Origin of the sequence: Aromatoleum toluolicum (assembly GCF_012911005.2) — a bacterium.
GTDB lineage: Bacteria > Pseudomonadota > Gammaproteobacteria > Burkholderiales > Rhodocyclaceae > Aromatoleum > Aromatoleum toluolicum.
Genome location: NZ_WTVS01000038.1, coordinates 1 through 55542, shown reverse-complemented (window position 1 = coordinate 55542; position 55542 = coordinate 1). Strand labels below are relative to the sequence as shown.

Below are 55542 nucleotides of genomic sequence, written 5' to 3'. Positions count from 1 at the left end.
GGGCAGCCCCACCCACCCGCGCGGCAACACCGCCCAAGACTGCGAGGAAGGCGAGCGAGGTCCCCGAAACCCACGGGATCAGCGCCTGCGCCGGCGCCACGGCCGCTACCGCGAGTGGCAGCGCCGCACCGACCGCGAAGCTCGCGGCCGACGACAGCGCGGCCTGGACCGGGCGGGCGCTCAGTTCTGCGGAGATGCCGAGTTCGTCGCGCGCATGGGCACCGAGGGCGTCGTGCGCCATCAGCTGCTCGGCGACCTGTTGCGCAAGACCCGGCTCGACCCCCCGGCCGACATAGATCGCCGCCAGTTCGCGGTGTTCTGCGACCGGGTGCATCTCGAGTTCGGCGCGCTCGCGCGACAGGTCGGCTTGTTCGGTGTCGGCCTGCGACTGGACGGAGACATATTCCCCCGCGGCCATCGACATCGCGCCGGCCACCAGCCCGGCAACGCCGGCAACCAGGGCTTCCCCCTGCGCCGCACCGGCAGCCGCGACGCCGAGCACGAGACTGGCGGTCGAAACAATGCCGTCGTTGGCGCCGAGTACGGCAGCACGCATCCAGCCGATTCGGTCGGTGCGGTGGCGTTCGGCGTGACGTCGGGCAACCTTCACGTTGGGCACTCCATGTGGGTCAATCCGGAGGACACGATCGCCGCACCGGCACCATCACCTCCGGCGCAAATCCTCGAGCCGGGTTCGCCACGACGGATCACGCTCTTGCAGCGCCTTTTCGGCCATTTTTTCGGCGGTGATATCACTCACCACCATGCGGCACTCACGACCGGTTTCGTCCGCCACGGCCTCGATCCTGACGATCGCTTCGGGACGCTGGCTGCTGGCCATGAGGACGACCTCGCATTTCTTCTTGCATTTTGCGTCAAGTACCTCGTCGAAGAAGCACTTGAATGCCGGCAGGCATTCCGGCTTGATGAACGCCGCAAAACGATGCCGTCCATGTTCCGAACGCTTGATACCGAGCAGGATGGCACCGGCGAGATTCACATCGAGAATGACCCCGAGTGCATCGAGCGTAACGTAGCCGACCGGTGCAAAGTCATAGATATCGGCATACTGCCGTCGCAGCGAATCCGCTTCGTCGTACGCGTCGCGAAGTTCCTCGTTGTGCAGTTCCAGTTCGATCTGATGCACCTGCAGTTCGTGCAGCAAGCGCTCGGTATCCCAGGGCGTGGTCGGCATGCTCGGTTGAGCTATCCTCAATCGGGCCTCGGCGCGCTTGCGGAGGGTTGCCGGATTCGGCCGCGCGCGATATTTGGTCAAGGTGACCGGCACCAAGTTGAACAGACGGTCGTATTCCGCCTTGACCACGGCGTAGCATTCGCACGCCCGCGCTTCCAGGCCTTCACGATCGGTCAGCTTGATATGTCCGCGGTGGTAATGGATCAGTCCGGCCGCCTGCAGCTTTCCGGCGGCCTCGGTAACGGCTTCGCGGCGCACCCCGAGCATGCGGGCAATCAGTTCCTGGGTCACATCGAGCTGATTGCCCGGCAGCAGGTCAAAACTGAGGAGCAGCCAGCGACACAGCCGTTGGTCCACCGCGTGGTGCCGATTGCAGACGACGCTCTGCGCCATCTGCGTCATCAGCGCCTGGGCGTAAGAGAGCGACAGACGCTGCAGGCTGCCGCCCTGGTCGAGCTCCCAGCGCATCACTTCCGCCCGCAGACGGTAGGCACTGCCACCGTTCTGAACCGTCACCGTGTGCATCGTGGATTCGCCACCCAGCACCAGCGGAATGCCGACCAGGCCATCATTGCCGGTCATCGCCAGTTCGGTCGATGAGCCATCCCGGGTCGAAAAGGTCATCGAGACGATGCACGTCGTCGGGAAATAGACGAACGCCAGGTAGTCACCCGACTCGTAGAGCACCTCACCAGGCGCAAAAGTGACGAGATCCAGGTCGTCCACCAGCCGGGCGTACTCCTTCACCGGCAAGGCCGCCAGAACGCGATTCTGCCTCGGATTGTGCATCACCGAATGCGGCATTGCGCCTTCCTCATCCCGTCAGCCCGCGATTCACTGGCGGCGACACCCGCGTTCGCGAACCGAGCCGCACGAGGATATGGACGATGTGGTGCGCGGACAGGCGCACGGCTATAGCGAGCCGCGTCCGCTGATCACTCTGAGCAACACAACCACGATCGCGATCACCAGCAGGACGTGGATGAAACCGCCCAAGGTGGTCGAGGTGACCAGGCCGAGCAACCACAGGACCAGCAATACGACTGCAATGGTATAGAGCATGGAATCCTCCTCGCTTGTCAGGCCGGATCCACGCCATCGCGCGCAATCCGGGACCGCGCCGGCGGCTCGCGCCCCCCAAGGATCGCGGAAGCGCCGCCCGCCATGCGTCTACCAATATTCGATTTGATCGGGGGCGTCTGTCTGGCAGCGCACACAAGGGTCCCTGACATCCACGCGGTGGACCAAGACCGGCGTAACACGACCGACATAGGAGGAGTATGCGCTCGCCCCGTCGGGGAGGCGTTGCTGCGTTTCGGGCCCGCCGGGATGTGAGGCAAACACCTCCTAAAGAGCCCCCAAGAAACAGGCCCTTCAAAGATTCGGCGAACGCTCCGTCGAAAATCCTGAACCGCATTCCGGGTCGGACGACCAACGGCGGCGCGTTCGTCATTTTTTCAGCGTCTCCCTGACCGTGTTCTCCCCGAGTGGCTAACCTACAGTGGGATTACAGCGGTCCACCACGCGCACCACCACTCGAGAATGCGAAGATTCGTGGTCAGTCTCGTCGCGGGTTGGGTTGCCACTCGTTGGGAGCAGCACATGAACTCGTTCAACGAGCGAACCGCGGTACGGATTGCGGTCGTCAGCGCGCTGCTCGCCGCGCTGGCCAGTCCTGTCGCGTGGTTCGTCACGTATAAACGTGCCGAGGATGGAACGGTTTGGCTTGCAATCGACGAGTCACGCCGTCTTCTGCATCATTTCGGCGCCATTGACCTCACCGGCCTGGATGCAGGGGACAACGCCCGCAAGGCGGCGGATGTCCTTGCAGGGGGACTCTTCGACATTGCTGAAATCTACGATCAGGACGGACTCAAGCTCGCCCACGCAATGACCGAAGAGGGCAATGCGGTTGAGGAACAGCTACCCTCGCACGCACGTCCCGCTTACCGTGCCGGCTTTCACGAGAGCTTCAGACTTGAAGACAAACGTTGGGCGTTGCGGGTTTTTGTGCCACTGCGAGGGGCTGCCGACGCGGATCGGATCACTGGATACTTCGAAGGTGTCCGCGTCGTCCCCCCGTGGCAGCGCGAGCAGCTGCGTGCGGACGCGCTCAGCGCCGCCCTGATGGTGGGGTTCGCGTCGCTGCTGTGCGGCAGCGCAATCTATCCCGTTGTCGTACTGCTGTCCGCCGACAATGAGCGCAAGGCCCGCGAAATCCTCGATTCGCACCTCTCGATGATGGAAGCGCTCGGGCGTGCGGTCGCGATGCGGGATTCCGACACCGGGGCCCACAATTTTCGGGTTGCCTGGATTGCTGCGCGCATCGGCGAACGCCTCGACCTGGCCGGCAGGGCGATGCAGTCCCTGATCGTCGGCAGTTTTCTGCACGACGTCGGCAAGATCAGCATTCCCGATGCGATTCTGCTCAAACCGGGCAAGCTCGACGCCGAAGAGAACAAGATCATGCACACGCACGTGGCGCATGGCGAGGAGATTGTTTCCGGCATCGGATGGCTGGAGGACGCGCATGCGATTGTCGCGGCCCATCATGAAAAGTGGGACGGCTCGGGTTACCCGCGCAAACTGTCGGGTGACGAAATCCCGCTTTCCGCCCGCATATTCTCCGTGGCGGACGTCTTCGATGCGCTCAGCTCGAAACGCCCCTACAAAGAGCCGATGAGCTTCGAGGCAACGATGTCGATCCTCGAGGCCGACACCGGAAGCCATTTCGACCCGCACGTGATGACTGCCTTCCGCCCCATCGCGCGCGAGGTGTTCAACTGCCTTGGCCGCTGTAACGAGGAGGATGTCCGGCGACTGCTGGAAGAGCGGGTTCGCTTCCATTTCGGCGTTTAATGCCTGAGGCGACTAGAACCAAGCGCCCTCCGGAACTGCGACTGCGTTCTTTCGATTGGCAATCTTGTCCCGCGCTCAGGGTCCGCACGGCGCTCAGCGTCAGGCCGGCGACGGCAAGCAATTTCAGCTCGCGCACCGTTCAGAATCGATTCACATCTGCGTGCGCACAATGTGTTCCATGCGATCTCGGCAGGCAAGGAAGCAATCATGACTTGGCCTGACGCTTGCCTTGGACGCTCCCATCGCTGGACATCCCCCACCCGCCGGAGAACGCGCATGATTCCCGCACTGACTGCAGTGATCGCCATTGTTGCCGGCACCTGGGGCTGGGGCCTTGTCATGAACGGTGCGGGTCCGGGATCACTGCCGTGGGTTGTCTACGACCAGGGGCTCTACCTGAGCGGCCTGCTCGCGATCGCATTGATGTCGCTCGCGATGGTGATGGCGGCGCGACCGCTCTGGGCCGAGCGCGTACTGGGGGGCATGGACCGCACTTACCAACTGCACAAATGGGCGGGCATTCTGGCCGCCGGATTCGCAGCATCGCATTGGCTGCTCGAGATGGCCGATGACGTGATCGAGACACTGTACGGTGAAGCTGGCCGCGCGGGTGACGAGGACGTCTCGGGCGTGCTGGGTACGCTCCGGGATGCCGGGGAGGAACTCGGCGAGTTCGCGATCTACCTCGTCCTCGCGATGATCGTCCTGGCGCTGTGGAAGCGCTTTCCTTACAAATTCTGGCGCCACATTCACCGCGCGATGCCGGTCCTGTACCTGATGCTCGCCTTTCATGCCGCCGTGCTGGCGCCGACGACTTACTGGAGCGAGCCGACCGGGTTGCTGCTTGCAATGGCGTTGTCCGCCGGCACGCTCGCCGCCGTCTGGTCCCTGACAGGACGCATCGGCCGCGGCCGGCAGGCCCGGGGTACCGTGACCGCAGTGGCCTCACCGGCGGCGAACGTGACCGAAGTGGTTTGTCGCCTCGACGGGAACTGGCGCGGACACCAGGCGGGGCAGTTCGCATTCGTGACCTTCAATCGGCTGGAGGGCGCGCATCCCTTCACGATTGCCAGCGCGGACCAGGGCGACCGCAGCGTGGGGTTCCAGATCAAGGCGCTCGGCGACTACACCCGTGAGCTCTCGCGCCGCATCACCGTGGGCCAACCCGTCACCGTCGAAGGCCCGTATGGACGCTTCGAACTGGCGCGTCAGGACCGCAAGGCGAGGCAAATCTGGGTCGCCGGCGGAATCGGCATCACGCCCTTCCTCGCCTGGCTCGACGCGCTTCGGGGAAATCCCTCCGCAGCGCCGGTTGCCGACCTGCACTACTGCACCCGCGCCGGCGCGGACGACCCGTTCGTGGGCCGACTGGAAACGCTATGCCGAGACCTCCCGTCTGTCACGCTGCATGTTCATGACACCGCTCGAGACGGCGCCCTCAGCGCCGAAAGGCTGGCGAGCTTGCATGACCGCAGTCAGCGGGTGGAAGTGTGGTTCTGCGGCCCGCGTGCCTTTGCGGAGCAGCTGCGAAGCGGATTCGCGCGAGCCTGGCTCGGCCGCTTCCGCTTCCATCAGGAAGCCTTCGACATGCGGTGACGGATGCGAGAAGCGCTCGCCGACAGCGGGCTGCTTCGCGCCTTGATCCGGGCAAGGTGATGCTGCCGACGCCCGGATTCACCCGCGGCGAGCCGCCTCGATCGCAGCGATATCGATCTTTGTCATCCCCATCATCGCCTCGAACGCCCGCTTGGCCGCCGCCCGGTCAGGATCGGTGATCGCGTCCATCAGCGCGCGGGGGGTGATCTGCCAGGACAGCCCCCACTTGTCCCTGCACCAGCCGCAGGCGCTTTCCTCGCCGCCGTTTCCGACGATCGCGTTCCACAGACGGTCGGTTTCGGCCTGGTCATCGGTCGCGACCTGGAACGAGAAAGCCTCATTGTGTTTGAACTCCGGGCCTCCGTTCAGCCCGAGACAAGGGATCCCCATCACTGTGAACTCGACCGTCAAGACATCGCCCTGCTTGCCCGCCGGATAGTCGCCGGGAGCGCGATGGACAGCGCCCACCGCGCTGTCCGGGAAGGTCTCAGCGTAGAACTTCGCTGCGTCCAGCGCGGTGCCGTCGTACCACAGGCAAATCGTGTTCTTGCTGGCCATCTTCGCTCTCCTGTTGGGCCTGATAGGTGCACAGACACCGCGCAGGCGACAGGTTCCGCCGCAGCCTAGAAAGCTGCTGGCGAACGACTGCGGTGACTATCTGCCTGGATAATCACGACGTTCATTCGTCCACCTCAGCATCAAGCGAAGGCAGTCGTGGGGAGGGCACAGCAGTTCGAGCAAGGCACTTGTGCATCTTGCCGACGACCCGAAGCGAGATGTCACTGCGCGGATATACGCGACAGGCCAGCACACGCCCCTGCGCCTGATCCACAACGCTCACGTGCTGCCTGCTCATCACCCGTGCCTCGAATTCGCCCGCGGTCACTTCGATCTTGCATACCCCGCAGCCGCCGCCGCAGCAACCGGCGGGGATGCCGCGCCGGCCCAGGCGCACCATCCCCGACAGCAACGATTCCTCGTCGGCGCAGTCGTAGCGCTCGCCGGTGTCCTCGATCGTGACGGCGAACTTCATCGCCCGCGCTCAGGCCGCTGCACCCTGCAGCAGACCGCGTGCCTTCGCCATCGTCATCGCGGTGTCCTGGATCATGTCTTCCTGGCCGCCGATCATCTTCTGGCGGCCCAGTTCGACCAGGATGTCGCGCGCCGGCACGCCGAAGCGCTCGGCCGCCCGCTTCGAATGCAGCAGGAAGGTCGAATACACGCCCGCGTAGCCCAGGGTCAGCGATTCGCGGTCGACACGGACGATGTGGTCCATCATCGGCACGATGACGTCCTCGGCGACATCCATCAGCTTGAAGAGATCGACGCCGGTGACGATGCCCATGCGCTCGCACACCGCCGCGAAGACTTCGAGCGGCGTGTTGCCGGCGCCCGCCCCCAGACCCGCGACGGAGCCGTCGATGCGGCTCGCGCCCGCTTCGATCGCGGCAATCGAGTTGGCGATGCCCATGCCGAGGTTGTGATGGCCGTGGAAGCCGATTTCCGTTTCGGGCTTCAGCACCTCGCGCAGCGCGCCGACGCGCGCCTTCACGTCATCGGGCAGCATGTAGCCGGCCGAGTCGGTGACGTAGATGGTCTGCGCACCGTAGGACTCCATCAGCTTGCCCTGCTGGGCGATGCCGGCGGCGTCGTTGAGGTGCGACATCATCAGGAAGCCGGTCGTGTCCATGCCGAGCTTGCGTGCATAGGCGATATGCTGCGGCGACGTGTCGGCTTCGGTGCAGTGGGTCGCGACATGCACGCTGCGGGCACCGGCGTCATACGCCGACTGCAGTTCCTTCATCGTGCCGAGGCCCGGAATCAGCAGTACCGACACCTTGGCCTGCTTCATCTTCGACGCGACGGCGGAAATGTATTCCTCGTTCGGTGCCATCGCGAAGCCGTGCTGCAGCGAGTTGCCGCCGAGGCCCGCGCCGTGCGTGACCTGCACGTAGGGGATGCCGGCGTCGTCGAGGGCGGTGGCGACCTTCACCATCTGCTCGACGCTGATCTGCTCGCGCTTGGCGTGCATGCCGTCGCGCAGGCACATGTCGTGCAGGACGACCTTGCGCCCCTTGAGGCTGCTGGAAGTATTCGACTGGCTCATCACACGGTCTCCACGGCTTTCAACTGGATCTTTCCGGCGAGGATTTCCTCGGCGAACATCTCGGCGGTGCGCGTCGCGGCCGCGGTCATGATGTCGAGGTTGCCGGCATACTTGGGCAGGTAGTCGCCGAGACCGGCGACTTCGAGGAAGACGGACACCTTGTTGCCGTCGAAGATCGGGCCATTGACGAGCTTGTAGCCCGGCACGTACTTCTGCACTTCGCCGATCATCTGCAGGATCGACTCGGTGATGCGCGCGTGATCCGGCTCGTCGTCGGTCAGGCAGTAGATCGTGTTGCGCATGATCATCGACGGCTCGGCCGGGTTGATGATCGCGAGAGCCTTGCCACGGCGCGCGCCGCCCACGACCGTGATCGCGTTCGACGTCGTATAGGTGAACTCGTCGAGGTTCGCCCGCGTGCCGGGCCCGACCGACTTCGACGCGAGGCTCGCGACGATCTCGGCGTACTCGACGCTCTGGATGCGCGACACGGCGTGCACGACGGGGATCGTGGCCTGGCCGGCGCACGAGATCATGTTCACGTTCATTTCGAGCTTGTCGGCGTGCTGGCGCAGGTTCACCGGTGGCACGCACAGCGGGCCGATTGCGGCCGGCGTCAGGTCGATCATCATCACGCCCAGCTCGTTGAGCTTGCGGCTGTTCTCCGCATGGACGTAGGCGCTGGTCGCGTCGAAAGCGATCTGGATGTCGTCATCCAGCACGTGCGGCAGCAGGCCGTCGACACCTTCCGCGGTGGTCTTCAGGCCCATCTCGCGTGCGCGCGCCAAGCCTTCGGACGACGGGTCGATGCCGACCATCCACACCGGCTCCAGCACCGGGCTGCGCTTGATCTTGTAGATCAGGTCGGTGCCGATGTTGCCGGACCCGATCAAGGCGCACTTGATCTTCTTCATTGGGCTTGCTCCTGCAGTGCGGCGACGCGTTGCCGTTCGGCACGCTCCGCCAAAGTTTCGCCGGCAACGAAGAACTCTTCGTTGGCGTGTTCGGTAATCAGGATGCGCACGGCTTCGGACTTGACGCCGAGCGCGTGGATGACGGCTTCGGTCACGGCGGAAGCGACCTTGCGCTTCTGCTCGGCCGTCCGCCCCTCCGAAAGGTGCATTTCGATGATTGGCATGGGTCTCTCTGTCTTTATTGGGATTGGGAGTGTTCAGACGAAGCGCATCGACACGCTGCCGAGTTCCTGGAAGCGCGCGACGACGCTGTCGCCCGGCTTCACGGGTATCGCCTCGGTGATACCGCCGCTCATGACGAAGCTGCCCGCGGGCAGGTGTTCGCCCATGTCGGCGAGGATGTTCACCAGCATCGCGATCGCCTCCGCCGGGTGACCCAGCACGGCCGCCGAGGCGCCCATCGCGACCGTCTCGCCGTTCTTTTCCATCACGACGCCGAGCGTGCGCAGGTCCAGTTCCTCGAAGTAACGCGCACGGCCACCGCCGACGAAGCGTGCCGACGAGCCGTTGTCGGCGATCACGCTGGCGAGGTCGAACTTGAAACCCGAAAAGCGCGAATCGATGATCTCGACGGCCGGCAGCACGTAGTCGGTCGCGTCGAGCACGTCCTCGCGGGTGCAGCCCGGACCGTGCAGGTCCTTCTTCATCACGAACGCGACCTCGCACTCGACGCGCGGATGCACGAGATCGGCGGTGGAGATCGCGGAGTTCTCGGGCCGCGCCATGCGGTCGGTGAGGAAGCCGATCGACGGCACGTTCACGCCCATCTGCTGCATCTTGGCCTTGGACGTGAGGCCCGCCTTCCAGCCGACCAGCCGGTGGCCCGCCGCGAGGTAGCGCCGGCGCAGTTCGCTCTGCACCGCATAGCCGTCGGCGATCGTCATGGCCGGATATTCGTCGGTCAGCTTGGGGATCGCGTAGGCACGCGTCTGGGCGCCTTCGACGCGCTCGCTCAGGCGCACGATGTCCTCGCGCGACAGCGTCAATTCATTGCTTTGGCTCATACCGCGCTCCTTCCGGAAAATTTCACCCGGCAGCTGCCGAGGCCGCCGACCGTGCAGACGAGTTCGTCACCATCGACGACCGGCACGAGGGCCGACTGCGAGCCGGAGAGGATCACTTCGCCGGCCTTGAAGGGAATGCCGAGTTCGCCGAGCGTATTGGCGAGCCACGCGACGGCATTCGCGGGCGAGCCCTGCACCGCCGCGCCGACGCCAGTCGAATGCACTTCGCCGTTCTTCTCCAGCACCATGCCGGCGAGCGTGATATCGAGTTTCCTCGGGTCGCCCTTGGTTTTGCCGAGCACATACACGCCGCACGAAGCGTTGTCGGCGACGGTGTCCTGGATGCGGATCTTCCAGTCGTTGATGCGCGAATCGACGATCTCGAAGCACGGCACGACGTAGTCGGTCGCGCGGATCACGTCCATCGCGGTCACGCCCGGCCCCTTCAGGTCGTGCTTGAGCACGAACGCCAGTTCCGCCTCGGCCTTCGGCTGGATCAGCGAGCCGAGGTCGATGACGTCGCCTTCCTGGTACACCATGCCGGACGTGAGCTGGCCGAAGTCCGGCTGGAACACGCCGAGGAAATCCTGCACCGGCTTGCTCGTGACGCCGATCTTCTTGCCGACGATCCTCTCGCCCGCCTGCACGCGGCGCTCGATGAAGCGCAGCTGGATGCGGTACGCGTCGTCGAGGGTGATGTCCGGTTCGCGCTCGAGCAGCGGCGGCACCGTCTTGCGGGCGACGAAGCACTCGTAGAGTTCGTCGCCGTACTGCCTGATCTTTTCTTCGTTCATGACGTCCTCAGAGCTTCACGCAGATGTTTCGCGTTTCCGTATAGAACTCGAGCGAATGCACGCCGCCCTCGCGGCCGATGCCCGATTGCTTGGAACCACCGAATGCGGTGCGCAGGTCGCGCAGGAACCAGCTGTTGATCCAGGTGATGCCGACCTCGACCCGGGCGGCAACGCGGTGCGCGCGGGCGAGGTTGGTCGTCCAGATCGTCGTCGACAGGCCGTAGTCGGTGTCGTTGGCCAGCGCGACGACTTCGTTCTCGCTGTCGAACGGGCGAATGTGACAGCACGGTCCGAAGATTTCCTCGCGCACGACCGACGCGGTCTCCGGCAGGCCGGTCCAGATCGTCGGCTCCACCCATGCGCCTTCGGCGAGTGCGCCGGGCATCTGCGGCACGCCGCCACCGGTCACGACCGTGGCGCCCTCCTCGACCGCCTTGCGGTAGTAGGAGAGAACCTTCTGGCGGTGCTCCTGGCTGATCAGCGGACCGTAGTTGGCGTCGTGGTCGTCCGGGCGGCCGAACTTCACGCCCTCGGCCTTCTCCTTCAGCGCCTGCACGAAGCGCTCGAAGATCGGGCGCTCCACATACACGCGCTCGGTGCCAAGGCACACCTGGCCCGAGTTCAGGAACGCGGAGCGGAAGATGCCTTCGACCGCGGCGTCGAAATCGGCGTCCGCGAACACGATGCCGGCGTTCTTGCCGCCGAGCTCGAAGGACACATCGCGCATCCCCTCCGACGCCGCCTTCATGATCGCCGTGCCGGTGCGGGTTTCGCCGGTGAAGGTGATCGCATCGACGCCCGGATGACGGGTCAGGAACTCGCCCGCCGAATCCGGCCCGAAGCCATTCACGACGTTATAGACGCCCTTCGGCACGCCGACGGCGTTCATCACTTCGCCCAGCAAGGTGGCGGTATTCGGCGCTTCCTCCGACGGCTTCACGATGACGGTGTTGCCGCAGGCGAGCGCCGGTCCGACCTTCCACGTCATCAGCAGGAAGGGTGCGTTCCACGGGCAGACGACCCCGATGACGCCCTTCGGCACGCGGATGCCGTAGTTCAGCGCGCCGCGGCCATCCGGCGTCGCCATCTGGAAGGATTCGGTCGGGACGTTCTTGACGACATCGGCGAACACCTTGAAATTCGCCGCCCCGCGCGGGATGAAAACGTTCGTCATGACATGGCGCGGCTGCCCGGTGTCGGCCATCTCGGCCTCGACGAAGTCCTCGAAGCGGCGCGTGATCTCGTTCGCGACGCCGTACAGCAGCTCGACGCGCTGGTCCGTGGTCAGGCCGCCCCACTCGCCGTGCAGTGCGCTGCGCGCGGCCTTCACGGCGGCATCGATTTCGGCCTGGCCGGCCTCGGCGATCGACGCGATCACCCGGTTGTCGAGCGGCGAACGCTTGTCGAAGCGCTTGCCGCTCGCAGCGGCCACGAACTCGCCGCCGATGAAATTCTGAATCTGACGCATGGTCACCCTCACTCGTTTGTAGCTGTTATTTCGCCCGCATCGTGTGCGACTTGCCGGGCATGGAAACCAGTCTAGGAACGGCCAGATATACCGTCCAATACTTTTAGTTTCGATTCCCGATACTCGCTAGGTATCGACTTTCGCGGTCGATCGCCGTCCACAGCGTCCTGATTCCCGGCACAACGCAGCCCCCGGCGGGCGGTACTCCGTGCCGACGCCTCCGCCACGCGTTGAAGGAGGCGCGGAGTACCGCCCGACGGGGGCGGCTCACTAGCACGGCTTTTTCAAATCCCTATCAGATCGCCTTGAACAGCGGGCTGCGGACTTGCTGCGCATCAGCCGCGGAGATGAACTTCTCGGTATAGATATCGCGCTCGAACAGCCGCCCCTGCATCAGCGTCGTGATGCACGCATCGATCATCAGCGGCGGCCCGCACAGGTAGGCCTTGTGACCGCGAAAGTCGTTGTCGAAGTGGTTCTTCGCCGCCTCGTGCACGAAGCCGCGGAAGCCCTGCCAGTCCGAGCCTTCGGGTTCGTGCGACAGCGCCGGCACGTAGCGGAAGTTCGGATGTCGTTCGGCCAGCGCGAGGAACTCGTCGTGGTAATACAACTCCTCGCGCGTTCTCTGCCCATAGACCAGCGTGATCGGCAGCTCGAAACCCTCCGCCAGCAGATCGAGGATCATCGACCGCGGGCTCGACAACCCCGACCCGCCCGCCATGAAGACCACCGGCACCTGCGCCGACTTCTTCACGAAGAAGCGGCCATAGGGGCCCGCGATCTTCGCGCGGTCGCCCACGCGCAGCGTCTCGTGCACGTAGCGCGTGCCCTGCCCGCCCGGCACGATGCGGATGTTGAGCTCGATCTCGCCCGCGTCGGACGGCGCACTCGCGACCGAGAACGCCCGGCTGCCGATGCCGTCCGGCAGTTGCAGATTGATGTACTGCCCGGCCTGGAAGCGCATGCCTTCCGGATCATCGAGCTTGATCCACACGCCCTTGATCGTCGGCGTCAGCGTTTCGATGCGGCTCACGGTGCCGGCGAAATCGCGCACCGGCAGGTTCTCGGCGTCCGGGTCTTCCTCGATCTCGGCTTCGATCACGAGGTCGCTCTGCGCCGTCGCGCAGCACGCCAGCGTCTTCTGCTCGTCGCGCTCGAAGTCCATCAGCGCGAAGCTCGAGGCCTCGCCGTGCTCGATCTCGCCATCGACGACCTGCACCTTGCAGGTCGCGCACAGGCCGTGACAGCACGCATGCGGCAGATAGATGCCCGCGCGCAGCGCCGCGTCGAGAATCGTCTGCCCTTCCTCGATCTCGATCGTCTGGCCGAGCGGTTCGATCGTCAACTCATAGCTCATGGCAAACCCCTCAGGCAGCCGCCGACAGCGAAGCAAGGCCGGGCGTGCGCATGCGGAGCTGGTCCTTGTGGCCGATGCCGTTGTCCGCGAGGCTGCGCTCGAAGTCCGGCGTCCAGGGCTGGTTCGACTTCAGCCACTCCACCTTGGTCCAGTCGATCGCGGCGGCGTCCGGGTCCGGCTGCACGAGCGCGCTGAGCGGCCCTTCGACGAGTTCGCGGAAGGTCGTCTGCGGCGGCAGGCACAGCAGGAACGGCGCTGCGAACAGCAGGTGATGGTCCCAGCTCACATATACGAGCTGCTTGCCGTTGAAGTTCTCGACGCGGTCGCGCGGCACGCCGACGTATTCCTTGATTGCTGCTACGGTCATGATTTGTCTCCTCCGGGTCGGTTTCAGGTGTTCGAGGTCGCCATCCCGCGCCACTGGTCGAAGTTGCGCTGGTCGCGGGAACCCGAGTAGTCGCCGTTGTCCTCGCCGTCGCGCAGGCCCACCCAGTTCATCCAGGCGCCGATGTCGCCGTTGAGCTCCTGGAACAGCGACGGCATCGGCAGCCACGCTTGCACGTACTTCTCGGGCTCGTTGTCGAAGATGTGCTGGCAGCCGTCGGAGCAGAAGTGGTACTTCTCGCCCTTGTATTCGGTCTCGCGATGGCAGGACATCGTCGCGTCGTCCGGCTCGGTGAACACCACTGGCAACTGGCAGGTCTGGCACAGCTTCGCCAGGCCGAAGTTCTTGAACGGCGTGCCGGCGACGGCGAGCTTGCGGATGTGATCCCAGCGCGGGCGGTAGTACTTGTCGAAGGTCGTCGGGTACTTCGCCGACAGCCAGTCCATGTCCTCGTCGGACGGAATCCACGAGTGGAAGGACGTGCCGAAGCTCCATTGGTACAGGCCCAGCATGAACTGGTGCGACATGTGGTCGATGGCCTTCTCGGCGTCATCCCAGCCCTTGGGCGGGCGGACGCCGTAACGCGCCAGATCCTTGAACAGCGCGCCGCCGTTCTCGACGCCGTAGATCTCCCACGCCTCGCGCCACGACATCACGCGCTTGGGCAGCATGTAATCCATCATGGTCGAGACGAGGCCGAGCACACGGAAGCCGCGCCAGAACCACTTATCGAGCCAGCCCTGCACGATCGGCAGGTTGTCCGGGTCCTGCTCGAGCATGAACTTGATGCACTCGAGGCCGAGCGTCATGTGGCGCGCCTCGTCCGACTGCGCCGAGAAGCCGAAGGTCACCGTCGCCATGTCGCCGTTGTAGGCCGCACCCGACATGAAGGGCACGAACAGCAGGTTGGTCAGCACATACTCGAACGAGAAGCCGATCGCGATCATGAATTCGAACGGGCCGGCCGACATCGCGTCGTCGAAGAACGAGCGCGCCACTGACGTGTACCAGATGCGGTCGCGCGCATCGGCGAAGGCGTGGAAGCCGTCGTAGTACTTGTTGTAGTTCGACAGCGCGTGGATCTGCGTCTGCGCGTGGCGGATCTCGTCGATCGCCTGCATCTGGCAGGCCACCTGCGTGCCGACGCCGGGGAACTCGCGGCCGACGCGGGCGAACCCCTTGTGCGCGGCATATTCGCCCGGGCTGATCGCCTGCAGGAAGATCTTCAGCGCCGACAGGTAGCGCGCATCGGTGATGTTGAGGTGGCCGTTGTTCTGCGCATGCGCGTCGATGATCGCGTAGAACTTGCGCTCCTTCTCGGCCTGGTACTTCCAGTACGAATCCATCGTCAGACGGAACGGGTCTTCCCACTTGTCCCAGTCATGCACCTTGATCCCCTCGTAATTCACGTAGGGGAACACCTCGTCCTTGGCGCGGTAGGTCGGCTCCCAGCCGAGATCGCGCGTCATCAGCCGGTACTTCTCCTTCAGGCCGAGCTTCTTCTTCGCAACTTTCATATCCATGTCGGTCTCCTCAATTTACCCAAACTCGTGGCCCGATTACTCGGCCCAGCTCAGCGTGAGCGAGTCGTCGTCTTCGGTGACGTTGCCGCCGAGCGTGATCAGGTTGATGTGCAGTTCCTGGAGGTCGAACTCGCGGCCGATCTGCTCCTCGATCGTTTCCTTGCGGATCACCAGCCGGTTCGGCGCGTCGATCTTCACCATCGCAGGCTGGCGATTGACGACCGCCAGCGGGTTGTCGATTTCGATCGCCTCGATGATCGGGCGGGTTTCTTCGTTGGCCTGCAGGGCAATGAATACGGTGGACATGCGGGGCCTCTCAGAGCGTGATGCCGGTTTTCTGGATGCGCGCGCGGAAGTCCGCGAGCTGCTCGCCGACAGCGTCGTCGGCCTGCGCGCCGAGCGCGATTTCCACCACCGGCAGCAGCGCCGACGCGGCACGGGTGCTCCACGCGCGGATCCAGTCCTGCAGCACCGCGCGGTTGTTGTCGGATTCGGCCGCAGCGACCTTCAGCACGGCATCGACCCACTTCTTCGTCTCGTCGAACCAGTCGGTCATGAACTGCGTGAGCATCGCGACGGCCGAGCCGCCCTGCGCCGAGAGGGTGTCATCGACGATGCGGGCGTACACCAGCGGGTACAGCAGGCCGTCGAGCGCGACGTTCTGCGCGACGAAGGCTTCGAACGGGTCGCGCAGCACCAGCGTGTCCTCGACGTAGCGGCGCAGCGGCTGCCACGCGGAGTCTTCCAGCCATGCGGCCTTGCCCTCGTCCAGCGCTTCGGTGTCGCCGAGCAGCAGCCCTAGGCGCGACAGGTATTGCGCGATGCCGAGGTTGTCCATCGCGTGGTACATGCACGGCTGCGTGAAGATGGTGCTGTAGCCGTAGCCGCAGATCAGCGTGTTGTTCTGGTTCGCGCCCCAGGCGGCGTGACGCAGCGGCACCAGCAGCTTCAGCGCCGTCTCGCGCACCGCCGGCGGCAGCATGTCGGCGAGTCCGCGCGATTCGACGAAGGCGAAGTTGGATTCGGTCGCGTCCTGCTGGCGGGCGCGCGCCAGCGTGTAGGTGCTGTAGTAGAACTGGCGCGGATCCTTCAGCGCGTACCAGTCCTGCATCACGATCTTCGTGATCTTCGCGTCGTAGAGCTCCTGGTCGGGGTCCCAGGTCGGCTTGTAGTGCAGGTTCTCGGCGGCCTGGATGTCGTAGCCGCCTTCCTGGTAGCGCGACGCCGGCTTGTCGCCGAAGCGGCGGGCCAGGTGGTCGAAAGTCTGGCGCAGCGGCTGGATGCTCACTGTGCGGAGGTCGATCTGCATGTTTGTCTCCTGAAGCGCGCTCCACGGCGGGAGCGCGGTTGTCCGTTTATCTGAAGCGGGTGCGGGTTGCGTCGGCGAGCCGCCAGTCCCAGTCGCTCGGCTCTTTCGAGTCGTCGGACGAGGCGTCCGTCGAGTCGGCTTCGGTCACCGGGGGAAGGATCTCGACCGCGTTGTGCTCGCAGAACTCGGCGAAGGCGTCGCGGGGCAGGATCATTTCCACCGCCAGCTCGGGCTCGCCGACCGCGAAATCGAATTCGACGAAACCGTTGGACCGTGCTCCGGTAACGCGCACGAAGCGGCGCGTGGTATCGAAGCCGGCGGGAGCCCTAAGGTCGCTCATCGCTCGCACTCCGCTCAGGTCACGACGGTGAGGAAGGTTTCGTGGAGCTTGCGCTGCGGGTAGTCGAGACCCTGGCCGAAGTTGTCGAAGGTCCAGGTCAGCGGCTCGGTGTTGTCCGGATAGGGCTGGTAGCCGCCCATGAAGGTCTCGAAGCGGTTGCCGGACGGATCCCACGCGTAGATCGTGCAGCCGCGCGTTACACCGTGGCGGGTCGGACCGATGTCCACCGCCACCTTGTTCATCGACATGATGTCGCCCGCGCGCAGCACCTGCTCCCACGTCTCCATCAGGAACGAGCAGTGGTGCAGCTTGCCCTTCTCCGGGTACTCGGCGAAGGCGATGTCATGCACCTTGTGCGAGCACGACAGCCAGATCGCCGCGTTGTTTTCGCCGTCCGGCGTGAGCACGCGCTCGACGAGGTAGAAGCCCAGCACCTCGGTGAAGATCTTCTGCACCTCGGCCACGTTCGGGCCGTACAGCAGCGCATGGTCGAGGCGGACCGGGCCGATGCCATGCTCGCGCTCGCGCCCCCACGGCGCCGGATTGACGACGCCCAGCCCGTTGCCCACGGCGGTCTTTTCCGCGTACAGCTCCATCAGGTGACCCGACGGCAGCTCGAAGCGCACGCGCTCGCCCGTCGCCAGCATCTCGCCCGCGGGGATGCGCTCGGTCTTCAGGCCGTAGGCCTGCAGGTCGGCGTCGAGCTTCTCCAGCGTGGCCTTGTCGAGCACCTTGAAGGCGAAGAAGTCGAGGCCGGCACTGTCGGCCTCGCGGATCACGTAGCTGCTGTGATCGCGCTCGTCCCAGCATTTGAAATACACGCGGCCCTGCGCGTCACGGCCGGTCTCGACCAGACCGAGCACGTCGCGGTAGAAACGTACGCTCTCTTCCAGATTCAGCACCCGAACCTGCGCGTGACCGGGGCGAAGTACGCCTGTCATTGCCATGTCTCTTGTCTCCTTTATTCGTAGGACTTTGACTCGCCTGCCCGAGCGTCTCGGGGTCGTTTTCACGCCGCTGGACGGGGGCTGACGTTTTCGTCACTCGGGGCGATCAATCAAACTCGCTTATGCCGCCCTCAGGCCTACTAATGCACCCGCCGTGCCATGCGCCGTAAGTGGTTGTTTTTGTGGCGTTGGGTAAATTTGCGCACCCATTGGGTGAACTTCCCCACTGACACTTTTGTCCATCGACGGGTTTCGCCTTACAAAAGCGTCACGGTGCGGTGCACAAGTCTTCCTGGACGAACTGGATGCCCTTGCATGCCCGCGCGACGTGGCCTATACGTAACTCTTGCACTACCCGCCTGCTCCGGCCCATCGCAAGGCTCTCCGACCCACAACGCGGCGCGCACGCCCGACAAGGACCCATGGATAAACTCAAGCTTACTTACTTCGATTTTTCCGGCGGACGGGGGGAGCCCGCGCGGCTGGCCCTGCACATCGGCGGAATTCCGTTCGAGGACAATCGTTTTGCGCCAGGCGATTTTCCAGAGGTTCGCAAGACCACACCGCTGAACCAGGTGCCGACTCTTCACATCAACGACGTGCAGGTCACCCAGAGCGACGCGATTACGCGCTATGCGGGCAAGCTCGCCGGGCTTTACCCCGAAGACGACCTGCAGGCGCTGTTCTGCGACGAAGTGATGGGCGCGCTGGAAGACATCAACACAAAACTCGGGACAACGTTCGGAATGACCGGGGATGTGCTGAAGAATGCCCGCGAGGCCCTGGCAGCGGAAACGTTGCCACGCTATTTGCGATGGCTGCAGAACCAGCTCGAAAGTCACGGTGGCGAGTTTTTTGCGGACCATCGCCTGACCGTGGCCGACCTCAAGGCCTTCATCGTCCTGCGCTGGCTAGGCTCCGGCAAGCTGGACCACATTCCAGCCGACCTGATCGAGACCGTAACGCCAAAGCTAGCGGCCTTCGTCGACCGGATCGCCGGGATTCCTGCCATTGCGCACTACTACGAGGCGCACGGCTCGAAGTGATCAATCTCGCTGCTGATGCCGGCATCGGCAGCGGGCCGTGAGAACTCGATAGCCGGGCGCCGGCCTGGTGCGCCCGCGCGTCGCGCGGGGTGTTCCGATCGGAATGCGCCCGGTGGCGGCCTGATCGTCTCCGTCGCTTAATCGGCCATGGCCGACCTTGGCCCCCTAGCGAGACTCGGGCGGCAATCCGACGGTCACCTGCCGTGCAGCCGGAAAACGCGCTGAGCGACTGCTTCACGCGCGCCGCTTTTATTGATTGGTGCCACGTGGCTTTGACACCTGCATTAGTGCGCCTTCTGACCCGATATCCGGGCTAGCGCGGCGGGTTGCAGCGCTTACCTTCATACTCGAAGCGGTGAAGGGTATACACCTTCCCGTTCCAGCGCTCGACCGGAAAACAGAAGCCGGGGCCGCCCACGGAAATGTCCGGCCAGCCGTTTGCGCCGCGGGAAGATAAGAACTGCGGGATTCCGCTGTTCCTCGACATCACCCTCCAGGAGCCATTCGCCTGCTTGCTCAGCAACTGATAGCCCATTTCGGCCGCGCCGTAGCAGAAGCTGCCGCCCTCCGTCACGACGACTTCCGGAAGGCCATCGCCGTTGAGGTCGCGCACGGTCTCGATGGTGGCTCCGGTCCCGTTCGGGTCGTCCGCGCACACCACCCATTTGCCCTTGCGCTGCACGGCTTTCGCCGTCTTGAACACGGCCATCTTTTCGGCTTCGCTCAGACTCGTACCGTCCGGGGCGGCCGCGAGCGAACCACCGGTCACCAGACCGACCGCGCCGCCGAGCGCCGCCAACGCCATTGCCTTCGCTTTCGTCATTGCAAGTTCCTTCTTCCCCTGCGGCCCCATGGTTCAACATAGGTGACCGTTGCGGGCATTCAAGTTCCGCTGACGGGCCTGACGGCATCGCGACATGCGCGGACTCGACAATGGCGGTCGGCGCCGCCGCCAGTCTTCCATAGCTGCCCTCAGCGTCGTCTGGGCGACCCGACGGGCCGGTTACGGCGACGGAAGCTGAACTCGTGCTCGCGGCCAGGAGCTGACGCTGGCCGTTACATTTCCCTTGAATGCTTCCGGCCATTGACTATGTTGGATCAATGAGGCGAGGCTCCGATCTGCCAACAGTTGCCAAACTCTAAGTGAAGAGCCTGGTAGGGTGGGCGTGTTCTCATGCCCGCTGCATTGGAAGGTTCCCTGGTCATTTGGGCCTCTCCTGTGGGCGCGGGCGGTTGAATCGCTCTCTGGGAAAAAAGGAGGTGGACTCATGAAACCCATCATTCTGGTTGGGATCCTCGGTGCATTCATAAGCGTGTTCGGAACGACTGCGGAGGCAAGCGAAGCCAGAGCAAGACTTCTCGACACCGCTGGCCAGCGAGTGGGAACCGTCTGGCTCCAAGAAGACGATGGCATTGTAGGGGTACGAGTCAAGGTTAACGACCTCCCGCCCGGCTTTCATGGATTTCACGTGCATGAGACGGGCACCTGCACTCCGCCCTCCTTCACTTCAGCGGGTTTTCACTTCCAGCCGGGCGAGACGGGCGGGGGCGGCACCCCTCATCCGTCCGAAGCAGGCGACATGCCTGTTCTGTTAGTGACCGCCGATGGTACTGGGGAGGCGAGGTTTCGGACCGACCGCTTCTCAGTCGCCGATCTCTTCGATGGTGATGGCAGTGCAATCATCGTCCATGCGGCCCCGGATAACTATGCCAATATTCCGGCCAGGTATGCTCCGACTCCCGATGCGACCACGTTGAATACCGGAGACGCTGGAGGCAGGATTGCCTGCGGGGTCGTTGAACTCGACGACTAATTGTTGTTCCCCTCGAGGCGGGAAGCTGGAGGCTTCTAGCCGAGTGCCGAGTGTGGGCTGCAGCTTTTGCGCAATTGTGACATCTGCTTAGTGTCGGGGGCTGCCGATCGTGGTCGCCGGCAAGCAAGCACTCGGGCGAACGGCAGCTTGACGGGGGTGGCGACAGGCAGAGTCCGGCCACAACCGGTCTGTGGCTAATTCTCGCAAACTGCCGCTCGAGCGGCTGCTCCACACCGGAACCTGACTCATGGACGTCGGAAGCAGTCTGACCTGAATTTCATGACATAATGATATATCGTCCTGCTCTGACGACGACGGACGGAAGTTTTTTTGAACATTAGTTCATTACGAAGCAAAGCCGAATTTTATAAAATCAATTAAATTCAGAATGAAGTACACTCCTAGAAAGTGGAGGTTTCTCCGCGCATTGGCACTGACCGGCCACCCAAGAATAAGGGCGCGCACGGCATGGCTATTCATCGTTCCGCAATTTGCTTTCTATCTCTATTTATTAGGGCCGGTTTTCGTCTACTACACCCGAGGCGTGCCCCCTGAAGAATCCTTGGAGGTCATCACCGGAACGTGGCGCATAGCAGGCAAGTTAAGCGCCGGACGAAATAGGCTTTATCCACCACGCTACGTTATTGACACGGAGACAGGGTCTCGCGACATTCATTGTGGCTTCTGGACTCAAAAGAGCTTTTGCGGACAATTCTTCCTGCCTCGTCTTGCTACCGGCGACAAGGTGTGGGTCCGCTTTGATCCCTATTTCGGAATTCTAGCGTATGGCTACTTAGCCCCCCCGTTTCCGAACGCGAAGGGCTTGGCGTATAGAGACGGGGTCACCCTCTACGCGCAAGCCAAGCATACAATTCATTTTAACATGAATGCTCACATTCTATTTCCGCTAGTGCTGGCGATCTACGTAACTATCGTGGCGCTTTGTTGGCGGGCTTTGGGCCAGGATTTGCGGCCAACGCCTTGGTCGGTTGAATAGAATAGATTGAGCGGTGCCGCTCGCGCATCGACAACTCTCTACCCGATAGCGGCCTTCAACTCGTTGAGGGATCGAGCGACTGCAGTGGGTCGGGTCCGGCTGTAGCCAGGCGGACAAAGCGGTCGTCGGGGCCAACCTCCAGTCCTACAGTTTCACTGATACGTTGCAGTCATTGGCGACGAGGCGCCCCAACCGGTCAGGCCGATCTCCTGCCGTGACCACCCATGCAAGTGCCCTCCGTTCTGCTATGCAAATGAAGGTCTCACGCAATGCGATCTGGAGTCTCTGATGGACTGTCCTGCAGCAGAAGCCTCCTCCACTGCCAACTGTCGTTTCGCGTCCTACAAGCTCACTCCGCGGGGGTTGTCGTTACCGGAGCCGGCGGAGCGACCTCGACCCCTACGACAGTCACGGTGATCTTCGCCGCGGCAAGAGGTCCATACGACATATGAGCACCATCGGCAAATTGCGCGGTGATGGCATGACGACCGAATGGGAGGTCCACCATCGCTTCCGTTTGGCCCATACCCCAGTGGATGAAATGAGGCGTGGCGCCGGCAGGATCAAACGCGATCGGATCGCCTTCGGGAATTGGCCCTGCGCCGACGATCAGATGGTGGTGACCGCTTGAGCTGTCACCCCCCTGGCCGGCTGGGCGCACAGTGTAGCCGCTGACCCCAAGCTTGACCTTGAACGGGGTGTAGACGGTTGCCCCATCGGCAGGCTCGATAAACCGGACGCGACTCGCCTGAGTGATCGTTGCGTCGGATGACCCCAGAAGCCAGCAGCCTTGAAGCGGTGCGGCAAGCGCGATCAGGGCGCTGCGGCGCAAGATGGACCGGACATCCATACGTCACCTCCATGCGAGTCACAACGACCACTTGGTCGCGTTCGATTCACTTGGGAAATAGTGGGAGCCTGCCGGCCGAAGCAGACGAGCTTCCAGCTGCGGCAGTTCTCGCAATTCCTGCCGTTCTGGCGGAAGTAGCCAGTCACGCGAGCGGCGGCGCTTCCCCTGGCTTCTCAGCCAGCTTGGGAAGCAGGCCGATCTGCTGATAGAGGGACAAGAAGTCGTAGCAGTTCCAGCCTTCCTGGATCTGGCCATTCTCGATTCTCGCGATCGAAACGCCATAGATCTCGATCGGCGCTTTGGACGGGGCCACTCCGAGGCCTCCGCCGGTGTGTGTCGCCGTGACGGCGCAGTGGCAGGCCACCATGTCGCCATCGCAGATCGTGCGCAGGATACGGATCCTGATGTCGGGGAAGGCCGTGCGGAAGGCCCGGAAGAAGGTCTTGAATCCTTCGGGACCGCTGACCGGCTTGTCGTCGGCAGCACCTAGCCCGTGGACCGTCGCGGTCGGTGACATCAGCCGGTCGATCACGCTCTCGTCGCCCTTGTTCCACACCTGCTCGAACCACAACTTGACCAGCTCTCGGTTGGCATTGCTCATTTCGCCGCCCCTCTTGTCGATGAGGTCGAAGACAACTGCCGCTCCGCGCAGAAGCGAAGCCTTTCCACCGTTCTAGTATCGTCGGCGGCTGCAGGCAATGCCCACGATCCCTATCCCAACGAGCCAGCCACTTTTCCCTTCGCCGCCCTTCAGCCACGCGCCCCCGATCCGGGCAGCCTAGCCGCGCTCCACTTCCACCCGCGGCGCCCGAAAGCCTTCAACAAATTCCTCGATCTGCTCGGCTGCGATGGGCTTGCTGAACAAATACCCTTGAATCCTCTGGCACCCGATGCTCCCCAGAAAGTTGAGCTGAGCCTCCGTCTCTACCCCTTCGGCCACCACCTGCAGGCCGAGCTTTCGCGCCAGCAGCATCGTCATTTCACAGATCGCGGAGTCGTTCTCGTCTGTCTCGAGATCCCTCACGAATGAGCGATCGATCTTGATGATGTCGATGGGAAAGAGCTTCAGATAGGCGAGCGATGAGTAGCCCGTACCGAAATCGTCGAGGACCACTTTGACGCCCAGATCGGTCAGCGCCTTCATCATCACGATGTTCTGCTGCGGATTCCGCATCGCCATCGATTCGGTGATCTCCAGGTGAATGCAACTGGCAGGCACGCCAGCACGCTCCACGGCTTGCTTGACCAGGTCAGGCAGGTCCTTTTCCTGGAATTGGATCGCGCTCAAGTTCACCGACATCTCCAGCTCGTTCAGCCCCGCGTCGTGCCAGCGCTTGAGCTGCCGGCAGGCTTCTTCGAGGACCCATTTGCCGAGCGGCAGAATCAGTCGGGTTTCTTCGGCTAGCGGAATGAAGTCACCCGGGAGAATCGTTCCTCGCTCCGGATGACGCCAGCGCACCAGGGCTTCGACGCCGACGACCCGACCGCTGTCGAGCTCGATCAGCGGCTGGTAATGCAGGACGAACTGTCCTTCGGTCAGCGCGACCTCCAGCGCCTTCTCCGCCGTTACGCGCTCAGCGACGGCCGTCCGCATCTCCTCGGTATAGAACTGGAAATTGCACCGGCCGGCCGCCTTGGCGCGGTACATCGCGATATCGGCATTCTTGACGAGCTCGTTGATTTCGGTGGCATCGTCGGGATAGAAGCAGATGCCGATGCTCGGCGAGGTGCGCAACTCATGGTCGACCATCGGATAAGGCGCGGCGAGCTGATCGACGATCTTGGCGGCGACCTCGGCCGCATCCGAGACATTCTCGATCGCGGTCAGGGCGACGACGAATTCGTCGCCGCCCAGCCGGGCGACGATATCGCTGTGCCGCACGGAATGCTCGAGGCGTTTTGCGACCTCGACCAGCAGTCGATCGCCGACGTGGTGACCGACCGTGTCGTTGATCGACTTGAAGCCGTCGAGGTCGATCAGCATGACGGCCATCGCCTTGCCGCATCGCCGAGCCATGGCGATGCTCTGCTCCATGCGCTCGTAAAGGCTGCTGCGGTTGGGCAGGCCGGTCAGTCCGTCGTGGTGGGCGAGAAAACGGATCCGGTCCTCGGCCCGTTTGCGCTCGGTGATGTCGCGCGCGATCCCGAGGACGCCGGCCGGCGCCCCATCGGCGCCGGGCAATGGCGCTTTTACGGTCTCCAGCAGGATCGCCGGCCTGCCGTCGGCCGCCGGAACCAGCTCCTCGTTGCGGCGCGGCTCGCCGGCGGCGATGGCTTCCCTATCCTTGCCGCGGAAGAATTCGGCCAGTTCGGCCGGGAAGAAGTCGTCGTCGCGGCGACCGACGATATTACCGACGGTACTGCCAACCAGGTGCTCGAACGCCCTGTTGCAGGACAGGTACACGCCGTTCGTATCCTTGAGCCAGACCGGGTCGGGCAAGGCATTGATGAGCGCTTCCATGCGCCCCTGGCTTTCCTGCAGTCGCAGATTGGTCAGCGACAGGTGCGACAGGTAGGCAGCCAGGTTGACGACCAGGCCCATCACGCTGCGCACCTTTTCGCGGCTGAAGCGCGGGATGGCGGCTATGGCGGCCAGATACGCGGCCTTGTCGTAGTTGAAACGCTCGGCCTGGGCCGCAAAGAAGCTTTCGTCAACGACGTCGTCTTCGTAGAAGAATTGGCCGCAATAGAGATTGCCGAGATGCTCCTTGCCGACGAATACGGGCGTGACGACGTCCCATAATCCGTTCTTGCATTTGTAATCGACGAACTCGCCCTTTCGCAGATGGCTGGCGAGAAAGAGGTCGCTCTCGGTGCAATTGACGGCCGAACCCGAAACCGTGCGATGGAAGGCCGTGCAGGCCGATTGCCAGCCGGCGCTTTGCAGGATGTTGCCGTCGAGGTCGAGCAACGCCGTGGCGATACCGACCAGATCGGACAGCCCGTCGAGAAACGAACGCAGCGATTCGACGTCGATCAGCGCGGCGACGCCAACTTGCGACACCGGATTCTTGGGCCGGGTCCGAATCGAATCGGCCGTGAATTCGTTCCGTGATTCCGCCTTGTGCCATCGCACAGGCACAGCCTCAGGTGGCGCTAATCTGCCCATGATCTTCCTGCCTCTTGTCCGGATAGGATGCGCGGTCGCTGCGGCGACCGTCGGGCGATTGCGAAGATGACAGTATAGGACTTTCCGCCGAGCCCCATTCCTGATCCGCAGCTTGACAGGGCGCCTTCCTCGCCTACACTACCATCCATACAGATGGTACGGAGATGGTAATGAGCGTCCACGAGTTGCGCCAGAAAGCGGGTGAGGTCAGCGAAAAGATCACGATCAACCTCGGTGTCGTCGACCTCGGGCAGATCGATCTGTTGGTGCAGGAAGGGTTCTATTCCAACCGCACCGACCTGATCCGCACGGCGATCCGCAACCAGTTGGCCACCCACGCAGAGGTGGTCAGGGAAACGGTGGCGCGCAAGACCTTTGTCCTCGGGCTCCAGCGCTACACGCGCGCCGATCTCGAGGCTCTTCAAGCGGCCGGGCAGAAACTTCAGATCCAGGTGCTGGGCCTGGCCACCATCGCCACCGACGTGTCTCCCGAACTTGCCCTCGCCACGATCGATTCGATCGTCGTGCTGGGGGCCTTCCATGCCAGCCCCGCGGTCAAGGCCGCCCTGGCTGATCGCATCCATTGATTCGCAGCGTGTCACGCGCGGCCTCGGTCGAACCCGATCGAGTGCCGGCGCACAGGAGAGATTTCGTAATGAACGCACCGATGAATTCCGCAATGCAGGAGGCCCTGCGTCTGACTCGCGCCGGGCAGTTGTTCGAGGCGACCACGCTCATCCAGCGCGCCCTCCACGGCGGGCACGGGAACGAGCCCGCCAGCAGTTCGACCTCGACCGAAACCGTGATCGACGGTGGCGTCGTCCTGATGGACGCGGAGCCCGCCCCCCATCGCGCCGAGCACCCGCCGCGCGCCGCCGATGCGACGGACGCCGACTTCATCATCGTCGACGTCGAGCCTGATACTGCCCCGAAGTCGCAGCACGCGCCGCAGCGTCGCCCGGTGTGGTCACGAATCGACGCCGCCAGGCTGCGTGAGCACCTGCAGTCCCTGCAGGGGTCGCTCCGGCAGCCGGCGCCGAGGGGCGTGCCGCAACCCTTGCCCGAGGGCGCGCAGTTCGTCACCGCGTCCTATTCCAATGCTGCCGGGGCGCGCAGCTACAAGCTGTATGTGCCGAGCGGTTATCAGAACCAGCCGTTGCCGCTGGTGGTGATGCTGCACGGCTGCACGCAGGACCCTGACGATTTCGCCGCAGGCACGCAGATGAACGAGCTCGCCGAAAAGCAGCAGTTCCTCGTTCTCTACCCGGCTCAGAACTCGGGCGCGAACGGGTCGAAATGCTGGAACTGGTTCAAGGCAAGCGACCAGCAGCGCGACCAGGGCGAGCCTTCGATCATCGCGGGCATGACGCGTCAGATACGCGACACCCATGCGGTCGATGCACGCCGCATCTACGTCGCCGGCCTTTCGGCGGGCGGCGCGATGGCGATGACGATGGCGGTCCGCTACCCGGAGCTTTACGCGGCAGTCGGGATCCATTCCGGGCTACCGCACGCCGTCGCGCGCGATCTCCCGTCCGCGCTGGCGGCCATGCAACAAGGCCGTGCCTCGCCACCAGCTGGCGCGGCCCAGGCGGTTTCAAGTGCATCCCCCGTGGCGGCGATCGTGTTTCACGGCGACCGGGACACCACGGTCCATCCCGGCAACGGCGACGGCGTGATCGCGCAATGCATGCCGCCCAGCGCGGCGCAGCGAGCGAAAGCCGCGCCCGACGCGCGCGTCACGGTGGAGCACGGACAGGTGCCGCAGGGGCATGCGTATACGCGCACTCTCTACCATCAGTTCGACGGCCCATCGGTCGCCGAACACTGGCTGATCCACGGTGCCGGCCACGCCTGGTCCGGCGGCAGTGCACGCGGCTCGTATACGGATCCCAAAGGGCCGGACGCGGCCGAGCACATGCTGCGCTTCTTCTTCGAACACCCGCGGCCGGAAGCGGCTGGCTGACGACTTGCCCCTGCCCTGCCCGCGGGCGAACCTGGCAGGGCAGCGAAGTGACGCCAGACGCATGCCGGCGTTCTCCCCTCCGGGAACTCGGCGCCCGCGATGCAATCGGAGATATGCCACCGCACTCTCGGAAAGCGATGACCTCGAACCTCGTACGCCTGCTCACCGCCGCCATCGCTCTGGCGGGATCCGGTTTCCACGACGGAGCGGCCGCCCGCGAAATCCCCACCGCGACCGCTGCCTCCGCCTGTCTCGCGCCCGCCGCGTGGAACAGCCTTGACGGGGAGCGGCCGCGGGTCACAAGCGCATTGCCGCTGCTGACGGAGATGGCGAAGCGCGACGTTGTGCTGCTCGGGGAGCTCCACGACGAGCACGACCATCATCGCTGGCAGTTGCAGGCGCTCGCCGCGCTCCATGTGCAGCGGCCGAACATGGTGCTGGGTTTCGAGATGTTCCCGCGCCGTGTGCAGCCGGCGCTGGACCGCTGGGTGGCCGGGGAACTCACGGTCAAGGAGTTTCTGGAGCAGTCCCAGTGGGGCAAGGTGTGGAACCTGCCGGCGGAGTTGTATCTGCCGCTGTTCGAGTTCGCCCGCATCAACCGCATCCGCATGGTCGCGCTGAACGTCGACCAGCAGCTCACCCGCACCATCGCGGACAAGGGCTGGGAGGCGATCCCGTCGGCAGAGCGGGAAGGCGTGGGCCGCCCCGCGGCACCGGCCGAGGATTATCGCGATCTGCTGTTCCAGGTGTATCGCGACCACCCTGTCCGGAAGGGCAAGGACGATACGAAGCCGGCAAAGAGCGATGCGGCGTTCGCCCACTTCGTCGAGGCGCAGACCACCTGGGACCGGGCGATGGCCGAAGCCCTGGCGCGGCCACTGTCCGCGGGGCCGGCGGGGGAAAAACCGCTGGTGGTAGGCGTCATGGGCAGCGGCCATATCCGCTACGGTCATGGCGTGCCCCATCAGTTGCGCGACCTCGGCGTGACCCGCATCGGCACCCTGCTTCCCGTACCGGCGAACTTCGACTGCGGGGACCTTCGTACCGGCCTGGCGGACGCCGTGTTCGCGCTGCCGACGTACGCGGCGGCGAAGCCGGAGCCCCCGCGGCTCGGCGTGCGCCTGGATGAGGACGATGGCACCGTAAGCATCGCCAACGTCACCGTCGGCAGCCTGGCCGACAAGACTGGCCTGAAGAACGGCGACCGTCTGCTGGAAGTGGCGGGGCAGCCCGCGAAGCAGCTGCGGGCGGTGATCGCATCGGTGCGCGCGCAGCCTCCGGGGACCTGGCTGCCGATGCGCGTGAAGCGCGGCGACGAGACGCTCGATCTCGTCGTCAAATTCCCCCCCGCGCCGTGAGGACGGGTTCCCTGGCGCGGGTGGTGTCGGCCCTCGCGGCTGTTCTGCTCGCTGTCCTGCTCCCGAACCTGTTCCTTTTCCCGTCCGCGGCGCGGGCGGCGACCCCGACCCTGGATCTCGCGGTTGAGCTCGATCCCGCCACGCGCCGCCTCGCGGTGCAGGCCGACCTGTCCCCAGCCGCCCGCGATTACCGTTTCGAGCTGCACGAGGCGCTGGAAGTGACCGCCGCCACGGCGGGCGGCAAGCCCGTGGCGGTCCGTCCGGCGGGACGCCACGGTTTCATCCGCACCTGGCAGGTCGCACTGCCTCCGGCCGCCGAGCGGCTGCATCTCGAATATGCCGGCACCCTGCCCGCCCTGGACCGCACGCTCGATCATCGCGATGTGGTCCAGGGCCTGTCGCCAGTCGCCTCGGCGGAAGGGAGCTTCCTGCCCTCCGGCGGCGGGTGGTATCCGCGGCCGGCGGCGCTGTTTGCATACAACGTGACACTGACCGTGCCGGGGAACCAGCGGGCGCTGGTGGCCGGGCGGCTGAAGTCCGAAGAACTTCCGGGCGACGGGTCGGACCGCTACCGGGCGCGCTTCGAGTTCGCGCAGCCCGCCGACGGCATCGACCTCATGGCGGGCCCCTGGGTCGTCCGCGAGAAGATGATGCCGCGGGCGTCAACGGAGCCGGTGCGCCTGCGCACCTACTTCTTCCCGGATCTGGATGCCATCCCCGGCCTTGCCGAGGGCTATCTGGACGACAGCCAGCGCTACCTCGAGCGCTATGGAAAGGAGATCGGGACCTATCCGTTCACCGAGTTCTCGGTGGTGGCGAGCCCGCTGCCGACCGGGTTCGGCATGCCGACGCTGACCTACCTCGGCGCCGACGTGCTGAAGTTGCCGTTCATCCGCGCGACCTCGCTCGGCCACGAGGTGCTGCACAACTGGTGGGGGAACGGCGTCTACGTCGATTTTGCCCAAGGCAACTGGTCGGAGGGGCTGACCACCTTCATGGCGGACTACGCCTACAAGGAATCGGAGTCCGCCGAGGCGGCCGGCGCGATGCGGCTGGGATGGCTGCGCGATTTTGCCGCCGTACCCGCGGGTGACCACCAGTCGCTGGCCGATTTCCGCTCCCGCACCCACGGCGCTGCGGCCGCGGTGGGCTACGGCAAGGCGGCGATGCTGTTCGTGATGCTCCGCGACATGATCGGCGCGGAGGCCTTCCGGAGCGGCATCCGTGCATTCTGGCAGTCGCAGAAGTTCCGCACCGCTTCGTGGAGCGACCTGCAGGCGGCCTTCGAGCGCGCCTCGGGGCGGTCTCTGGAGGCCTTCTTCAAGCAGTGGATCAACCGTGCTGGCGGCCCGGCGGTCAGGATCACCGCAGCCGATGTGCGCCACACGGCCGGGGGCGCGCGACTGACACTCGCGGTGGAGCAGAACGCACCCGCCTATGCCCTGCACCTTCCCGTGCAGCTTGTCTTTCCCGACCGCGCGGAGATGCGCTGGATCGACGTCGACAAGGCGCGGCAGGCGGTTACGCTGGATGTGGCGGCGATGCCCACAGGCGTGCGTCTGGACCCCGAGCTGCAGGTCTGGCGCCTGCTCGGGCAGGAACAGTTGCCGCCCATCCTGCGGCAGTGGGTCATTGCGCGGAATCCTTATCTGGCACAGGCCTCCGCGGCGGCGGACGTGCGTGAAGCGAGCGTCGCGCTGGCCCAGCGCCTGTTCGAAGTCAGCCCGCATGCGATCGCGCCGGGTGAGATCACCAAGGGAAGCGGGCCGGTGCTGCTGGCCGGCCTGCACGCGGACGTGGATGCCGCGCTGGAACGTGCCGGCCTGCCGCCCCGGCCCGAGCGCTTGGCCGGTCGCGGCAGCGCCCAGGTGTGGACCGTCGCGGTCCCGGCCGGCCCACCGGTGGCGGTCGTCTCCGCGCGGGACGCGGAATCGCTGCGGGCGCTGCTGCGCCCCCTGCCTCACTACGGCGCGCAGAGCTGGTTGGTGTTCGAGGGCGCGCGGCTCGTCGAGCGCGGCGTATGGCCCGCCCCCGCCCCACTCATCCCGGTGCGCGGCGCGCCATGACGCTGTTCATTCCCCGACTGCTGCAATCACCCGCGCCGGCCCTTTCGTCCCCGCCGGCGCTGCGATTCACGTGAGCGATTTCTGCAAGCGCCTCGTGCTACCCGACGGTATAGCCGCCATCGACGACGATTTCCTGTCCGTAGATGTTCTTGGCAGCGTCCGAGGCCAGAAAGACGGACGTCTCGGCGATGTCTTCCGGTTGGCCGAAAGCCCCCGGCAGGAGCCGCGAGGTGATTTTTTCGGCAACCGCACCAAGTACGTCAGGCGGCAGCCCGACCATTCCCCAGAGCGGTGTCCCGATCGGCCCGGGCGCGATCGAATTGACCCTGATGCCTTGTGGCGCGAGCTCTGCAGCCAAGGTCTGGGACAGGGATTTCAACGCCGCCTTGCTGGCACTGTAAATGGCCAGACCGGGAAAACCGACCTGGGTAAGGAAGGTGGTGATGAACTGAATCGATCCGCCCTTGCGAATATGGGGGATGAACAGGCGCGCGGTTTCCGCGGCCGCAAAGAAATTGACCGAAAACTGCGTATTGAAGGCTTCAGCGGTGCTGGCCTCGAACGACACGACGCGCGCGATTCCTGCATTCGGAATGACGATATCCACGGCGCCGAATGCCTGGATGGCTTCGTCAACGAGGCGCTTCAGGTCTTCGGATCGGGTCACGTCGCCAGCCACGGCTTTGACCTGCCCGGGATAAGCCGCTTCCAGTTCCTGCAAGGCAGCACGATTGCGGGCGAACGCGACCACCTTGGCACCTTCTCCGGCAAATTTCTCGACTATCGACTTCCCGATTCCGCTACTGGCGCCAGTGACCACGGCAACCTTGCCATCCAGCTTCTTCACCATGCTTTGCTCCCAAGATCGTCCCGGGGCCCGGGAATACGGACAAGAATGGTGGCGATGCAAACTATTCTCATTGATTGCCATCAAGAAGAAAGGCGCCGGCACGTATTGACCGGCTGTCCCCTCTCAGCCCGAACGGTGGCGTGATGTGGTCCTGCCCCTGCGGGTTAAGGGAATCAACAACCGGGAGCGATTCGGTCGCAAACTTCAGCTGATTGCGGCCGCGGCTCGCATTCTCTCCACTTCGCAGACCTCATGGAGCGCTGCAACTTCCGGAGAACACGTCTATGCCCAACACTCGAAATCCAAACGCCGTTCGTCTGGAGTTCGCGCCCGGCTCCCTGGTTCAAGACAACTTGTCGGGTGCGGCCTTCACCGGCGATTGGCTCTGGGTGGCAGGCGACGAAGCCTGTGGCCTGGACCGCCTGCACCGGCTCGACGCGGTGGGAGGCGAGGTCTTGCGTTTTGGCGAAGCCCGCGACTTTCCGCTGGCCGATCTGCTGGACCTGCCCGGTGCGGCCGACGAAGAGGCCGACCTGGAAGGCATGGCGGTGGCCGATGGTTACCTGTGGGTGGTCGGTTCGCATGGCCTCAAGCGCAAGAACGCCAAGCCGGACCGCGACCACGCCGACAACGCCAAGCGGCTGGCGAAGGTGGCACTCGACAGTAACCGCCGCCTGCTGGCGTGTCTCCCCATCGAACCCGACGCCCAGGGCGAGCCCTGCCTGGTGCGCAAGGCTCAGGACGGCCGGCGGGCATTGCGGCTGAAGGGCGATTCGCAGGCGAACCTGCTCACGCGCGCGTTAGCCGACGATCCCCACTTCGGGCCCTACATGGCGATCCCGGGCAAGGACAACGGCTTCGACATCGAAGGCCTGGCGGTGGACGGACGCCGGCTGCTGCTCGGCCTGCGTGGCCCGGTGCTGCGCGGCTGGTCGGCGTTGCTCGAGATCGCGGTCGAGGCACGCGGCGACCACCTGCAACTGGTACCGCTGGATGACAGCGGCACGCTGCTGCGCAAGCACTTCCTGCATCTCGAAGGCCTGGGCGTCCGCGACCTGCACTTCTCTGGCGATGATCTCTATATCCTCGCCGGGCCGACGATGGTGCTCAACGGCGATATCCGTGTCTTCAAGTGGCCGCTCGCCAGACCCACGATCAAAGCCAACCGTGAACCGGTACGCTTCGAAACGGCGCTGAAAGAGTCGGTTTCGCTGCCCCACGGGCGCGGCACGAACCGCGCCGAGGCGATCTGTGACCTGCCGCCCGAAATCGCCGGTGGAAAGCCCTGCTGGCTGGTGCTCTACGACGCGCCTGGCGCCGATCGCCGGGACGGCGAGTACGTGGTCTTCGGCGATTTGCTGCGGCATGAATGAAGGTTTCCAGCCCAATCCAGCGCTCCGCGATGTCGCTCCCGCGCTTCGATCCTGCGTCAGCCCTGCTGTTCGTGATCAACGACGCCGCGGGAGCGCTCGACGTTGATGCCAAGCGTGCCGTGATCCAATCGGCCCTCGCGGCGCATGGGCGCACGGGCGAACTGTTGCCTTGCCCGCCTGCCGAGCTGGCGCGAGTCGCCACCGAGGCCGCAGCAGCGGCGGTGGCGCGCGGTACGGCCGTGGTCGCCGTCGGCGGCGATGGCAGCCTCAACACGGTGGCCCAGGCCGCTCACGCAGCCGGTTGCGCAATGGGCGTCATCCCGTACGGCACATTCAACTACTTTGCCAGGACGCACGGCATACCCACCGAGCCAGCCGCTGCGGCACGGCAGCTGTTGGATGCGCGCCCGATGCCGGTGCAGGTGGGGGCCATCAACGACAGGGTCTTCCTGGTCAACGCCAGCCTGGGGGTCTACCCCGAACTGTTGCAGGACCGCGAGGCCTACAAGGCCCGCTTTGGCCGCAGCCGCTGGGTGGCGTTCCTTGCGGCCTGCGCGACGCTGCTGCGCGCGCAGCGCCGGCTGCGCCTGCACATCGAGACGGGTTCCACGGTTCGCGACGTGCAGACCTTGACGCTCGTCGTGGGCAACAACCGCTTGCAGCTGCAGCAAGTCGGTGCGGAGCCGGAAGACACCCTGCCCGGTACGCCCGGCGCCGGCAGCATGGCCGCGCTGATGCTGCGACCCATCGGTACGCTGTCGATGATCGGCCTGATGCTGCACGGGGCAATGGGCAGGCTGGGGGAAGCCGCCGGCGTGGAAAGTTTCGAGTTCCACCACATGGTGGTGAAACCCACGCTGGCACCCGGCCGCAGGACGGTGGTGGTGGCGTTCGACGGTGAGGTGGCACGCATGCGCGCGCCTATCGACATTCGTGTGCTGGACAAGCCCTTGTACCTGCTCCAGGCCGCTGGCGCAGCAGGCACGGCAAACGCGCCACAGGCTGCGGCATGAGTGTCCTGCTGCACATCTCCGACACCCATTTCGGCACCGAACAGCCGCGCGTGGTCGAGGCCCTGATCGCCCTGGCAGCACAGCAGCGGCCGGATGTGGTGGTGCTGTCGGGTGACATCACGCAGCGTGCGCGGCCCGCCCAGTTTCGCGCGGCGAAGGCCTTCGTCGACCGACTGGGGGCGCCGGTTCTGGCCGTGCCGGGTAACCACGACATCGCGTTGTTCGACCTGTGGGCGCGGCTGACTCGCCCTTACGCACGCTACGCCACGGTGTTCGGAACCGATCTCGAGCCCGTGCACGCGTCGCAGGATCTGCTGGTCGTTGGCGTCAATACCACGCGCGCATGGCGGCACAAGAACGGGGAGGTGTCCACGGAGCAGATCGATCGTGTGGCAAAGCTGCTGACCGCCGCCAGCGCGCAGCAGTTGCGCGTGGTGGTGGTGCACCAGCCGGCGGCCGTGATCCAGCCTGAGGACCGCCGCAACCTGTTGCGCGGCCACGGTGCCGCACTGCGTGCCTGGTCGGCCGCCGGGGCCGATCTCGTGTTGGGCGGGCACATTCATCTGCCCTACACGCTGGCGTTGCACGGTTTGGCGCGGCGACTGTGGGTGCTCCAGGCCGGAACCGCCGTCTCGTCGCGCATACGCCACGGGGCGCCCAATTCGGCGAACATCCTGCGATGGGGCGACGCGGGGGAGTACTGCCTGATCGAGCAGTGGGACTATGCGCACCACAATCAAGCCTTCATCCGCACGGCGGTCACACCCGTACAGCCGGAACGCGCCTGATCGCAGGACCCGCAGCCCACTTGCCGTCAGAACGGAGGAGAACTATTCGGGCGCGGGCGCATTCGCGTCCTGTTTCAGCCGATAGGCAAGCTGGCGGCGCGTAACGCCCAGCAGGCGCGCCGCGTGGGTCAGATTGCCCTTCGCGCGGCGCACGGCCAGTTCCACGAGCCGGCGCTCGTGCGCCTCGAGATCGAAGCCTTCGTTGAGCAGCGCGTCGTAGAGCCTGCCGCGGTTCGCTTCCACGGCATCGCCGATGAAGCCTTCGCGGCCGATCTCGACGCCGTTCTGCGGTTCGGGGGCACCGGCCGCGAACAGGTGCTCCAGCTCGATCTGACCGCCCGGTTGCGCGAGCAGCACGCCGCGTTCGATGAGGTTTTCCAGTTCGCGCACGTTGCCGGGCCAGTCTTGCGCGAGCAGCGCCTGCATCGCGCGGTCGGTGATGCCGTCGATCTTCTTGTGGTAGGTCGGAGCGTATTTCTCGACCAGGGCCGCGGCCAGCAGGGGGATGTCGGCCTTGCGCTCGCGTAGCGGCGGGATCGTGACGGGATAGGTTGCGAGCCGGTAATAGAGGTCGGCACGGAAGCGCCCTTCGGCGATGGCCGCTTGCAGGTTCACGTTGGTCGCGGCGACGAGGCGCACGTTCACCTTGCGCGTCTGGTCGTCGCCCAGCCGTTCGATCTCGCCGGTCTGCAGCACGCGCAGCAGCTTCACCTGTGCGGCGGGCGACAGGTCGCCCACTTCGTCGAGGAACAGCGTGCCGCCGTTGGCGCGCTCGAAACGCCCCGGGCGCGAATGCTGCGCGCCGGTGTACGCGCCCTTCTGCACCCCGAAGAGTTCCGATTCGATCAGGTCGTGCGGGATCGCCGCGCAGTTGATCGCGACGAAGGGCTGGTCGGCGCGGTCGCTGTGCTCGTGCAGCCAACGCGCGAACATCTCCTTGCCGACGCCGGTCTCCCCGAGCAGCAGCACGCTGATCGGGCTTTTCGCTGCCTTGCTGACGAGATCGAATGCGGCGCGGAATCCCGGCGAGCTGCCGACGAGCCGGCCGGCCGGGGCCTGCTGCGCGGACAGGGTGGCCGTCAGTTGCTTGACGTCGTCCTGCAACTGGCGGAGCTTGCATTCGACGTTGTCGGGCTGGAAGTAGTCGAGATAATCGTCGTCGAAGTTCCACGCCTCGGCGGGCTTGCCGACGATGAAACAACGCGGGTCACCGCGCCCGGTGCATTCCATCTCGCGGAACACGATGAAGCGCTTGAGGAAATAGCTGGTGTAGCCGGACGCATAGCCGACGAGGCTCCAGCACGCGACGTCTTCGCCGACGCCGAAATGCTGGATGTGCGACTCGGCTTCCCACGAGTTCTGCCATTCGACCTCGCCGAAGAAGGTGCCGGCCTCCCAGTCGATCTTCGCGTCGACGATGGTCGCCTTCACCAGACCTTCAAAGGCGTGGAGCTCCGGGCCGATCTGGAACGCTTCGTAGGGGTTGAGCTGATTCGAGAGCTTGTAGGCGAGTTCCGCGTCATGGCGACCGGAGGCGAAGCCCATGCGCAGCAGCACGCCCTTCGCCCGCTTGGCGCCGAGCGAGTCGAACAGTTCCTTGCGCAACGCGCCGAAGGCCTGCGCGTGGAACATCAGCATGCGGTTCTCGCCGAGCCAGATGTGCCCGGTCTCGAGGTTGAAGCGCAGCCGCGAGCGCAGGTTGAACTGCTCGATCAGCTTCTCGTGTTGCATCCGGACGTCTCTCCGTGTGGGGGCGTCGTTCGAGCGGCGCCCTCTCGTTGGGATTGATGGTTTTCAAGCTACTGCCAATTATCCCCCGCCGCAGTGACATTCATCAGCTTCGCGAAGCGCTTTTTGAAACCTTCGTCGTATTCGCCGCCGACGCGGGAATCGCCGTTTTCACGGAACGCCTGCTCGACTTCGCGCCAGTCCTCGTCGCTGAGGTGCTCCAGCGCCGCGGGCAGGATGATCTCTTCCTCGGTGTTGAGGTGGCGCCACTGCGATTCGATGAAGGCATCGACCGCCAGGGCGAGTGTGGCGAGGCCGGAACGATCGCTGCGGCAGCGCTCCACGGCGGCCTCGACATCCGCGACGATCGCGCCGCCCTCCTCGTGTTCGTGGCGCAGCACCGCGAGGATTTCGTCCGCGTCGCGGGTGCGTGCCGCGAGTTTGCTGAAGAGGAACCGCTCTTCCTTCGGATGATGCAGCACCTCGGGAAAGGACTTGATGTAGTGCAGCAGGGCGGCAATGAAATCGAGGTCCGGCAGGGTGTCGCGCCTGCGCGCCTCGCGCATCGCCGCGCGCAGCCCGGCGAGCACGGACGCGATCGAGCGATGCTCGTCCTGGATGATCCCGATGGCCGCCCGCGCCGCACCCGCCGGCGCGTTGCGCTCGACGGTCGCGACCAGCACCGGCAGGCGCGCGTGGGCCAGCACCTTCTGCGTCTGCGAGCCGGGAACGAACGCCTGCAGCCCGCGCCGGCCATGCGAGGCCATGAAGATCAGGTCGCAGCCGCGCTCTTCCGCGACCTGCAGGATCAGCTCCCACGGCCGCGCCCCGGTGCGCACGACGGTGTCGCACCGCAGCTCCACCTGCCCCGCGGCGGCCTTGGCCTTGGCGAGGATGGCGTAGGCGTCGCCCGCGGCCTGATCGACATAGTCCTGCGGCGCCAGCGTGCGCTGCAGCGCGCCCTCGCCGCTCGCGCCGAAATCCTCGCGGGCGGTGAAGAAGGTGATGCGCGCGCCCAGCGTGCGGGCGAACTCGACCGACTGGGTGACGAGATTCGTTGCCAGCTCGGAACCATCGAGCGGCACCAGCAAATGACGGTACATGTTCAGTCTCCCCGGGGCTCAGATGGCGACGGTTTTCTTCGGACGCAGCAGGAAATGTCCCAGCGCCGGCAGCAGGATCAGGGCGCCGAGCATGTTCCACACGAACATGAAGGCGAGGAGGATCCCCATGTCGGCCTGGAACTTGATCGGCGAGAACGCCCAGGTCGCGACCGCGATGCCCAGCGTGATGCCGGTCAGCACGACGACCTTGCCGGTAAAGAGCAGCGCCTTGTAGTACGCCTCCGACAGGCTCATGCCGTGCTTGAGTTGCGCGAGCGTGACCGTCATGACATAGAGCGCATAGTCGACGCCGATGCCGACGCCCAGTGCGATCACCGGCAGGGTCGCGACCTTCACGCCGATGTTGAGCCACACCATCAGCGCCTCGCACAGCACCGAGGTCAGCATCAGCGGCAGCACGGCGCAGATCACCGCGCGCCACGAACGGAAGGTGATGAACGCGAGGATGATCACGGCCGCATAGACGAGGAACAGCATCTCGACGTTGGCCTTGCGCACGACGATGTTGGTCGCGGCCTCGATGCCGGCGTTGCCGGCAGCATTGAGGAAGCGGATCTCGTCGCTGCCGTGCTGCGCGGCGAAGGCCTCGACCGTGTTCACGACGCTGGTCAGGGTGTCGGCCTTGTGATCCTTCAGGTAGACATACACCGTCGTCAGGTCGCAGTTCTGGTTGAAGAGTTCGCGCGGCGCGCGGGTGATGATGGCGTTGAGCATGTCCTGCGAGCGCGGGATCTCGAACCACTTCAGGCTGCCTTCGTTCATGCCGGCGTGCGACACCTTCGCGAGGCCGGCGAGCGAGCTTGTCGCCTCGACGCCCGGCAGCTGCTGCAGCTCGCGTTCGAGCGCGTCGACCGACATCAGCGTGTCGTAATGCGCGCAGGCGTACTGCGGCGTCTTCACCATGACGATGTACACGTCGCTGCTCGCCGCATAGTTGGCCACCATGAAGGCGTTGTCGCGGTTGTAGCGCGAATCGGAGCGCAGTTCGGGGGCGCCCGGGTCGGTGTCGCCGATCTTGAGCTGGAAGCTGGTCGCCAGTCCCACGACGCCCATCACGACGCCCGCGGCAACGGCGATGGTCGCCCACTTGCGCTGGGTGAAAAGGTCGAGGAAGGCCCAGAACGCGTGCTTGCCGTGCCCCGAGTCGTTCGCCTCCATCGTCTCGGCGCGCAGGCTGCGCTCGGCGGCGACCGGGCTCACCCCGGTGTAGGACAGCAGGATCGGCAGCAACACGAGGTTGGTGAAGATCAGCACCGCAACGCCGATGCTCGCCGTGACCGCGAGATCCTGGATGACCTGGATGTCGATCACCATCAGCACCGCGAAGCCCACCGCGTCGGCGAGCAGCGCGGTCATCCCGGCGAGGAACAGCCGCCGGAAGGTGTAGCGCGCGGCGACCAGCTTGTGCGTACCGCGGCCGATGTCCTGCATGATGCCGTTCATCTTCTGCGCGCCGTGGCTCATGCCGATGGCGAAGACCAGGAAGGGCACCAGCACCGAATAGGGATCGAGCTCGTAGCCCAGCGTGGGCAGGAGCCCGAGCAGCCACACCACCGCGATCATCGAACACAGCACTACGAGCAGGGTGCTGCGCAGGCAGCGCGTGTACCAGTACAGCACCGCGGTGCAGATCGTGATGGCGATGGCGAAGAAGACCATCACCTGCTGCAGGCCCGCGAGTAGATCGCCGACGACCTTGGCAAAGCCGGTGACATGAATGCGGACGCGGTCGTTCTCATACTTCGCGCGCAGTTCCTCGATGCGCTCGGAGAGCTGCGCGTAGTCGATGCGCGCCCCGGTTTCGGCGATCTTTTCCTGCAGCGGCACGAGCACGATGCTGGACTTGTAGTTGGCGGCGACGAGCTGGCCGATCTCGCCCGAGCGCTCGACGTTGAGCCGCACCTGCTCGAGGCTGTCGGTCGAGCCGTCGTAGTCGTCCGGGACCACGGGGCCGCCGTCGAGGCCGTCCTCGGTCACGCCGGTCCAGCGCACCGCCGGCGTCCACAACGATTTCATGTAGGGGCGATCGACGCCGGGCAGCAGGAAGAGCTCGTCGTTGATCCTGCGCACCGTGTCGAGGTAGTCGGCGTCGAAGATCGTCCCTTCCTTCGCTTCCACCGCGATGCGCAGCGTGTTGCCCATGCCGGCAAGCTGGCTGCGGTTCTCGAGGAAGTTCGCGATATACGGGTGCCCGGTGGGAATCATCTTCTCGAACGCCGCATTCAGCGACAGCCCGAGCGATTGATAGCCGAGCACCAGCGTCGTGATCAGGCACAGCACGACGATCACGAGGCGGTTGTTGAACAGCAGGCGTTCGCCGAGCGAACCGGAGCGCGAGTCGAAGGCCGCGAGGTCGCCGATGACGACGCCTGCGGGCATGGCGTGGGCGTGGCTCATTTTTTCACTTCCGCAACGAGGAGTTCCGGCTCGATGCGCGTGAGTCCGCGCGGTCCGGAAAGAATCAGGGCGCCGTCGGCGGCCTGCACGAGGCCGGTGAGGCCGGAGGTGGGCGCAACGGTCAGCGCGACGAGGCTGCGTCCGCCGTCCGTGCTGCGCAGCAGGCGGCCACTCGCGTCACCGAGGATGATCGAGTCGTCGGCCAGCGTGCGGCCCGCGGCGAGTGTCACCGGCTGTCCGGCGTCGATGCGCTCCCAGCTCGCCCCGCCGTCGGCACTGCGCCAGGCGTTGCCACGCAGGCCGAATGCGAGGAGCGTGTCGCTGCGCGTGCGCAGCGCGCCGAACCAGGTGCCGGCATACGGGGTCGCAAGCGCGCTGAAGGCGCTTCCGCCATCGGTCGAGCGGAACAGCGCGCCCTGCTCGCCCGCGACGAGGAGCGCATTCGCATCGCCACGCACCTGGTACAGGTGCTTGCCGCGCGGATTGGGGATCGTGCCCATCAACGAGGTCCAGCTTTTGCCGCCATCCTTGGTGGCCAAGGCGAGGCCGTAGGCCCCGACCACCCAGCCACGGCTCTCGTCCGCGAAATGCACGCCGAGGAAGGGCTTGTCCGGGCCGTCGGCGACCAGTCCCTCGGCGTCGCGCAGCCGGCGCGCGGCGGCATCGCGATTGCCGGCGTCGAGATTGCCGCCCTCGCTCTCGCCGGCGCGCTTGCGGGCATCCTCGACAACGACCTGTGCCGCGAGCTTGCCGTCGAGCTGACGCGCCCAGGTTTCGCCGCCGTCCGCGCTGTGCAGCACGACCCCGCTGTGCCCCACCGCCCACCCGAGTTGCGCGGTCGGGAAATGCACGTCGGTCAGCGCGACGCTCACCGGCACGCGGCGCGCCTGGCGCCAGTTGCGGCCGTTGTCATCGGACAACAGCACGGTGCCATGCTCGCCGACCGCGACCAGGCGATCGCCGGCACGCGTGACCGCGAGCTGGAGCGAGCGCACTGCACGCGCATTGACCGGGGCAGGCAGGTCGAGCAGATCGGGAATGGGGGCCGCCAGCGCGCCGCCGACACCGCCCAGGCAGGCGATGACCAGGATTGCGGCGGTGAGCGCGGTGCGTCGGGTGCTGGGAAGATTTGGGCGCATCATCGGTACTCGGTTCGACAACGATCCCGCGCGCCGCCATACGGCGACGGGCGAAGGATCGGACATGCAGGAGGGCGGAATCCGGCCCCGGGAGGAGGAGGGATCAGGGCCGGATCCGCAACCAGGGGAGGCGTATCAGCGCACGCCTTCGGCGGCGACGGCGTCACCGGTGAAGAAGGTTTCCTGCTTGCGCGGCACGACCTTGAAGTCCTCGCCGTTGAGCGCCTGGATCACACTCATCGTGCCGGCCTGCAGGTTGAACACGGTCGCGGTCTTCATCAGCGTCGCCGGGATCGAGGGCACGACGAAAGGCGTGACCTGGGTGGTGCGCCACAGCTTGCCTTCGGCGTCATAACCGTCGACCAGCGCGATCAGCCAGGTGTCCTCGTCGATGTAGTAGCGACGCTTGGGCACCGCATGACGCTTGCCCGACGCGACGCTCGCCTCGACCACCCAGACGCGGTGGCGCTCCCAGCGCACGTGGTCCGGATTCAGATGGAACTTGGCAAGCGCATCGTCCAGCTTCGCACCGATCAACCCGTTGTTGTTGTGCGGGATCAGCATTTCCTGCTTGCCGATCAGCTTCCACTGGAAGCGGTCGAGCGAGCCGAAGAAGCCCTGCACCTCGTCGAAGTAGTTCGCCCCGGACGCAACGAAGTCCGGCGTGTCGTACGAGACGGTCGGCGCACGACGCACACGACGCTGACCGACCAGGTACTGCCACGCCTGGCGCGCGTTCTTCTGGTCGACGCTGTCGCGGATCACCAGCGACTCGCCCGCCTTGAACGGGGGCTCCAGCGTGTTGAAGCGGAACATCGCGTACTCGCCCGACCAGCTTTCCGGGGTCGCATCCTCGTAGTACTGCGGGTACTGGAACGAGATCTCGTTGCGCGTCGCCAGCGTGTGCGAGCCATCCGCGTTACCGACGATGTTCTTGAAGCGGTACTCGATCGACGGTGCCTCGACGCGCATCAGGTAGTTCCACATCACCTCGACGCCTTCCTTCGGGATCGGGAAAGGCGTGCCGCCGATACACCCCTCGATCGAGTAGCCGCCGTCCTTGAGCTTGCAGCGGGTCGCGTTCTTCGCGACGCTGTCATACACCTTCTGCGGCGCGGCAGCGGTGCGGTGGGTCGGGTAGACGTCGAGCCGGAACGACTCGGGATACTTTTGCAGCAGCGCCTTGGTCCCGTCCGACAACAGCGCGTCGTACTGCGCGATGTTCTTGGCATTGACCTGGAACACGGGTTTTTCGTTGGCGAAGATCTCGGTCGGGATGTCGCCCATCTTCTTGCCGGGCAGCGGCTTGGTGACGCCGCCGTTCCATTCCGGGATGCTGCCGTCCTTGTTGCCGGCCTTCTCGCCGCCCAAGGGGGTCAGCGTCGTCTTGAGTTTGGCGGCCTCGTCGGCGCCGACCGCGGCGTGCGCGACCTGCGCGCCGCTCAGCATGGCGGCAATCGCCGCCGACAGAATCAGATGCTTGTGCATTCTCGTCTCCTCGATTTATGAATTTGTGAAATCAGAACGTGCGCTGGACCGACAGCGAGATGAAGTCGCGGTCGCCGTGGAAGTTGTCGTACGAGAGTTGCGGCACCGCGGTGTTGTAGCGGATGACCGAACCGGGCGAGCCGATGTAGTGGGTGTAGGTGATGCCGGCCTGCCAGGTCTTCTGGTACTCGGCCTTCACGCCCACGCTGAGGTTGCCGCCATGCTCCGACGGGAACAGCGCGCCGTTCACCGACGAGCGACCGGTGAGGCCGTAGCTCACGCCGATCGGCACCTGCAGGTCGAGGCCGGGCAGCACCTGGAAGTACTCGGGCTGGAAGATGAACTGGATCGCGCTCGCATCGCGCGTCGCCCGCGGGTCAAGCTGGTTCGCGTTGTCGGTGACCTCCAACCGGCGGTTGTAGGCGAACTCGCCGATGAAGGAGGCGCCTTCCCACAGCGGGTTCGCGGACAGGACGCTGATCGCCGACAGGTTGAGGTGCAGCGTGCGCCCGACCGGGAAGGCGGCATCGCTGTCGCCGTCGGCCGTCGTGTTGCCCGGCAGGATCACGGTGTTGCCGCTCGCCACCAGCGGCATGTTGTCGCGGAAGGAGATCTCGCCGCCGACGTTGGTCTCGCCGAGCAGCGTGCTGAAGCTCGCGCCGACCGTGCGGATGTTCTCCGCGAAGACCTGCACGTAGTCGCCGATGCTGCCGTTGCGCGGATTCACGCCGGGGCGCAGGTAGAACTGCGGCATCTTGTCGTGGTATTGCGCGGCATACACGCCGTATTCGGTATCGCCCGCCTTGAACTTCAGCTGCAGGCCGCCCTGCCCCGAATCCTTCGCATCGATATCCTTGCCGCGATGCACGAAGGCACCCGGCCCGAGGATGACGGTCTCGCCCCCCTCGTCGACGAAGTCCGCGAAGCTGAAGTACGAACCCGCCGCCGGCAACCGCGTCTTGCGCCATTCGGCCTGGTAGTACGCACCGATCGAGAAGGTCGGGCTGACCTGCAGTTGCGCCGACACCTGCCCCACCGGGCGCAGGATTTCCTTGAACTGCGAGTTCGGCACCGAAAGCGCCTTGATCAGGTCGAGCGAGGTCTGCGCGGCGGCGATGCCGTTGCTGCCGAAGAACAGGCTCTCGCCGTAGAGCTGCGTGAAGCGGCCGGCCTTGAGGTTCACGTTCATGTCGCCCGGCGTGAGGTTCGTCCACACGAAGGCATCCAGGAACTCCGCCTTGCGGCCGTGCAGATCGCGGGTGTCGTCGGTGAATTCGTCGAAATCGGCCGAACGCGAATTCACCAGCGCGCCACCGAGTGCGCCGGCATTGTCGTTGTGGCGGTTATAGACTTCGTCGTACCAGGCTGCGCCGCTGACGCGGAAGCCAAAGTTGCGCTTGTAGCGGAAGTCGAATTCCGACAGCAGGTCGATGCGGTTGGAGATCAGCCCGCGATCGAAGTTGAGGTCACCGTCGTTGGTGTTGGCCTGCACACCCAGCGAGTTGTCGGCGACGTTCGAATCGACACCGCGCACGCGCCATGCTGCGCTGTATTTGACGGTGTTGTCCCAGGTCATGCGGACGTCCGGATTGCCGATGTCGATCTGGAATGCAAAGGCACTGTGAGCGGCCGACATTGCCGCCAACGCACCGATCACCGCGCCCACCGCCTTCCGCAGACGAACTTCCCGCGCACCGCGGTACGCCAACTTCTTCGACCCCATGTCTTCCTCCTTATGCGAGTTCTTTTCCATCGGTGCGCTCCGTCGGTGAATGCCGCGCGTCGCCCGATCTGGAGGAGGAAGTTATCGATGTCGAGAATTACCGTCCAATACCATTATTTGGCGCCATCAATACCTTCAAGGTATCGTTTCAAGAACGAGCACTGACGGGGCACAAAGACATGGACCTGCGACACCTGCGCTACTTCATCGCGGTCGCCGAGGAAGAAAACATCGGCCGCGCCGCCGCGCGCCTGCACATCTCCCAGCCGCCACTCACTCGGCAGATCCAGCAACTGGAGGAAGAACTCGGGGTGCGACTATTCACGCGCACGCCAAAGGGCATGGAGCTGACCCAGGCCGGGGAGCTGTTCCTCGAGGAGGCGCGCAACATCCGCGCCGTCGTCGAACAGGCCACCGAACGCACGCAGCGCGCGGGGCAAGGCAAGCTCGGCCGGCTCGACGTCGCGATTTTCGGCTCGGGCATCCTTGGCACGATCCCCAGGCTGCTGCTCGCGTTCCGCAACGACTATCCCGAAGTGAAGACGGTCCTGCATACGATGACGAAGGCGGAACAGATCGAAGCACTGCGCCAGCGGCGCATCACGGTCGGCTTCAATCGCATGCTCGCGCCCCTCCCCGACCTCGCCACCGAGCTGGTTGCGACCGAGCCGCTGCTGCTCGCAGTCAATGAAAATCATCCGCTCGCGCGGGAAAGGCATGTGTCGTTCCGCATGCTCGCGGAGCACCCGATGGTCTTGTTCCCCACCGGGGCGCGCCCGAACTTCATCGACAAGGTGATGAGGCTGTGCGAGGAAGCGGGCTTCGTGCCGAAGGTTTCACAGGAGGTCGGCGATGCCGTGACCGGAGTCGCCCTGGTCGCGGGCGGCTTCGGCATCTGCCTCGTGCCGGAGTCCGTCACCGTGCTCACCCTCCCGGGCGTGGTCTTTCGCCCTCTGCAGGACGCCTCCTCCAATGCCCACATCGATCTGAGCTGCCTCTACCGCGCCGACGACCAGTCCCCGATCCTGTCGGCATTTCTCGAGACCGTGCGGGCATTTCGTAGCGCACACATTTCCGGGAAGGCCGCGGGCATGCGCAGTGAAACGGGCTGGGACGCGGGCATCTGATCCTGACTGTCGCCGCTGATTTCGTTTGTTTCATATTTAGAGGCCACCGCCATTCGTGCGCTTCATTGGGGCGCGTTTGCGCACGCAGACGGGCAAGCACTCAGGTGCGCTCAAGCACCAGCGCGATCCCCTGGCCGACGCCGATGCACAGGCTGACCACGGCGTAGCGGCCCTGGCGACGCTGCAGTTCGCGCGCGACGCTGAGCGCAAGCCGCGCACCGGATGCGCCGAGCGGGTGGCCGATGGCGATTGCGCCGCCGTTCGGGTTCACGCGCGGATCGTCGAAGGCGACGTCCAGCAGCTTCAGGCAGCCGAGCATCTGGGTCGCAAAGGCCTCGTTGATCTCGATGATGTCCATGTCGGCGAGCGTGAGCCCGGCACGCTCGAGCGCCTTCGGGATCGCGTAGGCCGGACCGACGCCCATGATGCGCGGTTCGACGCCCGCGGCGGCCCCGGCAAGGATGCGCGCGATCGGCTTCGCCCCGGCGCGGTCGCCGACTGCGGCGTTGCCGACCAGAACGGCCGCGGCGCCGTCGTTGATGCCCGACGCGTTTCCGGCGGTGACGACGCCGCCTTCGAACAGCGGCTTGAGCTTCGCGAGCGACTCATACGTGCTTTCCGCGCGCGGATGCTCGTCTTCGGCGACGACCCGCGGCGGGGTCTTGCGCCCGGTCGGCACGCTGATCGGCAGGATCTCCGCAGCGTAGAAACCGGCAGCCTTGGCGGCCGCGTACTTCGCCTGCGATGCGGCGGCGAAGCGGTCGGCCTGTTCGCGGCTGATGCCGAACTCGGCGGCAACGTTGTCGCCGGTCTCGGGCATCGAATGTGCGCCGTACTGTTCGGTCATTTTCCGGTTCGGGAAACGTGCGCCGATGGTCGAGTCGTACACCTTGAAGTCGCGGCTGTAGGCGGACTCCGCCTTCGCGACGACGAACGGGGCGCGGCTCATGCTCTCCACGCCACCGGCGATATACAGTTCGCCTTCGCCGCAGCTGATGGCGCGCGCGGTGTCGAGCACGGCGGCGAGGCCGCTGCCGCACAGGCGATTGACCGTCTGGCCGGGCACGCTCGGCGGCAAGCCCGCGACCAGCAACGCATTGCGCGCCACGTTGCGGCTGTCTTCGCCGGACTGCGCGGTGCAACCGAGGATCACGTCTTCGATCTGCTCGGGGCGGAAAGGCGAACGGGCGACGAGTTCCCGCATCACCGTCGCGACGAGGTCGTCGGGGCGCACGGCGGCGAGGCTTCCCGCGTGGCGGCCGAAAGGCGTGCGCAGGCCATCGTAGATATAGGCGTCGAGCATGGCAGTTCCTGTGTGATCGGGTCGTTTCAGTGTTCGGGGGTCAGCAGGGACACGCCCAGTGCGGCGCGCCGCTTCAGCCACGGGCTCGCGCGGTAGCGCGGATCGCGATAGAACGCGTGCAAGGCGTCGAGGATCGCGAGCACGGTCGACGCGCCGAGTGCGTCGCCGAGTGCGAGCGGTCCCTTCGGGTAACCCAGGCCGAGGGTCACCGCGCGGTCGATGTCAGCCGGCGTGGCGATGCCCTGCTGGGCGATGTCGCAGCCGATATTGACGATCGTCGCGAGCACCCGTTGCGCAACGAAGCCGGGGCTGTCGTTGATCACCGTAACGGGCGTGCCGTCGGAGGCGAGCAGGCCCCAGGCCGCGTCGCGCATCTCGCCGGTGGTCAGCGGCGTGCGCATCAGCGTGCGCCGGCCGTCGAGCGTGAGCGGGTCGAGCGCCAGCGTGCGTGCCGGATCGAGTCCTTCCGCGAGCGCGGCAGTCGTGGCATCCTCGCCGAACGGCAGCACGAGGCACAGCGACTCGCTGCCCGGCCGTTCGCCGCGGTCCAGCGTTGCACCGAGCGTTTCGATCAGGGCCGCGACAGATTCGGCGGCCGCGGCATGGCGCCGGCTGATCCACACGGGGCGCGTCGTTTTCGCCGGCGGCGTGTCTTCGGCGAGCGCCTCGGCCTTGCCGTCGCGGTACGCGTAGAAGCCGCGCCCGCTCTTGCGTCCGAGCAGGCCCGCGGCAAGCCGCTGGCGCGTGATCGGCGACGGGCGGAAGCGCGGTTCCTGGTAGTACTGGTCGTAGATCGACTCCATCACCGGATGCGAGACATCCAGCCCGGTCAGGTCGAGCAGTTCGAACGGCCCCATGCGGAAGCCCGCCGCTTGGCGCAGGATGCGGTCGATGTCCGCGAATCCGGCGATGCCCTCGCCCAGGATGCGCAGCGCCTCGGTGCCGTAGCCGCGTCCGGCGTGATTGACGATGAAGCCCGGGGTGTCCTTTGCCCGCACGGGCGTATGGCCCATGCGCTGGGCCAGTGCGGTCAGCGCGGTGCCGACCCATGCGTCGCCCAGCACGCCGTCGATGACCTCGACGATCTTCATCAGGGGCACGGGGCTGAAGAAGTGGAAGCCGCCGACACGGCCGGGCAGGCGGCAGCCCGCGGCGATCGACGTGACTGACAGCGACGAGGTGTTCGTCGCAAGGATGCAGGTGTCGCCGACGATGTCTTCGAGCTGGCCGAATAACGCGCGCTTGGCGTCGAGCTGTTCGACGATGGCTTCGACGACGATGTGGCAGCCGGCAAGCGCCTGCAGCGATTCGCCGATGCCGATCCGCCCGATGGCCGCATCGGCCTCGGCCTGCGAGATCTTGCCCTTGGCGGCGAGCGTTTCGAGAACCTGGCCGATCGCCGCGCGCGCTTCGCCGGCGGCGTCCGGACGCGCGTCGTGCAACAGCACGCGAATGCCACCCTGGACAGCGATCTGCGCGATGCCGCGCCCCATCAGGCCGGTGCCGACGATGCCGAGCAGCAGATCCGTGCGTGTGATGTCGAGCATGGTGTGAACTCCTGCGGAAGGGGTGATTTGCGTTGCGAGGAAGCCATTTCCCCGCAACGCACGGACGCGCCCTCCCCCCGTGCACCGCGGGAAGGGGCGCCGGACGACGCTAGAACTGGTAGATGAACGTCGCGCCGAGACGGTCGGCACTGCCCTCGTTCGAGAGCGTCCCGGTCTTCGTCGCGTCGTTTCGCACCTCGCCGCGGACGTACTCGATGCCGACGAGCGCGCGCGGCACGGGCTGCCAGAACAGGTTCAGGAACAGCGCGTCGATGCGGCTCACCGCCGTGCGCCCGATCGGCGGGTGCGGGTTGTCGAGGCCGACGCGGCCGACGACGAGGTTGGAACGCCAGGTCGGGCTCCAGTAATGCTGGTAGCCGACGGTCGCGCCCCACGACTTGACCGTCTTCAGTTCGCCGTTGTCGAGGACGGCCGCGGCCGGGATCGGCGCACCGGTGATGTAACGCCCCAGGCCGTGACCAGCTTCGACGCCGAACTGCAGCGAATCCTTGCCACCGGTCTTGATCCGCCCCGCAAGCATCACGCCCCCCGCGAACACGTTGTCCTCGCCAACGAAGCCGCCGATCGGTGTCGCGCCACGGTTGTCGACGGTCAGCTTGCGCGCGAGCGCGCCGACCGCGATGCGTCCCCAGTCGCCGGAGAACGCGTAGCGCGCGGTGAGATCCGGATACTGGTCGACGTGCGTCGTCGGCACCGGCCCGACGCCGGGATTGAAGCTCGCGACCGACATCCCGACGATGTCCGCTTCGGGGTTCTCGATCGCGACCGCCAGCTCGTGCCCGCCCCACTGCTTCGAGAAGCGCAGCTGGGGCTGGCGGATCGCCTGCACCATGCCGTGCCCGCCCTGGAAATCGACGGTCTCCGGGAAGGTCGCCAGATCGGCGAAGTTCGTCCAGAACTGACCGGCGAGCCACGGCCCGACCTCCAGATAGGCGTGACGCAGGCGGAACGACGCCGAATTGGTCACCAGCTCGTTACCGCTACCGCCGATGAAATCGCCTTCGACATAGGTCGTGACCTTGCCGAAATCAGTCGGCGTCAGCGTGCGCAGATTCAGCCGGCTGCGACGTGCGCTCATGCTCAATTGCCCGTCGCGCCTGGATTGCGCCGAGCCGTCGAAGGCGATCGACTGCGGCTGCGCGACCGCCCCGCCCATGCCGCCGCCGCTGAAGTCCTTGACGATGTCGAGCGCTACCATGCCACCGATCTTGAGCGAGGTCTCGGTGCCCGGAATCCTGATCGAGCCGGGAAGCTCGCCGGCGGTGACCACTTCGGCCGCGGGCTTCGCAGCCGCCTGCGCCGGCACCGACGAGGTCTTGTCGGCGAGCATCTTCAGTTGCGCCTGCAGCGCTTCGATCTTTGCCGCGAGTTCGCGGATCTGCGCCTTGTCGGCCTCGTCGGCCAACGCGGGCCCGGCGCCGACGGCCAGCAGCAGCGCGAGCGCGCTCCCGGAGCGCCGGGCAATCCAATGATCTGTCTTCATGTTGTTCCATCCCTTTGGTGTGGCTGCGGGTCTTTTCTTGATGAATGCGGCGGACGCGCCTCGATGCGGACACGGCTCGCGACCCGGTCTGAACGGGCCGGCCCCGGGCTGGACGCCCTGCGCGCCGTCAACCGCCGGCACGCCCGGCCGGCGAGGTCTCCTCCTTGTCGATGTCGTTGCCGAATTCACTGGACGTTCATTCAGCGGAGACATTCTGTTGCGAAGGCCGGTCGGAGCTCGTTGCAAATCGGGCTAGCAACAGGACATTTCGTGCAACTTCTACGCAACTTTTGGCTGCGCTTTGCATGCGCAGGACGGAATCGCCAGGCGGATTCATGCTCGTTTCTGCACCGCTTCAGCGAGCTTCCTCGCATCGTCTGCTCGGGTTTCCGGTGGACATGACGATGCGTTAGCGTGAAATTGCCGCTTCGTTACAACAGGACATTTCGTGCTGAGCGGCCGGACGACGGGAGCGCCGGCGGCTCCTGCGGGGGAGAGAAAAGGATCCGGCTCGCGAAGAGGGTCTTGCGAGCCGGATGAACTCCGGCGGCACGGAGGAGAGAGAGTCTATTGCCGCTGAAGACGGTAAGTAGGACCCGAGCGCGAGGGCTTACGCCGGTGCGACGCAGCGCCCGAGTTCGGGGACGACCTCGAAGAGATCGCCGACGAGGCCGTAGTCCGCGACCTGGAAGATCGGCGCCTCGGGGTCCTTGTTGATCGCGACGATCACCTTGGAGTCCTTCATGCCTGCGAGATGCTGGATCGCACCGGAGATGCCGACCGCGATGTAGAGCTGCGGCGCGACGATCTTGCCGGTCTGGCCGACCTGGTAGTCGTTCGGGACGTAACCGGCGTCGACCGCGGCGCGCGAGGCGCCGAGGGCGGCGCCGAGGGCGTCCGCCAGCGGCTCGAGCAGCTGCTGGTAGTTCTCGCCGCTGCCGAGGCCACGACCGCCGGAGATGATGATCTTCGCCGCGCCGAGTTCGGGGCGCGCGCTCTTGGTGAGCTCGCGGCCCTTCAGCGTCGTCAAGCCCAGGTCCGGACCAGCGGCGAGCGCTTCCACTGCTGCAGCGCCACCCTCAGTTACCAACATTCCCGCAGCTTCGAAGGCGGTTGTGCGCACGGTGATGACCTTCACCGCATCGCCGCTCTTGACGGTCGCCATCGCGTTGCCCGCGTAGATCGGACGCACGAAGGTGTCAGCGCATTCGACCGCGACGATGTCGGAGATCTGCGCAACATCGAGCAACGCCGCCACGCGCGGAGCGACGTTCTTGCCGTTCGCGGTGCTCGGCGCGAGGATGTGGGTGTAGCCCGCCGCCTCGTTGGCCACCACTCCCACGACGAGCGCCGCGACGTTCTCGGCGGTTTGCGCTTCGTAATGGGCCGCGTCGGCCACCCGCACCTTCGCCACGCACGCGATCTTCGCCGCTTCCGCCGCAGCCGCGCAGCAGTTCGCACCGGCGACCAGCACGTGAACCTCGGTTGCCAAATGCGCGCCCAGCTTCGCCGCGGCAGCGACGGTATTGAGGGTCGCGGCCTTCAGGTTCGCGTTGTCGTGTTCAGCAATAACCAGGATCGCCATCAGATCACCTTCGCTTCGTTCTTGAGCTTGTCGACGAGTTGTGCGACGTCCGCGACGCGCACGCCGGCGCTGCGCTTCGGGGGCTCGGCGACCTTCAGCGTCGCGAGACGCGGGGTCACGTCCACACCGAGGTCGGCAGGCTTCACCGTGTCGAGCGGCTTCTTCTTCGCCTTCATGATGTTGGGCAGCGTCGCGTAGCGCGGCTCGTTCAGGCGCAGGTCGGTGGTGACCACCGCCGGCAGCTTGATCTCGAGGGTCTCGAGGCCGCCGTCGATCTCGCGCATCACCGTCGCCCGGCCCTCGCCGAGGGTGACCTTGGAGGCGAAGGTCGCCTGCGGCCAGCCCATCAGCGCCGCGAGCATCTGGCCGGTCTGGTTGGCGTCGTCGTCGATCGCCTGCTTGCCGCAGATCACGACCGCCGGCTGCTCCTTGTCGCACAGTGCCTTCAGCAGCTTCGCCACCGCCAGCGGCTGCAGCTCGACTTCCGTCTCGACGAGGATGCCGCGGTCGGCCCCGATCGCCATCGCCGCGCGCAGCGTCTCCTGGCAGGCCGCGACGCCGCAGGACACGGCGACGACTTCGGTCGCGATGCCCGCCTCCTTCAGCCGCACCGCCTCTTCCACGGCGATCTCGTCGAACGGGTTCATCGCCATCTTTACGTTCGCGATATCGACGCCCGTGCCGTCGGCCTTGACCCGCACCTTGACGTTGTAATCGACCACGCGTTTCACGGGTACCAGAATCTTCATGCCTTCACTCCAGTTCAGTTCGACATCAGCACCGGCACGATCATGTGCCGCAGGATGTGGCGCGTGCCCGCGCCGGCGCTGACAAAGGGCAAGCCCGCGGGGCCGTGCGCGCCCATCACCAGCAAATCGGCGCCAACGTCCGAGACGCGGCTCAGCAGCACGTCCATGACGCCGACGTCCTCGACGACCAGCACCTCGGTCTTCGCGTGCCCGCCGTGGCACGCGAGGTGGGCCGACAGCTGCTGGCAGCCGTCCTTCGCGTGCTCGTGGCGCGCGTCGAGTGACACCACCACGGCCTCGGCACAGTCCGCGATCAGCGGCAGCGCGTCGCTCACCGCATGGGCCGATTCGCGCGACGCATTCCATGCGATCAGCGGTCGGCGGCCGACCTCGGTGAACTCCCCCGCATAGGGGACGATCAGCACCGGACGCCCCGATCCGAGCACGACTTCCTCGGCGAGATCGTGCGGCGTCAGCGGCTTGGCCTGGTCGTCGTGCTGGCCGAGGACGACGAGGTCGGCATAGCGGGCGAAATCGGTGATCTGGCGCAGCAACTCGGCGTCGCTGCCGCGATTGACGTCGTACCACGACGCCTCCGGCAGCCCCTCGCTCACTTGGGCAAAGAGTCGCTGGCTCGCGGCCGCGGCCTCGGAATACTCCGGGCTCGGCCAGTTCGCGACGACGCCGACGCGGTGTGGCTGCGCGCGCTGCCCGAACACCCCGATCAGTTGCGCGCCGTGCAAGCGCGCGAGCGACACGGCCATGGCCATCCGCACCGCGCTGCGCTCGCCCTGGTCGAGATGAACCATCAATCTTCTCAGCGGCCTCGACGGCATGATGTACGCCTCCCTTTCATGGTGATCATTCCCGCACGCCTCACAGCGGATAGCGCCCGACCGTCTCGCGCGCGATCACGAGGCGCTGGATCTGGCTCGTGCCTTCGGCGATGTGGTAGCACTTCACGTCGCGGAAGTAGCGCTCGACCGGGAAGTCGCAGTAGTAGCCATAGCCGCCGTGGATCGCGATCGAGGTGTCGCAGACGCGCAGCGCCGCTTCGGCCGCGAAGTACTTCGCCATCGACGATTCGAGCTTGATCGGCAGCCCGGCGTCGTACATGCGCGCGCCGTTCAGGATCAGCAGGCGCGAAGCCTCGATGTCGGTCACCATCTCGGCAAGCGGAAACTGCACGCCCTGGAAGGCCGCGATCGGCCGGCCGAACTGCTCGCGTTCGCGCGCATAGACGACCGCGGCTTCATAAGACGCCTGCGCGATGCCGACGATCAGCGACGCGACGTTGATGCGGCCGCGGTCGAGCGCCTGCGCGAACTTGCGGAAGCCCGTGCCTTCGGCGCCGAGCATGTTGGCCTGCGGCACGCGCACTTCGTCGAAGTACAGCGACGAGGTCGGCGAACCGTGCATCCCCATCTTCTTATCCGGCGGGCCGGCTTCGAAACCCGGCATGCCGCGTTCGACGATGAAGGCCGACACGCCGTTGGGCGTCTTCGCCGTGACGACGAAGATGTCGGCGATCGGGCCGTTGGTGATGAAGGCTTTCGAGCCGGAGAGCAGCCAGTCGTTGCCGTCGGGCACGGCACGCGTCAGCGGTGCGCCGGCGTTCGAACCGCCGGACGGTTCGGTGAGGCCGAAGGCGCCGAACTTGCGACCGGAGATCAGCGCGCCGAGGTACTTGTCCTTCTGCGCGGGCGTGCCGTGCGTGCCGATCAGCTCGGTGACGAGGCTCACGTGCGTGTTGAAGGAGTTGCCGACCGCGCCCGAGGCCTTCGAGATCTCTTCGAGGATCAGGCACAGCGTCACGGCGTCGCAACCCGCGCCGCCAAAGTCGGGCGATTGCGCGGCGCCGAGATAGCCCTGCCCGGCGATCTCGCGGAAGAGCTCGCGCGGAAACTCGTTGCTGTCCTCGATTTCCTTCGCGAACGGCGCGATGCGCTCCTGCGCGAAACGGCGGATGGCGTCCCAGGCGTCGAGCTGGTCGTCGGTCAGATGGTATTTGTTCATGACGGAATCCTTGTCAGTCGTTGAAGGCAGGCGCGGCGAGGACGCCGGCGCGGGTGAGGAAGTCGGCGGCGGCCGGCAGCCGCAGCGCGCCGTCGAGACGGATCACTTCGCCGTTGAGCATGCGGTTCGCGACGATCGCGAGCGCGAGTTCGGCGAACTCCGCGGGCGCGCCGAAGCGTTTGGGGAACACGCTGTCGGCGAGGTAGAGCGCGCGCACGTAGTCGGGCAGGCCGGCCATCATCGGGGTGTCGAAGATGCCCGGCGCGATCGCATTGACGCGGATGCCGAGGGCAGACAATTCGCGCGCGGCCGGCAGCGTCAGCGCGGCGATGCCGCCCTTGGAGGCCGAATACGCGGCGCTGCCCGCCTGCCCTTCGAACGCGGCGATCGACGCGGTGTTCACGACGACGCCGCGCTCGCCGTCGTCGAGCGGCGCGAGCCGCCGCATCGCGTCGGCAGCGAGGCTCAGCACGTTCAGCGCACCGTCGAGGTTGATGCGCACCTGCCGCGCGAAGGCGGCAAGGCGCGCGACCGGGTCGCCGCCGACGAGCGGCACGCGGCCGATCGAGATCGCCGCGCAGTGGACGACGATGCGCGCCGCGCCGTGGCGCTCCCCGACCGCCGCGAGCGCATCGGCTACGCTTGCCGGGTCGGCCACATCACACTGGAACGCGGCGCCGCCGCAGGTCCGCGCGACCGCATCGGCCGCGTCGACCTTGAGGTCCAGCAGCGCGACCTTCGCGCCGGCCCGTGCAAGCGCGGCGGCGGTCGCCGCACCCAGCCCGGAGCCCGCGCCCGTCACGACCGCAGACATGCCTTCGATCTTCATCGTTCGTCTCCTGCACCGGCGGTTATTAACTAGGCATCAGATATGTGCTCGGCACCGTGTTCCTCCCCCTTCAAGGGGGAGGTTAGGAGGGGGATGGGTTTCCGTCGGAATTGACCGGCGCCTGTCCAAGCTCCGTCCGAAACCCATCCCCACCCCAACCCTCCCCTTGAAGGGGAGGGAGCACCGGTGCTGCGC

Annotated in this window: 50 protein-coding genes; 13 read left to right on the top strand and 37 right to left on the bottom strand. The window is 65.6% G+C overall.

The window, feature by feature from the left end; translation table 11 throughout:
- The 3 genes from GPA27_RS17405 to GPA27_RS17395 all read right to left on the bottom strand — a co-directional run.
- Positions 1-610 (bottom strand): VIT1/CCC1 transporter family protein (locus GPA27_RS17405; protein WP_169141757.1); only part of this gene is annotated, 610 nt, incomplete at its 3' end.
- A 54-nt stretch (positions 611-664) separates the two neighbouring features.
- Positions 665-1999 (bottom strand): helix-turn-helix domain-containing protein, encoded by a 1335-nt coding sequence (locus tag GPA27_RS17400; RefSeq protein WP_169141756.1) that lies wholly within the window; start codon positions 1997-1999, stop codon positions 665-667.
- Positions 2000-2107: 108 nt separating this feature from the next.
- Positions 2108-2257, bottom strand: a complete 150-nt coding sequence (locus GPA27_RS17395) for a lmo0937 family membrane protein (protein ID WP_169141755.1) — start codon at positions 2255-2257, stop codon at positions 2108-2110.
- A 540-nt stretch (positions 2258-2797) separates the two neighbouring features.
- On the opposite strand from GPA27_RS17395, the gene GPA27_RS17390 reads away from it, so the two are divergent.
- Positions 2798-4054 carry an HD-GYP domain-containing protein gene (locus GPA27_RS17390; RefSeq protein ID WP_169141754.1) on the top strand — a complete coding sequence of 419 codons (1257 nt, stop codon included), beginning with the start codon at positions 2798-2800 and terminating at the stop codon, positions 4052-4054.
- Between the two features lie 276 nt (positions 4055-4330).
- The gene (locus tag GPA27_RS17385) at positions 4331-5650 is read left to right on the top strand and encodes a ferredoxin reductase family protein (protein WP_169141753.1); all 1320 of its coding nucleotides are present in this window, start codon (positions 4331-4333) and stop codon (positions 5648-5650) included.
- Between the two features lie 78 nt (positions 5651-5728).
- Here GPA27_RS17385 and GPA27_RS17380 read toward each other — a convergent pair whose 3' ends face one another.
- The 15 genes from GPA27_RS17380 to GPA27_RS17310 all read right to left on the bottom strand — a co-directional run bounded on the left by GPA27_RS17380 (position 5729) and on the right by GPA27_RS17310 (position 17858).
- Positions 5729-6208 carry a VOC family protein gene (locus tag GPA27_RS17380; protein ID WP_169141752.1) on the bottom strand — a complete coding sequence of 160 codons (480 nt, stop codon included), beginning with the start codon at positions 6206-6208 and terminating at the stop codon, positions 5729-5731.
- 121 nt (positions 6209-6329) lie between these two features.
- A complete protein-coding gene (locus GPA27_RS17375; protein WP_169141751.1) occupies positions 6330-6683 on the bottom strand; it encodes a 2Fe-2S iron-sulfur cluster-binding protein in 354 nt (117 codons plus the stop codon).
- Between the two features lie 9 nt (positions 6684-6692).
- Positions 6693-7757: a 4-hydroxy-2-oxovalerate aldolase gene (gene dmpG / locus GPA27_RS17370; RefSeq protein WP_169141750.1), complete on the bottom strand. Its 1065-nt coding sequence runs from the start codon at positions 7755-7757 to the stop codon at positions 6693-6695.
- Positions 7757-8671 (bottom strand): acetaldehyde dehydrogenase (acetylating), encoded by a 915-nt coding sequence (locus tag GPA27_RS17365; RefSeq protein WP_169141749.1) that lies wholly within the window; start codon positions 8669-8671, stop codon positions 7757-7759. Before GPA27_RS17365 ends, dmpG begins: the two co-directional genes overlap by 1 nt.
- On the bottom strand, positions 8668-8895 hold the full coding sequence (locus GPA27_RS17360; RefSeq protein ID WP_169141748.1) for a tautomerase family protein: 228 nt from the start codon (positions 8893-8895) through the stop codon (positions 8668-8670). Before GPA27_RS17360 ends, GPA27_RS17365 begins: the two co-directional genes overlap by 4 nt.
- 33 nt (positions 8896-8928) lie before the next feature.
- Positions 8929-9735: a 2-oxo-3-hexenedioate decarboxylase gene (gene dmpH, locus GPA27_RS17355; RefSeq protein ID WP_169141747.1), complete on the bottom strand. Its 807-nt coding sequence runs from the start codon at positions 9733-9735 to the stop codon at positions 8929-8931.
- Positions 9732-10529 (bottom strand): 2-oxopent-4-enoate hydratase, encoded by a 798-nt coding sequence (gene dmpE, locus GPA27_RS17350; protein ID WP_169141746.1) that lies wholly within the window; start codon positions 10527-10529, stop codon positions 9732-9734. The genes dmpH and dmpE overlap by 4 nt, the downstream gene beginning before the upstream one ends.
- A 7-nt stretch (positions 10530-10536) precedes the next feature.
- On the bottom strand, positions 10537-11997 hold the full coding sequence (locus GPA27_RS17345; protein WP_169141745.1) for a 2-hydroxymuconic semialdehyde dehydrogenase: 1461 nt from the start codon (positions 11995-11997) through the stop codon (positions 10537-10539).
- 295 nt (positions 11998-12292) lie between these two features.
- Positions 12293-13354: an NADH:ubiquinone reductase (Na(+)-transporting) subunit F gene (locus GPA27_RS17340; RefSeq protein ID WP_169141744.1), complete on the bottom strand. Its 1062-nt coding sequence runs from the start codon at positions 13352-13354 to the stop codon at positions 12293-12295.
- A gap of 10 nt (positions 13355-13364) precedes the next feature.
- The gene (locus GPA27_RS17335) at positions 13365-13721 is read right to left on the bottom strand and encodes a phenol hydroxylase subunit P4 (RefSeq protein ID WP_169141743.1); all 357 of its coding nucleotides are present in this window, start codon (positions 13719-13721) and stop codon (positions 13365-13367) included.
- A gap of 23 nt (positions 13722-13744) precedes the next feature.
- Positions 13745-15262, bottom strand: coding sequence for an aromatic/alkene/methane monooxygenase hydroxylase/oxygenase subunit alpha (locus tag GPA27_RS17330; RefSeq protein ID WP_169141742.1), 1518 nt, complete (start codon positions 15260-15262; stop codon positions 13745-13747).
- Positions 15263-15298: 36 nt separating this feature from the next.
- Positions 15299-15568 (bottom strand): MmoB/DmpM family protein, encoded by a 270-nt coding sequence (locus GPA27_RS17325; RefSeq protein ID WP_076602912.1) that lies wholly within the window; start codon positions 15566-15568, stop codon positions 15299-15301.
- A gap of 10 nt (positions 15569-15578) precedes the next feature.
- The gene (locus GPA27_RS17320; RefSeq protein ID WP_169141741.1) at positions 15579-16571 is read right to left on the bottom strand and encodes an aromatic/alkene monooxygenase hydroxylase subunit beta; all 993 of its coding nucleotides are present in this window, start codon (positions 16569-16571) and stop codon (positions 15579-15581) included.
- A gap of 46 nt (positions 16572-16617) precedes the next feature.
- Positions 16618-16911, bottom strand: coding sequence for a phenol hydroxylase subunit (locus GPA27_RS17315; RefSeq protein WP_169141740.1), 294 nt, complete (start codon positions 16909-16911; stop codon positions 16618-16620).
- Positions 16912-16925: 14 nt separating this feature from the next.
- Positions 16926-17858: a catechol 2,3-dioxygenase gene (locus tag GPA27_RS17310; RefSeq protein ID WP_076602915.1), complete on the bottom strand. Its 933-nt coding sequence runs from the start codon at positions 17856-17858 to the stop codon at positions 16926-16928.
- A 422-nt stretch (positions 17859-18280) separates the two neighbouring features.
- On the opposite strand from GPA27_RS17310, the gene GPA27_RS17305 reads away from it, so the two are divergent.
- Positions 18281-18904, top strand: coding sequence for a glutathione S-transferase (locus GPA27_RS17305; RefSeq protein ID WP_169141739.1), 624 nt, complete (start codon positions 18281-18283; stop codon positions 18902-18904).
- A 313-nt stretch (positions 18905-19217) separates the two neighbouring features.
- On the opposite strand, the gene GPA27_RS17300 is transcribed toward GPA27_RS17305, so the two are convergent.
- Positions 19218-19727, bottom strand: coding sequence for a hypothetical protein (locus GPA27_RS17300; RefSeq protein WP_211165059.1), 510 nt, complete (start codon positions 19725-19727; stop codon positions 19218-19220).
- A gap of 445 nt (positions 19728-20172) precedes the next feature.
- On the opposite strand from GPA27_RS17300, the gene GPA27_RS17295 reads away from it, so the two are divergent.
- Together GPA27_RS17295 and GPA27_RS17290 are read left to right on the top strand one after the other, a co-directional pair.
- Positions 20173-20718 (top strand): superoxide dismutase family protein, encoded by a 546-nt coding sequence (locus GPA27_RS17295; RefSeq protein WP_169141738.1) that lies wholly within the window; start codon positions 20173-20175, stop codon positions 20716-20718.
- Positions 20719-21145: 427 nt separating this feature from the next.
- The gene (locus GPA27_RS17290) at positions 21146-21715 is read left to right on the top strand and encodes a hypothetical protein (RefSeq protein WP_169141737.1); all 570 of its coding nucleotides are present in this window, start codon (positions 21146-21148) and stop codon (positions 21713-21715) included.
- 349 nt (positions 21716-22064) lie between these two features.
- On the opposite strand, the gene GPA27_RS17285 is transcribed toward GPA27_RS17290, so the two are convergent.
- The 3 genes from GPA27_RS17285 to GPA27_RS17275 form a co-directional block, all read right to left on the bottom strand.
- On the bottom strand, positions 22065-22565 hold the full coding sequence (locus GPA27_RS17285) for a DUF4399 domain-containing protein (protein ID WP_169141736.1): 501 nt from the start codon (positions 22563-22565) through the stop codon (positions 22065-22067).
- Between the two features lie 142 nt (positions 22566-22707).
- Positions 22708-23166, bottom strand: a complete 459-nt coding sequence (locus GPA27_RS17280; protein ID WP_076602919.1) for an ester cyclase — start codon at positions 23164-23166, stop codon at positions 22708-22710.
- Positions 23167-23343: 177 nt separating this feature from the next.
- Complete coding sequence (locus GPA27_RS17275; protein ID WP_246261193.1) at positions 23344-25674, bottom strand: EAL domain-containing protein; 2331 nt, start codon at positions 25672-25674, stop codon at positions 23344-23346.
- A gap of 170 nt (positions 25675-25844) precedes the next feature.
- Here GPA27_RS17275 and GPA27_RS17270 point away from each other — a divergent pair, with 170 nt between their 5' ends.
- The 4 genes from GPA27_RS17270 to GPA27_RS17255 all read left to right on the top strand — a co-directional run bounded on the left by GPA27_RS17270 (position 25845) and on the right by GPA27_RS17255 (position 31064).
- Positions 25845-26261 (top strand): ribbon-helix-helix domain-containing protein, encoded by a 417-nt coding sequence (locus tag GPA27_RS17270; RefSeq protein ID WP_169141734.1) that lies wholly within the window; start codon positions 25845-25847, stop codon positions 26259-26261.
- Positions 26262-26329: 68 nt separating this feature from the next.
- Positions 26330-27640, top strand: coding sequence for an extracellular catalytic domain type 1 short-chain-length polyhydroxyalkanoate depolymerase (locus GPA27_RS17265; RefSeq protein WP_169141733.1), 1311 nt, complete (start codon positions 26330-26332; stop codon positions 27638-27640).
- A gap of 137 nt (positions 27641-27777) precedes the next feature.
- On the top strand, positions 27778-28998 hold the full coding sequence (locus tag GPA27_RS17260) for a ChaN family lipoprotein (protein WP_169141732.1): 1221 nt from the start codon (positions 27778-27780) through the stop codon (positions 28996-28998).
- A 20-nt stretch (positions 28999-29018) separates the two neighbouring features.
- Positions 29019-31064 carry a M1 family metallopeptidase gene (locus tag GPA27_RS17255; RefSeq protein ID WP_373322775.1) on the top strand — a complete coding sequence of 682 codons (2046 nt, stop codon included), beginning with the start codon at positions 29019-29021 and terminating at the stop codon, positions 31062-31064.
- A gap of 97 nt (positions 31065-31161) precedes the next feature.
- Here the strand turns inward: GPA27_RS17255 and GPA27_RS17250 are convergent, their stop codons facing one another.
- Positions 31162-31914, bottom strand: coding sequence for an SDR family NAD(P)-dependent oxidoreductase (locus GPA27_RS17250; protein WP_169141731.1), 753 nt, complete (start codon positions 31912-31914; stop codon positions 31162-31164).
- Positions 31915-32198: 284 nt separating this feature from the next.
- Between GPA27_RS17250 and GPA27_RS17245 the strand changes: the two genes are divergently transcribed.
- The 3 genes from GPA27_RS17245 to GPA27_RS17235 are packed head-to-tail and all read left to right on the top strand — an operon-like array spanning position 32199 to position 35088.
- Complete coding sequence (locus GPA27_RS17245) at positions 32199-33287, top strand: DUF3616 domain-containing protein (protein ID WP_169141730.1); 1089 nt, start codon at positions 32199-32201, stop codon at positions 33285-33287.
- On the top strand, positions 33284-34300 hold the full coding sequence (locus GPA27_RS17240) for a diacylglycerol/lipid kinase family protein (RefSeq protein ID WP_246261191.1): 1017 nt from the start codon (positions 33284-33286) through the stop codon (positions 34298-34300). The genes GPA27_RS17245 and GPA27_RS17240 overlap by 4 nt, the downstream gene beginning before the upstream one ends.
- Complete coding sequence (locus tag GPA27_RS17235; RefSeq protein WP_169141729.1) at positions 34297-35088, top strand: metallophosphoesterase family protein; 792 nt, start codon at positions 34297-34299, stop codon at positions 35086-35088. The genes GPA27_RS17240 and GPA27_RS17235 overlap by 4 nt, the downstream gene beginning before the upstream one ends.
- Before the next feature lie 42 nt (positions 35089-35130).
- On the opposite strand, the gene GPA27_RS17230 is transcribed toward GPA27_RS17235, so the two are convergent.
- From GPA27_RS17230 to GPA27_RS17205, 6 genes are all read right to left on the bottom strand, one after another.
- Positions 35131-36819 (bottom strand): sigma-54-dependent Fis family transcriptional regulator, encoded by a 1689-nt coding sequence (locus tag GPA27_RS17230; RefSeq protein ID WP_169141728.1) that lies wholly within the window; start codon positions 36817-36819, stop codon positions 35131-35133.
- A gap of 68 nt (positions 36820-36887) precedes the next feature.
- Positions 36888-37919, bottom strand: a complete 1032-nt coding sequence (locus tag GPA27_RS17225; RefSeq protein WP_169141727.1) for a universal stress protein — start codon at positions 37917-37919, stop codon at positions 36888-36890.
- Positions 37920-37937: 18 nt separating this feature from the next.
- Positions 37938-40337 (bottom strand): efflux RND transporter permease subunit, encoded by a 2400-nt coding sequence (locus GPA27_RS17220; RefSeq protein WP_169141726.1) that lies wholly within the window; start codon positions 40335-40337, stop codon positions 37938-37940.
- Entirely contained in the window at positions 40334-41479 is a 1146-nt protein-coding gene (locus GPA27_RS17215; protein WP_169141725.1) for a WD40/YVTN/BNR-like repeat-containing protein, read from the bottom strand. The genes GPA27_RS17220 and GPA27_RS17215 overlap by 4 nt, the downstream gene beginning before the upstream one ends.
- 132 nt (positions 41480-41611) lie before the next feature.
- On the bottom strand, positions 41612-42964 hold the full coding sequence (locus GPA27_RS17210; RefSeq protein ID WP_169141724.1) for a DUF1329 domain-containing protein: 1353 nt from the start codon (positions 42962-42964) through the stop codon (positions 41612-41614).
- Between the two features lie 31 nt (positions 42965-42995).
- The gene (locus GPA27_RS17205) at positions 42996-44717 is read right to left on the bottom strand and encodes a DUF1302 domain-containing protein (protein WP_308446337.1); all 1722 of its coding nucleotides are present in this window, start codon (positions 44715-44717) and stop codon (positions 42996-42998) included.
- A 149-nt stretch (positions 44718-44866) separates the two neighbouring features.
- Between GPA27_RS17205 and GPA27_RS17200 the strand changes: the two genes are divergently transcribed.
- Positions 44867-45814 carry a LysR family transcriptional regulator gene (locus GPA27_RS17200; RefSeq protein ID WP_169141723.1) on the top strand — a complete coding sequence of 316 codons (948 nt, stop codon included), beginning with the start codon at positions 44867-44869 and terminating at the stop codon, positions 45812-45814.
- Positions 45815-45914: 100 nt separating this feature from the next.
- Here GPA27_RS17200 and GPA27_RS17195 read toward each other — a convergent pair whose 3' ends face one another.
- The 8 genes from GPA27_RS17195 to GPA27_RS17160 all read right to left on the bottom strand — a co-directional run bounded on the left by GPA27_RS17195 (position 45915) and on the right by GPA27_RS17160 (position 55347).
- Positions 45915-47117 (bottom strand): 3-oxoadipyl-CoA thiolase, encoded by a 1203-nt coding sequence (locus tag GPA27_RS17195; RefSeq protein WP_169141722.1) that lies wholly within the window; start codon positions 47115-47117, stop codon positions 45915-45917.
- Between the two features lie 26 nt (positions 47118-47143).
- Positions 47144-48664 (bottom strand): 3-hydroxyacyl-CoA dehydrogenase, encoded by a 1521-nt coding sequence (locus tag GPA27_RS17190; protein WP_169141721.1) that lies wholly within the window; start codon positions 48662-48664, stop codon positions 47144-47146.
- 109 nt (positions 48665-48773) lie between these two features.
- Positions 48774-50168 (bottom strand): DcaP family trimeric outer membrane transporter, encoded by a 1395-nt coding sequence (locus tag GPA27_RS17185; protein WP_169141720.1) that lies wholly within the window; start codon positions 50166-50168, stop codon positions 48774-48776.
- Positions 50169-50778: 610 nt separating this feature from the next.
- Entirely contained in the window at positions 50779-51753 is a 975-nt protein-coding gene (locus GPA27_RS17180; RefSeq protein ID WP_169141719.1) for an electron transfer flavoprotein subunit alpha/FixB family protein, read from the bottom strand.
- Positions 51753-52502 (bottom strand): electron transfer flavoprotein subunit beta/FixA family protein, encoded by a 750-nt coding sequence (locus GPA27_RS17175; RefSeq protein ID WP_169141718.1) that lies wholly within the window; start codon positions 52500-52502, stop codon positions 51753-51755. Before GPA27_RS17175 ends, GPA27_RS17180 begins: the two co-directional genes overlap by 1 nt.
- A gap of 14 nt (positions 52503-52516) precedes the next feature.
- The gene (locus GPA27_RS17170) at positions 52517-53311 is read right to left on the bottom strand and encodes a universal stress protein (protein ID WP_169141717.1); all 795 of its coding nucleotides are present in this window, start codon (positions 53309-53311) and stop codon (positions 52517-52519) included.
- Positions 53312-53378: 67 nt separating this feature from the next.
- Positions 53379-54518 (bottom strand): acyl-CoA dehydrogenase family protein, encoded by a 1140-nt coding sequence (locus GPA27_RS17165; RefSeq protein ID WP_169141716.1) that lies wholly within the window; start codon positions 54516-54518, stop codon positions 53379-53381.
- A 13-nt stretch (positions 54519-54531) separates the two neighbouring features.
- Positions 54532-55347: an SDR family NAD(P)-dependent oxidoreductase gene (locus tag GPA27_RS17160; protein WP_169141715.1), complete on the bottom strand. Its 816-nt coding sequence runs from the start codon at positions 55345-55347 to the stop codon at positions 54532-54534.
- Positions 55348-55542: the final 195 nt, after the last annotated feature.

Excerpts from the sequence above, each read along its gene's own strand:
- GPA27_RS17215 (WP_169141725.1), bottom strand. The coding sequence starts at position 41,479 with ATGATGCGCCCAAATCTTCCCAGCACCCGACGCACCGCGCTCACCGCC.
- dmpH (WP_169141747.1), bottom strand. The coding sequence starts at position 9,735 with ATGAGCCAAAGCAATGAATTGACGCTGTCGCGCGAGGACATCGTGCGC.
- GPA27_RS17270 (WP_169141734.1), top strand. The coding sequence starts at position 25,845 with ATGAGCGTCCACGAGTTGCGCCAGAAAGCGGGTGAGGTCAGCGAAAAG.
- GPA27_RS17340 (WP_169141744.1), bottom strand. The coding sequence starts at position 13,354 with ATGAGCTATGAGTTGACGATCGAACCGCTCGGCCAGACGATCGAGATC.
- GPA27_RS17325 (WP_076602912.1), bottom strand. The coding sequence starts at position 15,568 with ATGTCCACCGTATTCATTGCCCTGCAGGCCAACGAAGAAACCCGCCCG.
- GPA27_RS17310 (WP_076602915.1), bottom strand. The coding sequence starts at position 17,858 with ATGGCAATGACAGGCGTACTTCGCCCCGGTCACGCGCAGGTTCGGGTG.
- GPA27_RS17395 (WP_169141755.1), bottom strand. The coding sequence starts at position 2,257 with ATGCTCTATACCATTGCAGTCGTATTGCTGGTCCTGTGGTTGCTCGGC.
- GPA27_RS17390 (WP_169141754.1), top strand. The coding sequence starts at position 2,798 with ATGAACTCGTTCAACGAGCGAACCGCGGTACGGATTGCGGTCGTCAGC.
- GPA27_RS17185 (WP_169141720.1), bottom strand. The coding sequence starts at position 50,168 with ATGAAGACAGATCATTGGATTGCCCGGCGCTCCGGGAGCGCGCTCGCG.
- GPA27_RS17330 (WP_169141742.1), bottom strand. The coding sequence starts at position 15,262 with ATGGATATGAAAGTTGCGAAGAAGAAGCTCGGCCTGAAGGAGAAGTAC.
- GPA27_RS17320 (WP_169141741.1), bottom strand. The coding sequence starts at position 16,571 with ATGCAGATCGACCTCCGCACAGTGAGCATCCAGCCGCTGCGCCAGACT.
- GPA27_RS17285 (WP_169141736.1), bottom strand. The coding sequence starts at position 22,565 with ATGGATGTCCGGTCCATCTTGCGCCGCAGCGCCCTGATCGCGCTTGCC.
- GPA27_RS17275 (WP_246261193.1), bottom strand. The coding sequence starts at position 25,674 with ATGGGCAGATTAGCGCCACCTGAGGCTGTGCCTGTGCGATGGCACAAG.
- GPA27_RS17260 (WP_169141732.1), top strand. The coding sequence starts at position 27,778 with ATGACCTCGAACCTCGTACGCCTGCTCACCGCCGCCATCGCTCTGGCG.
- GPA27_RS17240 (WP_246261191.1), top strand. The coding sequence starts at position 33,284 with ATGAAGGTTTCCAGCCCAATCCAGCGCTCCGCGATGTCGCTCCCGCGC.
- GPA27_RS17360 (WP_169141748.1), bottom strand. The coding sequence starts at position 8,895 with ATGCCAATCATCGAAATGCACCTTTCGGAGGGGCGGACGGCCGAGCAG.
- GPA27_RS17315 (WP_169141740.1), bottom strand. The coding sequence starts at position 16,911 with ATGAGCGACCTTAGGGCTCCCGCCGGCTTCGATACCACGCGCCGCTTC.
- GPA27_RS17225 (WP_169141727.1), bottom strand. The coding sequence starts at position 37,919 with ATGTACCGTCATTTGCTGGTGCCGCTCGATGGTTCCGAGCTGGCAACG.
- GPA27_RS17300 (WP_211165059.1), bottom strand. The coding sequence starts at position 19,727 with ATGACGAAAGCGAAGGCAATGGCGTTGGCGGCGCTCGGCGGCGCGGTC.
- GPA27_RS17280 (WP_076602919.1), bottom strand. The coding sequence starts at position 23,166 with ATGAGCAATGCCAACCGAGAGCTGGTCAAGTTGTGGTTCGAGCAGGTG.
- GPA27_RS17250 (WP_169141731.1), bottom strand. The coding sequence starts at position 31,914 with ATGGTGAAGAAGCTGGATGGCAAGGTTGCCGTGGTCACTGGCGCCAGT.
- GPA27_RS17375 (WP_169141751.1), bottom strand. The coding sequence starts at position 6,683 with ATGAAGTTCGCCGTCACGATCGAGGACACCGGCGAGCGCTACGACTGC.
- GPA27_RS17200 (WP_169141723.1), top strand. The coding sequence starts at position 44,867 with ATGGACCTGCGACACCTGCGCTACTTCATCGCGGTCGCCGAGGAAGAA.
- GPA27_RS17345 (WP_169141745.1), bottom strand. The coding sequence starts at position 11,997 with ATGCGTCAGATTCAGAATTTCATCGGCGGCGAGTTCGTGGCCGCTGCG.
- GPA27_RS17295 (WP_169141738.1), top strand. The coding sequence starts at position 20,173 with ATGAAACCCATCATTCTGGTTGGGATCCTCGGTGCATTCATAAGCGTG.
- GPA27_RS17245 (WP_169141730.1), top strand. The coding sequence starts at position 32,199 with ATGCCCAACACTCGAAATCCAAACGCCGTTCGTCTGGAGTTCGCGCCC.
- GPA27_RS17385 (WP_169141753.1), top strand. The coding sequence starts at position 4,331 with ATGATTCCCGCACTGACTGCAGTGATCGCCATTGTTGCCGGCACCTGG.
- GPA27_RS17190 (WP_169141721.1), bottom strand. The coding sequence starts at position 48,664 with ATGCTCGACATCACACGCACGGATCTGCTGCTCGGCATCGTCGGCACC.
- GPA27_RS17220 (WP_169141726.1), bottom strand. The coding sequence starts at position 40,337 with ATGAGCCACGCCCACGCCATGCCCGCAGGCGTCGTCATCGGCGACCTC.
- GPA27_RS17230 (WP_169141728.1), bottom strand. The coding sequence starts at position 36,819 with ATGCAACACGAGAAGCTGATCGAGCAGTTCAACCTGCGCTCGCGGCTG.
- GPA27_RS17235 (WP_169141729.1), top strand. The coding sequence starts at position 34,297 with ATGAGTGTCCTGCTGCACATCTCCGACACCCATTTCGGCACCGAACAG.
- GPA27_RS17265 (WP_169141733.1), top strand. The coding sequence starts at position 26,330 with ATGAACGCACCGATGAATTCCGCAATGCAGGAGGCCCTGCGTCTGACT.
- GPA27_RS17365 (WP_169141749.1), bottom strand. The coding sequence starts at position 8,671 with ATGAAGAAGATCAAGTGCGCCTTGATCGGGTCCGGCAACATCGGCACC.
- dmpE (WP_169141746.1), bottom strand. The coding sequence starts at position 10,529 with ATGAACGAAGAAAAGATCAGGCAGTACGGCGACGAACTCTACGAGTGC.
- GPA27_RS17175 (WP_169141718.1), bottom strand. The coding sequence starts at position 52,502 with ATGAAGATTCTGGTACCCGTGAAACGCGTGGTCGATTACAACGTCAAG.
- GPA27_RS17205 (WP_308446337.1), bottom strand. The coding sequence starts at position 44,717 with ATGGAAAAGAACTCGCATAAGGAGGAAGACATGGGGTCGAAGAAGTTG.
- GPA27_RS17210 (WP_169141724.1), bottom strand. The coding sequence starts at position 42,964 with ATGCACAAGCATCTGATTCTGTCGGCGGCGATTGCCGCCATGCTGAGC.
- GPA27_RS17160 (WP_169141715.1), bottom strand. The coding sequence starts at position 55,347 with ATGAAGATCGAAGGCATGTCTGCGGTCGTGACGGGCGCGGGCTCCGGG.
- GPA27_RS17180 (WP_169141719.1), bottom strand. The coding sequence starts at position 51,753 with ATGGCGATCCTGGTTATTGCTGAACACGACAACGCGAACCTGAAGGCC.
- GPA27_RS17165 (WP_169141716.1), bottom strand. The coding sequence starts at position 54,518 with ATGAACAAATACCATCTGACCGACGACCAGCTCGACGCCTGGGACGCC.
- GPA27_RS17335 (WP_169141743.1), bottom strand. The coding sequence starts at position 13,721 with ATGACCGTAGCAGCAATCAAGGAATACGTCGGCGTGCCGCGCGACCGC.
- dmpG (WP_169141750.1), bottom strand. The coding sequence starts at position 7,757 with ATGAGCCAGTCGAATACTTCCAGCAGCCTCAAGGGGCGCAAGGTCGTC.
- GPA27_RS17400 (WP_169141756.1), bottom strand. The coding sequence starts at position 1,999 with ATGCCGCATTCGGTGATGCACAATCCGAGGCAGAATCGCGTTCTGGCG.
- GPA27_RS17380 (WP_169141752.1), bottom strand. The coding sequence starts at position 6,208 with ATGGCCAGCAAGAACACGATTTGCCTGTGGTACGACGGCACCGCGCTG.
- GPA27_RS17170 (WP_169141717.1), bottom strand. The coding sequence starts at position 53,311 with ATGGTTCATCTCGACCAGGGCGAGCGCAGCGCGGTGCGGATGGCCATG.
- GPA27_RS17195 (WP_169141722.1), bottom strand. The coding sequence starts at position 47,117 with ATGCTCGACGCCTATATCTACGATGGCCTGCGCACGCCTTTCGGCCGC.
- GPA27_RS17305 (WP_169141739.1), top strand. The coding sequence starts at position 18,281 with ATGGATAAACTCAAGCTTACTTACTTCGATTTTTCCGGCGGACGGGGG.